Origin of the sequence: Cutibacterium namnetense (assembly GCF_001642025.1) — a bacterium.
Taxonomy (GTDB): domain Bacteria; phylum Actinomycetota; class Actinomycetes; order Propionibacteriales; family Propionibacteriaceae; genus Cutibacterium; species Cutibacterium namnetense.
Map to the genome: position 1 here is coordinate 1 of NZ_LWHO01000009.1, position 57,671 is coordinate 57,671.

The window sequence follows — 57,671 nt, forward strand, 5'->3', positions numbered from 1 at the left end:
GCCCCCCCCCCCCCCCGCGATTTTGTCAACACCATTTACAAAAGGGGTAGTCAGGACATAGATGCCCGCTCCGAAATCCCAAGGATCCTGGTCACGATCCTGCCTGGATAACGCTAGTGCCCTGGGCCGCGGACGAGCCGAATGGCAGACAGGTCCGGCCACCGCATTCGCGGTGGCCGGACCTGCAGCGAAATAGCTAACCAGAAATGATTTGGCTTATGTGCTCCTCAGATGCCCGTATGAGGCAAGCCGATGGTCGTCGGCTGCGGGGCTTTCACCCTATTCGAGGAGACCACGCCAGAATCCATCGTCGACATTGCGGCGGGCTGGGTACCCGGGGCAATCTTCTCATCCACCCCCTTGACATGCTGGCGAGCACTGACCACGGCAGATGGTTGGGCGCTCGGCGCCGTAGCTGAAGGGTGAGTCGTCGGCGCCACCGTGGGCTGGCTACCGGTTCGGTCCCCGACGACCCACGTATACGTCACCGGCTCACAGGCAACGGCCTTGCCATCGCCTGTTTTGACGGGGACTCCCTTCAAGCGGACTTTCATGGTGTAGGTGCCTGGCTTCTCAAACAACCAGTTGGTGTGGACATGGCCGGGCTTCTTCTGCGAGATGGACTCCCCCGAGGCCAGCACCCATGAGCCGGACGCCAGCGGGGAACGCAGCTGACCGATCCCCTGCATGAACATGTACACCTTCCCTGGCCCCTTGACATCGACGAAGTCGATGTCAACAGCCTGGAAATCGGGCGCGACGCCATAGGTGTCCCAGCCGGGGAACAATGCCTCTTGCTGGTTCTCGCCATTTTGGGCCAGAAGATACCCGGCGGGCGCGAAGCGATCGTGCATGCTCGGGGGCAGCTTCCGGTAGGTATTCTCCCCCACGCGCAGTGTTACTGCCTCGGGTGCGCGGTAGATGGCTTCGCCACTGCGGTCGTCTTTGATAGCCATCAACAGCTTGCGATTACGGGCGATACCAGCGAACACGTCAAGGTGCCCTTGGGCGATCTCAACCTTAGTATCGTCGATCTTCGGCGCTGCCGCGTCGTGAGGCTCACCAGAGGGCTTATCCGCGGGATCGGGCTGTCCTGAATGGCCATCCGAAGCACCGGGGCGCTTGTCATTGTCTGACTTCAGAACATCCCAGGAAAGAGTGAACGGCTGCGACGAAATTTCTTTCCCATCAGTCTTAGTACCGACGGCAACCCCGCTCATCGTGTATTTGCCGGCATGGGTGAAGAACCAGTGGGCATGCTGATGACCCTTGATCGGTAACGATGCCCCTTTGCCGACCTGATATGTGCCATCGGCAAGGAAGGCGCCGAGCTTGCCATTCTCGTCCCCCTCGGGTGAGTTTCCGAGGAGATAGACCTTGCCAGGGCCGGTAACAGCAGTGAAGTTGACGCGCAGTGCGTCGAATCCGTTCTTCTTGAAACCGGGAGCATTCCAGCCAGGTTCGAACCATCCATCGGTATTTTCGCTGCCAGTGTAGTAACCCTCGAGGGGCGACTTACTCACCCCGGTGAGCCGGTATTGCTTACCGTACGTATCCGACTGAATCTGGAATTCGACCTTGTTTGGATCGTACTTGCGTGACTGAAGCCCATTATCGACATTGACGACGGGAGCACCAGTCTCAGTGGTGATGTAGAAAGCGTCCGTGTGATCTTTACTGAGGACCACCTTGGCGTCCGCGGCCCAGGACATCGGCGCGAACACCGACGCAATTAGGGTCATGAGGACGGCCAGCATCACTGGCCTCGGTAGGTTCTTTCTGGTCTGCATATCACTTCTTTCCAACGAGACGGGTGGCTCAACTCAGCCGGGCAGCCCATCGGATCGGGCATATCCCCGGAGAGAGAACCGTGAACATGGTACATGATATTGCGACCCATTCGCATTAATGGGTGAGGCTCCACGCGCTACGAAGCTCCAGGCCGGAAACCCTGCCCGCCACCAGACAGCGGCCCTCCCCCGCCCCATGCAAAAAGCCTCTCCTCCCTTACAAGGGAGGAGAGGCTCGCAGTCGACGCCCTATTACGTCAGCTCAGATCGCCCAGATCCATATCGTCGAGCGGAACAGCCGCGCCCGAACCCGAACCGAAGTCGTAGTCAAACGGGTCATAGTTCATCGTGAACGCAGCAGCCTTAGCCTCTGCCGTCGGCTCCACACGCATATTGCGATAGGTCTCCAAACCGGTACCGGCCGGGATGAGCTTACCGAGGATGACGTTCTCCTTGAGACCAACCAAGGTGTCCGTCTTGCCATTGATCGCGGCATCGGTGAGAACCTTGGTGGTTTCCTGGAAGGAGGCCGCCGACAACCACGACTCGGTGGCCAACGAAGCCTTCGTGATGCCCATCAGCACCGGACGACCCTCGGCAGGACGACCACCCTCAGCCACCGCCTTACGGTTAGCGGCCTCGTAGGACGCACGATCAACCAGCTCACCGGGCATCATCTGGGTATCTCCAGACTCAATGACGGTGATGCGGCGCAACATCTGGCGAATGACAATCTCGATGTGCTTCTCGTGAATGCCGGCACCCTGAGTGTTGTAGACCTTCTGGACCTCCTTGACAAGGTACTCCTGCACCCGACGAACACCGGAGATACGCAGCACATCCTGCGGGTCGGCGGTACCACCCATGAGCTGCTCGCCAGCAGCAACCCGCACGCCGTCACGGATCACGCGGTGGGTACCGTCCAGGTCGAACTCGAGACGAGCACGACGCGGCAGGACGTACTCGACGTCCTCCTCACCATCGTCACGCACCAGGACGAGCTTGCGACGGTTATCGGACTCATCGATACGGATGATTCCAGCAGCCTCAGCCAGCGGCGACTTACCCTTCGGGCTACGAGCCTCGAAGAGCTCGACGACACGAGGAAGACCCTGGGTGATGTCGTCACCAGCGACACCACCGGTGTGGAAGGTACGCATCGTCAACTGGGTTCCAGGCTCACCAATCGACTGAGCCGCGATGATGCCGACAGCCTCGCCGACGTCGACCAGATGACCAGTCGACAACGAGCGTCCGTAGCAGCGAGCGCAGCAGCCCTGGGCAGCAGCGCAGGTAAGCACAGAGCGCACCTTGATCTGCGAGATTCCAGCAGCAATGAGCTTAGAAATCTCCTCATCACCAAGATCGCAGTTGGCTTCCACCACAACATTGCCGTTGGCATCAACGGCGTCGGCGGCCAGACAGCGGGCGTACACCGCGGTGTCCAGCCCCTCAGCACGCACCAAATTGCCGTTGCCGTCGTCAACAGCAATGGTCTTGGGCATGCCACGGGTAGTGCCGCAGTCTTCCTCCCTCACAATGACGTCCTGGGAAACATCGACCAGACGACGAGTCAGGTAACCCGAGTCAGCGGTACGCAGAGCGGTATCAGCCTGCCCCTTACGACCACCGTGGGTAGAGATGAAGTACTCCAGAACCGTTAGACCCTCGCGGAAATTCGACTTAATCGGGCGAGGAATAATGTCACCCTTCGGGTCGGCCACCAGACCACGCATAGCGGCAATCTGACGCATCTGAGTCATACTGCCTCGAGCGCCCGAATCCACCATCATGTGAATCGGGTTGACCTGGGTAAAGTTGGCCTCCATAGCGGCGGTCAGCTCAGCAGTAGCTTCCGTCCAGATCTGGATCAGATCCTGACGACGCTCCTCCTCAGTCACGGCACCACGGTCGTACTCGCGGTCAACCTTGGCAGCGCGCGCCTCGTACCCAGCGAGAATCTCCGGCTTAGTCGGCGGGGTCTGGACGTCACCAATAGAGACGGTCACGCCTGACAGCGAACCCCACTTGTAGCCGATGTCCTTGAGGTTATCGAGGACGTGAGCCACGTCCAGCTGGGTCATACGCTCACTGAGGTCATTGACGATCTTGCCGATCTGCTTCTTGCCAACCAAGAAGTCAACATATGGGTAGTCGTCCGGAAGCACCTCGTTGAACAGGGCCTGTCCGAGAGTGGTGTCAAGGATGACCGAGCCATCAGCGCGAACTGTTTCGCCGTGCGGCGGCACAACATTCTTAAGCCGCAGCTTGATCTTGGCACCAATCTCGAGCTCACCAAGATCGTGGGCCATGATGGCCTCAGCCAGCGAGGCGAAGGCACGCCCCTCACCCTTGAGGCCGTCAAGGGCCATCGTCAGGTAGTAAGCGCCGATGATCATCTCATGCGAAGGCAGAGCAACCGGGCGACCATCAGCCGGCTTGAGAATGTTGTTCGTCGACAGCATCAAGACGCGGGCCTCGGCCTGAGCCTCAGGGCTCAACGGCAGATGCACAGCCATCTGGTCACCGTCGAAGTCAGCGTTAAAGGCCGAGCAGACGAGCGGGTGCAGCTGGATAGCCTTGCCCTCAATGAGCTGAGGCTCGAAGGCCTGAATACCCAGGCGGTGCAGCGTAGGTGCGCGGTTCAGCAGCACCGGGTGCTCCTTAATGACCTCTTCGAGGACATCCCACACCACCGGACGCTGCCGCTCCACCATGCGCTTGGCAGACTTCACATTCTGAGCGTGCTCGAGGTCAGCCAGACGCTTCATAACGAAAGGCTTGAACAGCTCCAAAGCCATCGTCTTTGGCAGACCACACTGGTGCATCTTGAGCTGCGGGCCGACAACAATAACCGAACGGCCCGAGTAGTCGACGCGCTTACCGAGAAGGTTCTGACGGAAACGCCCCTGCTTGCCCTTAAGCATGTCGGACAACGACTTCAACGGACGGTTGCCCGGGCCGCTCACCGGACGCCCACGACGACCGTTATCAAACAGCGAGTCGACGGCCTCCTGAAGCATCCGCTTCTCGTTATTGACGATGATCTCAGGGGCACCAAGATCAACCAGCCTCTTGAGGCGGTTGTTTCGGTTAATGACGCGGCGGTAAAGGTCGTTGAGATCGGAGGTAGCGAAGCGGCCACCATCGAGCTGCACCATCGGGCGCAGATCAGGCGGGATAACCGGGACGCAGTCCAACACCATGCCCTCAGGCGAATTACCAGAATCGAGGAAGGCCTGCACCACCTTGAGACGCTTCAGGGCGCGGGTCTTCTTCTGGCCGCGACCGGTCTTGATAATCTCACGCAGCTTCTCAGATTCGGCATCGAGGTCGAAGTCGTGCAGGCGACGCTTGATCGCCTCAGCACCCATCGAACCCTCGAAGTACTTGCCGAAGCGCGACTTCATCTCACGGTAGAGAATCTCATCGCCCTCAAGGTCTTGAACTTTGAGGTTCTTGAAGCGATCCCACACCGCGTCAAGACGATCAATCTGGCGCTGCGCACGAGTCTCAATATGCTTGAGTTCCTTCTCTGCACCATCCTTGACCTTGCGTCGAACGTCGGCCTTGGCACCGTCGGCCTCAAGCTGAGCCATATCCTCCTCGAGCTTGACCCGGCGGGCCTCCAGCTCGGAGTCACGGCGCTGCTCCAGTCGCGACCGCTCAGTCTGTACCTTGGCCTCCAGCGACGGCAGATCACGGTGACGAGCCTCCTCATCGACCGCGGTAATCATGTAGGCCGCGAAATAAATAACCTTCTCGAGGTCCTTCGGGGCGATGTCAAGCAAGTACCCCAGCCGAGAGGGAACCCCCTTGAAATACCAGATGTGTGTCACCGGGGCGATCAGCTCAATATGCCCCATGCGCTCACGACGCACGTTGGAACGAGTCACCTCGACGCCACAGCGCTCACAGATGATGCCCTTGAAGCGAACACGCTTGTACTTGCCGCAGTAACACTCCCAGTCACGAGTCGGGCCGAAAATCTTCTCACAGAAGAGGCCGTCACGCTCTGGCTTAAGAGTGCGGTAGTTAATGGTCTCGGGCTTCTTGACCTCGCCGTGGCTCCACGCACGGATCTGGTCGGCCGTGGCCAGGCCGATCTGCAACCGGTCGTAGTAGTTGGTGTCCAGCACGATTGTTCTCTTTCCCCCACTCGGGTGGGTGGTAGCCCCTCCTCGTCAGAAGGGGTTCCAGTCGGGGTGTCTATGTGAGGCGGGTTGTCCGGGCCCATCCCCACTCCCGTCAAACGGACTGTGTTCAAGGGTCGGGGATGACGGCGTCACCCCCGACACATGGGCACGTCAGTCGGCCATAGCGTTATCGACACCGGGACGACGCCCAATATCGATGCCCAGACCAGACCGGGTGTCTTCCTCAGAGCCGCGCAGGTCGATTTCCTGGCCTTCCGAGTTGAGCACCTCCACATTCAGGCACAGCGACTTCATCTCTTTGACGAGCACCTTGAAAGACTCAGGGATGCCCGGCTCAGGAATGTTCTCGCCCTTGACGATCGCCTCGTAAACCTTGACACGGCCCGGAACGTCATCGGACTTGATGGTGAGCAGCTCCTGCAGCGCCCAGGCGGCGCCGTAGGCCTCCATAGCCCACACCTCCATCTCGCCGAATCGCTGACCGCCGAACTGAGCCTTACCGCCAAGCGGCTGCTGGGTGATCATCGAGTACGGGCCAGTGGAACGAGCGTGGATCTTGTCATCGACCAGGTGGTGCAGCTTCAGCATGTACATATAGCCGACACCGACCTTGGACGGGAACGGTTCGCCAGTACGGCCATCGAAGAGGGTAGCTTTGCCATCGGAGTCGACGAGCATCTCACCGTCACGAGTCGGGTGACCGTACTCCATCAGGCCGGTGATCTCTTCCTCGGTAGCACCGTCGAAGACCGGGGTAGCCAAGCGTGATTCCGGGGCGACGTCAACAAGACCCACCTCACGCAGCCGCTCCGCCCAGTCACCCTCAGCCTGGGTGATATCCCATCCGGAGTGAGCAATCCAGCCTAGGTGCATCTCAAGCACCTGACCAACGTTCATTCGAGACGGCACACCCAGGGGGTTGAGGATGATGTCAACCGGGGTACCGTCCGGTAGGAACGGCATGTCCTCGACTGGCAGGATCTTCGAGATGACGCCCTTGTTGCCGTGACGTCCGGCGAGCTTGTCACCGATGGAAATCTTGCGTTTCTGGGCGACGTAGACGCGCACCATCTGATTCACGCCGGGTGCCAGCTCGTCGCCATTATCAGCGTCGAAAATGCGCACGCCGATAACGGTGCCCTCCTCGCCGTGAGGAACCTTGAGGGAAGTATCACGAACCTCGCGGGCCTTCTCACCGAAGATCGCGCGCAGCAGACGCTCCTCAGGGGTCAGCTCGGTCTCGCCCTTCGGGGTGACCTTGCCAACTAGGATGTCACCGGTGCCGACCTCGGCGCCGATACGCACGATGCCGTTCTCGTCCAGGTTGGCCAGCATGTCTTCGGAGACGTTCGGGATATCCCGAGTGATCTCCTCGGCACCCAGCTTGGTGTCGCGAGCGTCGACCTCATGCTCCTCAATGTGAATTGAGGTGAGCACGTCGTCGGAAACGATCCGCTGGGACAAGATGATGGCGTCCTCATAGTTGAGGCCCTGCCACGGCATAAACGCGGCCAACATGTTGCGCCCGAGAGCCAACTCACCCTTGTCAGTTGACGGACCGTCAGCCAACGGGGTGCCAACCTCGACGCGCTGCCCCACCGTCACCAACGGGCGCTGGTTAATGCAGGTACCAGCATTCGAGCGGCGGAATTTCTCCAGCTTGTAGGTCTGGTAAGTGCCGTCGTCACACGCGATATCGATGAGGTCAGCACTCACCGACAGGACCGAGCCAGCTTTCTCAGCAAGGGTGACGTCACCGACGTCAACCGCGCAGCGGTACTCCATACCGGTTCCGACGAACGGAGCCTCAGTACGCACAAGCGGCACGGCCTGACGCTGCATGTTTGCGCCCATAAGTGCTCGCGAAGCATCGTCGTGCTCGAGGAATGGGATGAGGGCGGACGCCACCGACACCATCTGGCGCGGAGACACGTCCATGTAATCGACCTCAGAGCTCGGGACCTCATCGGCCTCGCCGTGACGCTGACGCACCAGAACGCGATCGTTGACGAAATGACCCTCGCCGTCAACCTTGGCGTTGGCCTGAGCGATGACGTGCCGATCCTCTTCGTCAGCGGTCAGGTACACCACCTGGTCGGTGACCCGTCCGTTGATAACCTTGCGATACGGGGTCTCAATGAAACCGAACGCATTGACACGAGCGAAGGAAGCCAGCGAACCAATCAGACCAATGTTCGGGCCCTCAGGGGTCTCAATCGGGCACATACGACCGTAGTGCGACGGATGGACGTCACGGACCTCCATACCGGCACGGTCGCGAGACAGACCGCCAGGACCCAAGGCCGACAGATGGCGCTTGTGGGTCATCTCTGCCAGCGGATTGTTCTGGTCCATGAACTGCGACAGCTGGGACGTTCCGAAGAATTCCTTAATCGCAGCCGTCACCGGGCGGATGTTAATCAAGGTCTGCGGGGTGATGGCTTCAATATCCTGAGTGGTCATGCGGTCACGCACGACGCGCTCCATACGGCTCAGACCGGTACGCAGCTGGTTCTGGATGAGCTCGCCGACGGTACGCAGACGGCGGTTACCGAAATGGTCAATGTCGTCGGGCTCGACGACGATGTCGTCTTGGCCTTCCCGCGGCAGGGTCTCGGTGCCCTCATGCAGAGCGCACACGAAGTGGATGGCCGCAACGATGTCATCAATCGTCAGAACCTGCTGATCGAAAGGCAGGGACAGGCCGAGCTTCTTGTTGATCTTGTAGCGACCAACCTTGGCCAGGTCGTAGCGCTTCGGATTGAAGTAGTAATTCTCGAGCAGCTGCTGGGCCGCGTCACGAGACGGCGGCTCACCGGGGCGCAGCTTCTTGTAAATGTCGAGGAGAGCCTGGTCCTGAGTCTCGACGCCATGGTCCTTCTCGAGGGTTTGACGGATCGACTCGTGGTTGCCGAACTCCTCGAGGATCCGGTCAACAGTCCAACCGAGAGCCTTGAGGAAAACAGTGATGTTCTGCTTGCGCTTGCGGTCAAGACGGACGCCGACGGTATCGCGCTTGTCAATCTCGAACTCAAGCCAGGCACCACGCGACGGGATCACCTTGCACGTAAAGATGTCCTTGTCGGAGGTCTTGTCGGCAGACCTTTCAAAGTAGACGCCGGGGGAACGCACCAGCTGAGATACAACGACACGCTCGGTGCCGTTGATGATGAAGGTGCCCTTCGAGGTCATAAGCGGGAAGTCACCGATGAAGACCGTCTGGGACTTAATCTCCTCGGTCTCATTGTTCATGAATTCCGCAGTCACGAATAGCGGGGCTGCGTAAGTGGTGTCGCGATCCTTGCACTCATCTACGCTGTGCTTAGGATCTTCAAAGCGGTGGTCCCGGAAAGACAGGGACATCGTCTGGGAGTAGTCCTCGATCGGAGAGATCTCTTCGAAAATCTCCTCGAGTCCGGACTTGGTGTTAATGTCGGTACGCCCTTCTGCAAGGGCGGCGTCAACATGGGACTGCCATATCTCGTTGCCAACGAGCCAGTTGAACGACTCAACCTGCAGGTCGAGAAGGTTGGGAACTTCCAACGGCTCGTGAATTTTAGCGAATGAAATTCGTCCCGACTGGGGCGAAATGGCGTTGGTGTTCTTCGACGCAGTGCGCGTGGCGGCCAATGTGCGGTCCTTCCGAGAACTCCTACAACCGGCCCGTCGGCCGGTCTGAGGGCATAACAAACCGTCCATGTCAAGCATGGACGATCGCTGGCAATGGTGCAATGAGGTACACTAGTACTCTAAATGCGATAACGCAAGTTGGCATCATCTACCGACGACGCAGCTACCGCAACAGCGCGGTCACCACAGACTAGCGGGGCCTGCCCCGAAAGGAGCAGACCCCGCTAGTTATGGACCGTGTAGTCAGATGATCACTTGAGGGTGACGGTGGCACCGGCGGCCTCGAGAGCCTCCTTGGCCTTCTCGGCATCTTCCTTCTTGGCCTTCTCGAGGATGGGCTTCGGGGCACCCTCGACGAGGTCCTTGGCATCCTTCAGGCCCAGGCTGGTGAGGCCACGGACCTCCTTGATGACCTGGATCTTCTTGTCGCCGGCCGACTCGAGGATGACGTCGAACTCGTCCTTCTCCTCCTCGGCAGCAGCAGCCTCGCCGCCGGCAGCCGGAGCACCGGCAGCAGCGACAGCCACCGGAGCGGCGGCGGAGACATCGAAGGTCTCCTCGAACTGCTTCACGAACTCAGAGAGCTCGATGAGGGTCATCTCCTTGAAAGCATCAAGGAGCTCTTCGTTGCTGAGCTTCGCCATGATGGGCGTCCTTTCACTCGTTGGTGTTGTCCTGGGCGGCGGACGCCTCAGGGGTCTCGGTTGTCTTGGGCTCCTGGTCGGAAGCCTCTCCAGCTCCACCGATCACAGACGGATCGGCAGCAGCCTTCTCCTGCAGAGCGCCAAGACCGCGAGCGGCCTTCGACGGCAGAGCATTGAAGACCACGGCGGCCTTCGTGAGGTTGGCCTTGAGGCCGCCAGCGAGCTTGGCGAGGAGGACCTCGCGGGACTCAAGATCGGCGAGCTTCTTGACCTGGTCGGCGTCGAGGACGTTGCCGTCCATCACGCCGCCCTTAATGACCAGGAGCGGGTTGTCCTTTGCGAAGTTCTTCAAACCCTTGGCCACGGAGGCCACGTCACCGTTAATAAAGGCGAGGGCGGTGGGGCCGACGAGCTGGTCGTCGAGTCCCTCAATACCCGCCTCCTTGGCGGCGATGCGGGTGAGGGTGTTCTTCGCAACGGCATAGGTGGCGTCACTCCCCAGCGAACGGCGCAAATCCTTGAGCGCCGACACGGAGAGACCGCGGTACTCGGTCAGCACGGTAGCGTCGGCCGAGGAGAATTTCTCCTTCAGCTCGGCGACCGCAGCGACCTTGTCAGGCCTAGCCATTGGGTCTCCTTCCCACTTCTCGTACGTCGCGCTGGCAGCTGGACTGCTAGCGCCGGAGCCGTAGGGAGGACAAAAAAGAAACCCCGGTGCACAGGCGCACGACGGGGTAACAAAGTCATCTCGGCGTTCACCTGCACGGGCCATCCGTCACTCCGGATGCTTAGCGGAAAATCCCGACCAGCGGTCTACGGCAACCAGTACAGGATAGCTGGCTGGAGATGGAGTACCAAATTGCTGAAAAGAAAGGGCTCCAGCCGCCCCGCTACGTACCGCGCATATGAGGGTGCCCAGGCAATGCCGGGCATCGTGACGCCATCGTCACCATACTCAAGACTGCACGCGCCCAATGATCCAGATCGAAGCAGGCTGCGGCGCGAGGGGATACCGAGGGAAACCAAAACGGCCCCCGCCACATCGTGGCGGGGGCCGTCATCAGCCAGTCAGTCTGCGTCGCGAGCGGCGGCAGGATCGATCTGCACACCGGGACCCATCGTCGAGGAGACGGTGACTTTACGCAGGTATCGACCCTTAGCAGCGTTCGGCTTGAGACGCAGAATCTCGTCGAGAGCAGCGAAGTAGTTCTCGGTCAGCTTCTGCGTTCCGAAGGACACCTTCCCAATGAGGAAGTGAAGGTTGGCGTAACGATCAGTACGGAACTCGATCTTGCCGCCCTTAATGTCGGAGACAGCCTTAGCGACATCCATGGTGACGGTGCCGGTCTTAGGGTTCGGCATCAGGCCACGCGGACCAAGCACGCGTCCCAGACGGCCAACCTTGCCCATCATGTCCGGGGTAGCAACCACGGAGTCGAAGTCCAGGTAGCCGCCCTGGACCTTGGCGATGAGATCGTCGTCACCGACCTCGTCGGCGCCCGCCTCGCGGGCAGCCTCGGCCTTCTCACCGGTGGCGAAGACGAGGACCCGTGCCGTCTTGCCAGTGCCGTTGGGAAGGTTGACGGTACCGCGAACCATCTGGTCGGCCTTCTTGGGGTCAACACCGAGACGGATAGCCACGTCGACGGTCTCGTCGAACTTGGCCGACGCACCAGAAGCAACCAGGGCCAGGGCCTCCTCCGGGGAGTACAGCTGGTCGAGATTCACCTTCTCGGCGGCTGCGCGATATGCCTTACTGCGCTTCATATCTGGTTCCTTTCACCAGGTGTGGTGAGGGCAGCGCGTGCCCCTCCACAAAGTATGTGAGAAAATTTTCTGCGGGTTAGGGCCTCAAGCCTCAACCTCAACGCCCATGGATCGAGCAGTGCCGGCCACAATCTTCATGGCTGCCTCAACGTCATTGGCATTGAGGTCGGGCATCTTCGTCTCGGCGATCTCACGGATCTGATCCTTGGAGATCTTGCCGACCTTGTGAGTCAGCGGGTTCTCCGTGCCCTTCTTGATTCCAGCAGCTTTCTTAATGAGCTCAGCAGCCGGCGGGGTCTTGAGGACAAAGCTGAACGTGCGGTCCTCGTAAATGGTGATCTCAACCGGGACGACGTTTCCGCGCTGTCCCTCAGTCTGAGCGTTGTAGGCCTTGCAGAACTCCATGATGTTGACACCATGGGGGCCAAGAGCAGTACCAACGGGCGGGGCCGGGGTAGCCTGTCCCGCTTGCAGTGCGACCTTGACGAGAGCCGCTACTTTCTTCTTAGCAGGCATGTTGGGGGTCCTTCTTTCGGTGATGACGACACCGGTCGATGCCGTCAGTGCGAGTCCGGGTGTGACGAGCGCCCGGACGCAGACGCACCGGCCAAGTCTAAACAACTCGGCCGGTGGGGCCAAAATCAGGTTCAGATCTTCTCGATCTGATTGAACTCGAGGTCCACCGGGGTCGAGCGGCCCAGAATCTCAACCAGAGCCTTGACGCGCTGGTTGTTGGCGTTGATCTCAGTGATCTGGGCCGGAACACCAGCGAACGGGCCGTCAGTAATCTGCACCGACTCGCCAACCTCGTAATCGGCAACCTCGACCTTTGGCTTAGCCTTCGGGGAGGGGGCTTTATCAGCGTTCTCACGACTGACCCTGGCGACAACCGACGGCGTCAGCATCTTGACGACCTCGTCAAAAGTCAGCGGGATCGGGGTGGTGGATTGCCCGACGAACCCGGTCACCGAGGGTGTGTGGCGCACAATGCCCCACGAGTCGTCAGTCAAGTCCATCCGCACCAGCACGTAACCAGGCAGATACACCCTGGTGATCGTACGGCGCGTGCCATTGCGGATCTCGACGACCTCCTCGGTGGGAACGATCGTCTCAAAGATGTAGTCCTCCATGTTGAAGTTCTGCACCCGAGCGTCAAGGTTCTGCTTCACCTTGTTCTCCATGCCGGAGTAGGTGTGCAGCACGTACCACTCACCGAACTTCGAGGACAGCTCATCGCGCAACTCCTCGATGGCAGCGTCGACGGCGTCCTGGTTGTCAGCCTCGGACGGCTCATCCTCGTCGGCGTCTTCCTCATCGTCAGCAGCCTGGCCGATACCAAGGTTGCGGGCAATGTCGTCGTCTGACGCCTCGGCAGGCTCATCGTCACCAAGGTCAAGATTGATCTCGGGCTCCGCAGCGGAGTTGTCATCGCTGAGGTCTCCAAGGTCAATCTCGACCTCGTCGTCCTTCTCCTCGGCAGTGTCGGGGGTCAACGCATCGAGGTCGATCTCGACGTCGTCGGTTTCGCTGAAATGGGGGCTGTCAGTCACAGATCAATTCTCCAATGTGATCGTCAGTTGCCAAAGAGTTTGATGACGATCCATCCGAAGAGGACGTCCAAGCCGCTGACGTAGGCGATAATGAGCAGAACAAAGACGAGGACGACGAGGAAATACTGTCCCAACTCGTCACCAGTAGGCCACTTGACCTTGCGCAACTCAGCAACCGACTGCTTAGTGAAGGCCACCGGGCCAATGCGATGCTTGCCTTGCTCTACGTGCTTATGCTGAGGGCTCTCCTTGCGAACCGGAGCCTTCGTCAGCTCACGCTTCGGCTTGGGGCCAGCAAACTTAGCCGCCGAGGCGGTAGCAGGCTTATCATCGTCCGCGCCAGTTTCCTGGCGCACAGGCTTGCCGCGGCGGGCTGGCTTGCCAGCAGAATCCTTCTTGCGCACCGGTCGGGAGGAACGAGCCGACGCGGCGGTCTCCTCTGCTCCCTCGAGCTGGTCGGGATCGTCAATGACCATGTCTTCGGGATCGGCCTTATCCGGAGTCTTATCGACGACATCGTCTGGAGTCGTCAACTCCTCAGCCTCTGGGTCAACGACGTCGTACTCGTCAGCCTCCGGAAGGTTGCTGGATGCCAGATCCTCGCCCCTCGGAGACAGCTCGCCCTTGACGGAAGGATCGTCTCCGTCGCTGAGGTTTCGCTTCTCGTCGGTCACGCTATTCCTTCGGGTCCTGCCTGACGGTTGATGCCGTGGACCAGGACTTCGCCACGGCTGCGCACCAGGGATACGCCCCGCACATGCGTCTCGCAGGGCACGAGGGACTTGAACCCCCAACCTGCGGTTTTGGAGACCGCTGCTCTGCCAATTGAGCTAGTGCCCTTCGGCGATGCCTGGGTGACAACGCCAGCACAGGGAGTATAGGAGAGAATTTGGTCCCGCGTCGAATCAGGCATGGTGAAAGCCTACAGAACTGCCTGCCAGCCAGCCACCACACCAGATAGTTCGCCACCATCGTTGCGAGCCCACAGACATGCCCCTGGCTACCGATAATTCAACTGAGCACTTGGGCATCAGAAACATATGACAGCGGCCCTCACGCACACCGGGTGCAGGGCCGCCGCAAAACCTCCCGTCATACTGCCTTCGTGATCGACCTCAGCCCTTCAACAATTTCTCACTAGCTGCAAGCAGGACGCAGGTCGACACACCCTCCATGGCCTCGCGCAGCTCATCCATGCCAGGAAACGACGGAGCCAGACGAATCGTGCGATCGTGCGGATCACGGTGCAACGGGTGAGACGCTCCGGCCGGCGTCAGCGCGATGCCAGCCTCCTTAGCCAGGGCAACAACTCTCGACGCCGTGCCATCCATGACATCGAGAGTGACGAAGTAGCCACCAGCCGGGTGGGTCCAGGATGCGACGCCACGTCCCCCCAGACGACGGGTGAGGATCTCTTCCACGGCAGCGAACTTCGGGGCGAGAATCTCGCGATGAGCACGCATGAGCTTGCGGACCCCGTCAGCGTCACGCAAATACCGCGCATGACGCAACTGATTGACCTTGTCAGGGCCGATCGAGCGGATTGCGGCGTGCCCCAGATACCAGTCAAGGTTGGCCTGAGAAGAGGCCAGGAAGGAAATGGCGTCACCGGCGAAGGTGATCTTGGACATTGAAGCCAGCTCAAAAACACGATCAGGGTTGCCCGCCTCCTCGGCCCATTGGAGCACCGGCAGGGCGGGGCGCTCAACGTCGGTGAGATGGTGCAGGGCGTACGCGTTATCCCACCAGATACGGAAATCTGGCGCTGCTGGCATAGATACCAGAGCCCGGACTGTACGTTCATCGTAAACAGCGCCGTTCGGGTTGGCATACATTGGCACGACCCACATGCCCTTAACCGACGGATCGGCGGCAAGCTTCGCGACCTCATCGACGTCAGGGCCGTGCTCCCCTAGCTCCACCGGGATCATGTCAATGCCCAAATGTTCGCAGATGGCAAAGTGCCGGTCGTAACCGGGAACCGGGGCGATGAACTTGACGTTCTGGCCGGACCACGGTTGTTGCCCGGCAATACCATGAACAAAGGCGAACATCGCTAGGTCGTGCATAATCGCCAGACTGGAATTGTCGGCAGCAATGATGTGATCGACGTCGACGCCCAACAATTCGCCGAAAATCCGGCGAATCTCGGGGAGACCACGATTGCCACCGTAGTTACGGACATCCTGACCATCCTCGGCATGGGAGGGGACGTCGATAGTCAGCAAGTCCGCACTGAGATCAAGCTGAGCTGGTGACGGCTTACCGCGGGTGATGTTGAGACAGACACCACGAGCGGCAAGCTCGGCATGCTCGCTGCTCAGCTGCTGATGCAAAGCGGACAGGTCATCGTGGGACAGGTCAGTCAACGGGATGGTCATGCCCCAATTCTGTCCCCTCGTCGGTCCAAGACGACACGTGACCCTCCAGACCTGCTGCGGTGAGGTTTGGAGGGTCTGACGTCTGCAGTGCCAGGAATCGTCAGATCGTGCAGCCGATCAGACGTGGCTCTGGCACCAAGGTGATCCCATAGGCGTCGCGGACTCCGTCGATAACAGTGCGCGCGAGGATGGTGAGATCGTCGGAACTAGCACCACCAAGGTTCGTCAAAGCCAGGACATGCTTGGTCGAAAGGCTCGCCGGAGCATCCTCGGCCACCTTGAATCCCTTGCCGTACCCGGCGTGGTCGATGAGCCAGGCAGCACTCGTCTTGACCCGACCGTCCGGCTGAGCGAAAGCCGGCGCCCCCTGCGGAACCTGATCCGCAGACACCAGCGGGTTAGTGAAGAAGGACCCGGCGCTCCAGGTGTCGTGGTCGTCGGGGTTGAGGACCATCCCTTTACTACCACGGACCGCCAGCACTGTCTCACGCACCTGGGAAGTATTGACCCTCTCCCCCGGCTCGACGCCCAGACGTCGCGCTAGTTCGGCGTAGCGGACCGGTAAAGAGCGGGTACCGAGATTGAATTGCATAGTGACGTCGAGGACGACGTAGCGATCAGGCTCAGCCTTGAAACGGCTCGAACGATACCCGAAACCACACTGGTCAGCGGTAAAAGTGCGCTGGGTATCGTCGAGGCGGTCCCAAGTACGCACCCGCGCGATGAACTCCCCCACTTCGACACCATACGCACCGACGTTTTGGATGGGAGTTGACCCGACGAGACCAGGGATGCCAGAGAGGAACTCCGGACCGATCCATTCCTGCTCAATGGCATGGACAACAAAATCGTCCCACACCTGGCCCGCAGCGACCGTCACCAAGGCTCCCCCGCACGACGACACCTCCGCGGAAAGCCCCGAGGTAGCGACGCGAACAACAGTGCCGTCGAACCCGTCGTCACCGACCAAGACATTCGAGCCACCACCGAGCACTAGACACGGCTCACCACGACGATCACAGTCACGAACAACTTTCAACATCTCGTCGTTGGTCGTCGCGATGACGAGGTGACGCGCCGGGCCACCCACCCGCAAGGTTGTGAGTGGGGCCAGCGGGACGTCCTCGCCGCCGGACGGGACAGCCGTCGTCCCAATCGCCTCATGATGGATAGTGCTGCAGGCCTCAGTGGGATCGTCATCCTCGTAGGGGCCAGTAACAGTGATGCTCATTACTCCCCCTGCCTCACGACCACCTCGACACGGCCCAGCACCGACTGGCCATCGCACCTGACGTCGAGGGCCAGCGTCGCCATCTCGTCGCTGGCCTTGCGCACCGTAGCGGCCACCTCGACAGCGGCACCCTCCTTGGTATCGGGAACCTGGACCGGCCGAGTGAAGCGAGCTCGCTGCGAGACCACCCGCTCAGGACCACCAACCCAATCGATGACAGCACCAAGAGCCGCGCCCATGGTCCACATACCATGGGCGATGACCCCGTTCATGCCGGCCTCGCGGGCGGCGCGATCACTGTAGTGGATGGGGTTAAAGTCGCCGGACGCGCCTGCGTAGCGGACCAACGTGCTCCGGGTGACGTTGATAGTTCGCGGGCCGAAGGTTTGGTCTTCCGCCAGCTGCACACTCATGCGTCCCCCTGCAGACGGGTATGCCACAACGTTGAAGTGGCATTGCCCAAATGCTCACCGTTGACGTGATCCAACGAGACGTCAATGCCGATGATGTCGGTATTGCCTCGGGTACGCACAGAAGTGATAGTGAGAGTGGCCGTCACCTCGTCGCCCTTGTGAAGCGGCCGAATCCAGTTAAAGGACTGGTCGGTGTGGATCATGTGCTCCAGGTGCAGGTCAAGCTGCTCGTCATCGAACAACGCCTCCCACGCCCGAGACGCCAGCACCATCGCAAAGGTGGGCGGAGCGATGGGATCGTCGCCTCGATAGGCGGGGGCGGTATCCCCCAAAGCGGTCGCAAGTTCCCGGATTTTCTCCGCGGTAACGAGGTATGGGTCTGTCGTCGGGTAGGTACGCCCGACGTCATCAGGGCTGATCGGCATGACGTCAGGCTATCCCAGACTGCTGGCGCCGCGGCACCCCCCAACCCACACATTTTTCTGCCACCACCCCGCAGCGAAACACCTTAACCACCCCACACACAGCACGAGGGGCCGCCTTTCAGGCAGCCCCTCGGATAAGTTCTTGGATCTAGGTCCCCGCGTCAGCGGGTCTCACGGTGCGCGGTGTGCTTGCGGCAGCGCGGGCAGAACTTCGCCATCTCCATGCGATCAGGATTATTGCGGCGATTCTTCTTAGTGATGTAGTTGCGCTCCTTGCACTCGGTGCAGGCGAGCGTGATCTTCGGGCGAACGTCGCCGGACTTCTTGGCCATCTTTCCTACTTTCGAGCCGTACGGAGTGTGCGCTCTCGGGTTTCCCCGATTGGGTTGGTAGCGGGAGCGGGAATCGAACCCGCGACACAGCGATTATGAGCCGCTTGCTCTACCCCTGAGCTACCCCGCCAATGTGATCCTCGGCACCATTCTTGGCCCGTCCCACCGGGCAAGTGGGGCCGATTCACACCCAGAGCCCCCAAGCAGAATCGAACTGCTGACCTTCTCCTTACCATGGAGACGCTCTGCCTACTGAGCTATAGGGGCAACGAATGAGAAAACTACACGAGCTTTCGACCGTTGGCAAATCCGAACCCGAGCCTCCTGAACTCCCGGGGAAAACCCCGGAATCGGTTTTCAGTCGAACCGAGCCGTCCCGCCGCAATCGCATCTCCAGCCGAACAGTGGCAGCTCGAGACCCGACGATGGCGAAACCAACCCCCGAATCCATCCGACCCGGGGGTTGCGTGGCAGGTGTTGGATTCGAACCAACGTAGGCGAACCGACGGTTTTACAGACCGCTCCCTTTGGCCACTCGGGCAACCTGCCGTGCTGGCGTTAACCAGCGATGGATGATGTTAGCAGGCAAGCCGCAGTCATGACCAATTCGGCTATGTGCACCAAGTTGCGCTCGCATTGCCCGCCACCAGCATTGCAGCCTACGAGGACCGGCACGCATCGCCGGCGAGAACGGCAAAATCTCCCCCAGGTATCTCCTACCTTTGAGACCAACCGCGCCCGTGCACCGTCGTTGTGACACACTCCTGCATATGCGCATCGCCAGCTTCAACATCAACGGGATCCGAGCCGCCCTGAAGCGGGGGTTCTCCGAGTGGATGGAGGCTCGTGACTGCGACGTCATCGGGCTGCAGGAGGTGCGTTGCCGTCCAGCCGACCTCCCCGAGGGAGCCTTTGGCGACCGCCACGTCTCATGGGCTCCCGGCTCGCTGGCTGGGCGCAACGGAGTCGCGCTCCTCACCCGTACCGCCCCAGCCGAGGTACGCTCTTGGGGCACCCACCTCATCATGACTCCCGGCCAAACTCCTACCCTCGCAGAGGTACTCCCCGGTAACACCGACGGCCTCCCCACCCAGTTGCTGCCCTTCGTAGACGAGGGGCGCTACATCGAGGTCGACCTAGCCGACGCTCCCCTCACCGTCGCCTGCCTCTACCTGCCCAAGGGAGCCACCCCAGATCCAACCAACGAGAAGTCCATCGCCAAGCAAGACCGCAAAATGGCCTTCCTAGCAGGATTCCGCGAACACCTGACCCGACGCCGCCAGGAGTGCGCCAGTCAAGATCGTCACTTCCTCGTCATGGGCGACTTCAACATTGCCCACGAGAACGCTGACCTCAAGAACTGGAAAGCTAACCAGCGCAATGAGGGGTTCCTACCCGAGGAGAGGCAGTGGTTCGACACCATCCTCTCCCCCGACACCCTCGTTGACGTCGTGCGCGCCCAGCACCCCGACACCAACGGCCCCTACTCGTGGTGGAGCTGGCGCGGCAAGGCCTTCGCCAATGATGCGGGTTGGCGTATCGATTATCACTTGGCGTCACCGCAACTAGCGAAAACAGCCGCCACGGCCGAGATTGACCGTGACCCCTCCTACGCCGAGCGCACCTCCGACCACGCCGCAGTGGTAGTTGACTACGCGGTATGAGTCAGGACGGATCGAACATCCCCTCAACCTGACGAGTAGACACATCAGCCAAACTCTCGTGGGACCAATGCGGGTTGCGGTCCTTATCAACCAGCTGGGCGCGTACCCCCTCACAGAAGTCCGAATTGCGCATAAAGGACCGCCCCAGGGCGCGATCAGTCTCCAACACTTCGCCAAGGCCTGAAGCGGATTCAGCCTTAATGACAGCAGCCAAAGCAACAGCTACTGACAGTGGGCAGCGCGCCGCAATGTGCTCAGCTGCCTTACGCGCGGCCACCTCAGGACGGTCAGCCAATCGACGACACACCTCGATGGGGTCATCAGTGTTATAGCAGTCCTGAATCCACACCGCGTCACGCGCCAACTCACAGTCGACCGGATCGACACCAGCGGGGTTACCGTCGGCGTCGACGACCTCATCCACCAACCCCGCCCACAGCGCCGAAGCCGCATCGATAGAAGCCCCGGTCATGGCCATATGGCGGCCGACGAGGCGCGGGGCCCGCGAAAGCTCGAAACACACACCGACGTCGGGCCATAGACCAATGCCCGTTTCCGGCATCGCGAGGACGAGGTCATCGCGGGCCTCAACCCGCTTGAGGCGCAGCGACAGCCCAAGCCCGCCGCCCATGGAGATGCCGTGCAGATGCGCGGTCCCCGAATGCACCTCGGCAATGGCAGCGTCAACGTCGTACTCGCCGTCCAACCAGTCACCGGCTGCCTCAGGATCCTTCCATACCAAAGCCCGAAGCTCGCGGATATCAGCCCCCGAGCAGTAGCCGCGCTCCCCCGCACCCGATAGGTCGATGCTCCTTGGGGACCTCTTGACGACCTCCCCAATAGTCCCCAGCATCTCGCCAGACAGCGAGTTGATCGCTTGGGGGCGGTCCAGGGTGATCGTGACATCGTCGGTACCGCTGATCTTGACGTCATCCATGTTCCCCAGCCTGCCACGGCGGCACCTGCCGTGCCGCTCCAGCTCCAACAGACTCCAGCTCCAACAGTTAGTGAGCCTTGTGGGGGCGCGGGACGTGAACATCCTTGTGCGTCCACCCTTGCCCCAAGCTATGTTCGTGCCACACCAGACGGGCCGCCAGCACCAGAACCAGCGCAACGCCGAGTGCTGCGGCACTATTGCGCCAGGACAGGTTAACGGCATCGAAGGACAACAAGATGACGGTGATCCACACCGCAGGGCGGACGAAGCGGGCAGCTTCGTCGATCAGCGGCAGTAATAGCGCCCCCCACAGCACATACCAGGAGTGCAACGCAGGGGCGCAGAAAGCAACCGCGAGAAAACCCAGCGCCAGAAAGGACAACGCCTTGCGCGGTAACAACCGGACGGCCAGGACCACTAGCAGAAACGCACCGACGAGCACGCCAATGGCCTGAGCAATTGGAATGACAGCTGCTGCCGTCTGATGCGCCCCCAAGGAACCAAGCACCATTCGTATCCCCATGCCGACCAGGGTGAACGGCGACACCGTCAACACCATACCGGGAACGTCAACAGCGTGATACCAGCCAAATCCAAGGCCGGATGCCCACGAAATACCCGCAAAGACGGCCACCGAGATAACGAGGGAACCCACCGCTCGTCCTAGGGCCGGAACCAGGCGGCGCGGATGCCACGACGTCATAGGATGACGGATCAATGGCAGAGCCACTGCGACCATAAAAGCCGGCTGCTTGACAGCCGCCGCACCCCCGACGAGTACCGCACCGATCGTCCAGGACCAGCTCGTCAAGCACGCGACCCACAACCCAATGACAACCAGTCCCATCATGAGGGCGTCATTATGTGCTCCCCCGATGAAATCCACCACGAGGATGGGGTTGAGGGTGGAGAACCAAGCCGTGAAGTGCGGATCCCGTCCGACTCGACGCGCCACCCGCGACAACAACAGCCCTATGGCGATGACGCCTAACAGAGCCGGAACACGCATGAAAACTGCCGACCAATAAGGATTGTCACCATTGAGATGGACGATCCAATGCTGGACGGTGAGGGCTAACGGACCATAGGGGGTCTTGGTGTAACGCCATTCCTGGGCAACCTGGTCGGCAAAGGCCCCCGGCAACAACCCTGGATACCCCTCATAAGGGCTGATGTCATTTTCCAGCAGCCAGCCCTGCGCAGCATAGGAGTAGGCGTCGTGGCTGAAGATCGGCGGGGCTAGCAGGAAGGGCAAACCCCATACACCGAGCACAGCCCACGGATGCAGCCCAGCACGAATTCCTGGACGGTGGTTAAAGTACCGCCGCACATGCTTCGACACCGGTTCTGCGGTAACGTCACGCGGCTCGCGACCAGGCCGCAGCCGCAGCCAGGAATCGACCAGCAGACCGACGCCGACGAGGACAAGTAAGGTCCCGACGATGCGCCACGTGGACCCGCGTAGACCGGCCTCGTTCAGCCGAGACCACCACGGCGAGTTCAGCGGCAGATAAGCCGGGGTGAGTGATCCAGCCGTGATGAGAACCGTCCCGACCAGCCCTTCCAGGACCGACCAGGACCGCCAGGCGTGCAAATAGGCAAACCACTTGAGACGGACCCGCCGCCGCCAGCCAACCGGCTGCTTCACCGATCACCGTCCAATCCCCACGCGCTGACCAGATCGGTGCGCGACGAGGTATCCGGAACACGCTCGTCGCTCCAAGAAAGAGCGTCGAACGGGCAGGACTCGATGCACATACCGCAATACATGCACAGCCCCCAGTCGATAGCGAACTCGTCGAGAACGGCAACCGTACGGGGACGACGAGCATCGGAGTTCGGAACAGCTTCGTGGTGAGCGTCGATGGTGATGCACCAGGCCGGACACTGCCGGGCGCAGATCACGCAGGAGGTGCACGCGTCGACGTCAAGGGCAATTGCTGAGTGCCTCATGCTCGCCTCCCCGATGCTGTCCTCGTCGGCCCCGCGGCCCGACCGCCACCCGGTCTCGGGCGACGACCAGACATGGCCGCGACGACCTCAGCGTCCGAAACATCCTCGCCTTCTTTGATACGCCGCCACGTCTCAGGGTCGGGAACACCAGCGGCCAGACGTCGACTCGCGGACTTCGAGCTAGCCCAGTCAGCGGCACCCGGCCACACAGCATCGGCCCGCCGAGTCAGCACGACTTCCTTGCGCAACGGAGGTTTCGGTGCATCGTGGACGAGGAGGGCACGATCATCTGCTCCAGGGCCGACAAACCTCACACCGAAAAAGTCGTGGATCTCCCGCTGATACCAGGATGCTCCTGCCACCACGTCGACAACCGAGTCCAAGATCCCACCGTTACGGGACACACGAGTGGAGACGGTGACGTCGTCGCCGTCATGATTCTCAAGACGGCAAACCACGACGATGTCGGGATCCTGACCGCGTTCGCCCACCCCGTCGATAGCTGTCAGATGAGCCAGCCACGGGTGAGTGGACACCGCCTGGGCGACAGCGTCGTGCCAGTCAGTCGCAGGGACATCGCGGGTCGTCATGCGGCCTCCCGTGAAGAGACCAAAAGCCCGGTAAGCGCGTCAAGTTCAGGGGGACAGCCCGGAATCCAGTGATCGGCGTCGACTCCCACATCCGGCAGGCCAGCGACGACGCCAGCAGAATCCCAGTAGGGACCACCTGCGCAGGCGCACGCCCCAAAAGCCACGCCGCCGATAAGATGATTGCGCCTCAGCTCATTGACAGTGTCACGCACCACCGGGGCCAGAACAGTCGTCACCGTCCCCGAGACGAGCAACACTAGCGGGACACCGTCTGGGATCTCCTCGCACACCGGAGCGTTGGCCGGCACGGCAGCCCCGCTCTCGACCCCACAGCAGGCCAGGGCGAGATCGACGACGTACACGGATCCGTCGGCGAACCAGTCGATGAACTTCACCAGGTCATCCTACCGAGGATGCTGTTCACCCCCAGATCCGCGTGGGAACGTGCAACCCTGACCGAAGTTCGATAAGCCGAGGCGCGATGGTAGCGTTAGTAGCCGGTTCCGAGGCATCTAGACGCGCACCGCAGGTGCGGTCATCCGTCACCACCGTGACGCGTCAACAACGGAATCCCGCGACGAGAAAAGAGGTCAGAGTGCCTTCCACCGACACGGCACATCACACCACTGACGAGCGAGAGGTCCAGGCCCTCGACCGAGTTGTCATCCGATTCGCCGGCGATTCCGGCGACGGCATGCAGCTGACCGGCGACCGCTTCACCGCCGAGTCCGCCATCCACGGCAATGACATTTCGACCCTGCCGAACTTCCCTGCCGAAATCCGCGCCCCCCAGGGCACGATCCCCGGCGTCTCAAGTTTCCAGGTGCACTTCGCCAATTACGACATCGCCACCCCAGGTGACCAGCCCGACGTCTTAGTCGTCATGAACCCGGCCGCCTTAGCCGCGAACCTCAGTGACATCCGCCGCGGCGGACTCATCATCCTCGACTCCGCCCAGTTCACCGCGAAAAATCTCAAGAAGGCCGGATACACCGAGGATCCACGCAACGACGGCACACTGGAGTCCTACCAGGTCGTCGAGCTCGACCTCACCGGGCTGGCGGTAGCCGCAGTCGAGCCGTTCAATCTTGGCCGTAAGAACTCCGAGCGCGCCAAAAACATGTTCGCTCTCGGGCTGCTGACCTGGCTATACGGGCGCCCCCTCGGCCCCTCGGAGAAGTTCCTGGCCAGCAAGTTCGCTTCTAAGCCGGAGATCCGCGACGCCAACTTCGCCGCGCTCAAGGCCGGGCATGCCTACGGCGAGACCTGCGAGCTATTCCGGGTGCGCTACGAGGTGGCTCCGGCCCCGATGCCTGAAGGCACCTACCGCCAGATCACTGGCAATCTCGCCACCGCGTATGGTCTCATCACCGGTGCCAACCGGGCCGGGCTGCAGCTGTTCTTAGGCTCCTACCCCATCACCCCAGCCTCCGACATCCTGCACGAGCTATCCAAGCGCAAGGCCCACAACGTCGTCACCTTCCAGGCCGAGGACGAAATCGCCGGGGTCAGTTCTGCCATCGGTGCTTCCTTTTCCGGCTCCCTGGGCGTTACGACGACATCTGGCCCCGGCATGAGCCTCAAGTCCGAGGCCATCGGCCTGGCCGTCATGACGGAACTGCCGCTAGTAGTCGTCGACGTGCAGCGCGCCGGCCCATCCACTGGGATGCCGACCAAACCTGAGCAGGGCGACCTGCTACAGGCGATATTCGGACGCAATGGCGAATCCCCCGTCCCGGTACTCGCGGCGAAGTCCCCGTCAGACTGCTTCGACACTGCGCTAGAGGCCTGCCGTATCGCGGTGACCTACCGCACCCCCGTGATCATGCTTTCTGACGGCTACCTTGGCAACGGCGCGGAACCGTGGCAGGTGCCCGATCTGGCTGAGATCCCGCGCATTGACCCCAACTTCGCGACCGAGCCGAACACCACCGCCGCCGACGGCTCGCCGCGGTTTATGCCTTACCGTCGTGACCCGCAAACCCTAGCGCGCCCGTGGGCGCTGCCCGGCACTAAAGGTCTAGAACACCGCATCGGTGGCCTAGAGAAGTCAGCCCGTACCGGCGCTATCTCCTATGACCCGTCCAACCATGAGGAGATGGTGGCGACCCGCGCTGCCAAGGTGAAGGGCATCGCGAAGACCGTTCCTCCGACTACCGTCGACGACCCTTCCGGCGACGCCGATGTGCTCGTGCTGGGGTGGGGCTCCACGTACGGCCCGATCACCGCCGCCGTGCGCCGAGTGCGCGCTCACGGCCTGTCTATCGCCCAGGCCCACGTGCGCCACCTCAACCCACTGCCGGAGGATCTAGGTGACGTGCTACACCGATACCGGCGGGTCGTCGTCCCCGAAATGAACACCGGCCAGTTCGCGATGCTGCTGCGCTCCAAGTACCTCGTCGACGTCAAGACGATCTCGCGGGTGCGCGGGCTACCAATCTCGCCGGTGGACCTATGCGATGAGTTGTGTCGCCAGTGTGGTGGCACGGGTAGCGACGAAACGAAGGAGGCCTGAGATGACCGATATCACCACCGAGGATCTTCCCGCCGGCCTGGCGGGTGTGCCGTTGGCGATCGAGCCGCTCAAGCGTCGGGATTTCGCCTCTGACCAGGAAGTGCGTTGGTGCCCCGGCTGCGGGGATTACGCGATCTTGTCCACGTTCCAGGGAGTGCTGCCCGATTTGGGTATTGCCAAGGAGAACGCCGTCGTTATCTCGGGTATCGGCTGCTCCTCACGCTTCCCGTATTACATGAATACCTACGGCATGCACTCGATCCATGGCCGTGCCCCGGCCGTCGCAACGGGGGTGGCCGTATCGCGCCCCGACCTGGCCGTGTTCGTCATTACCGGTGACGGCGACGCCCTGTCGATTGGGGGTAATCACCTCATCCACGCCATGCGACGCAACGTCAACCTGACGATCCTCATGTTTAACAATCGGATTTACGGTCTAACGAAGGGCCAGTACTCCCCTACTTCGGAGGCGGGCAAGGTTACAAAGTCCTCCCCAATGGGGTCGATTGACGCGCCGTTCAACCCGCTGGCAGTGGCATTGGGGGCGGGCTGTTCCTTCGTGGCTCGTGCCGTCGACTCGGACCGGAAGCATCTCGCCCAGGTGCTCACCGCTGCCGCCAAGCATCGGGGCACCTCCTTTGTCGAGATGTACCAGAACTGCCCGATCTTCAACGACGGAGCTTTCGACGATTACAAGGGCCCGGAAGCCAACCAGCACCTCATCCGACTGATTGACGGGGAGCCGGTGCTCGTCGGAGCTGATGGTTCCCGCGGCGTGGTGCGCGACCCCGTCAGCGGTGAGTTGGCGGTGGCTGACGTCGCCGAGGTGGGCATGGACCACGTGCTCGTTCACGACTCCCACCGCGCCGACCCGTCGCTGGCCTTCGAGTTGGCGCACTTGGATGACGGCGTCATCGTCAGCCAGACCCCGGTCGGTGTCTTCTACGACGTGGATCGCCCCACCTATGACGATCAAGCTCGCGCCCAAGTGAAGCTGGCTTCCGGGGACGCGACCGATCCTGACTCCCGTGACGCCGCGCTGCAACAGCTACTGCTCGGCAGCGACACCTGGCAAGTGCAGAGCTGACAACTCCCTGAGGCGAGGCCGGCCGCGATTCTAACGTCGGTACCTCGCGGTTCTGAGTGCTGCTGCCCGGCTGACGTGGGGGTGGCCTTGGTGGGGGGTACTGTGTTCGCTGTCGGCCCAATGCGTGGGGTGATGCCCTATGCAGGTGGTCGCCGAGCAACCAAGCCCGCCCACCAAGAGGCAAGTTTCGACACCAGCGATCTGATCACAACTGCGATCGACAGCGAAACTGTCCTCAACGACCTGCGCGGCAAACGATGACTCGCTGGTATCTCGACACCTCAGCCATTGCCATCGACCTCCAAGTCAATGCACTAGCCGACCAGCGGTTGCAATCAACGGCACGCGACTGCGGCCTGACGGTCGTCGCACCTTCCTGAAACGCAACGCCGAGTAGTGGCCAACACTGCGATAGACGGAAATACATGGCTAGCGCGCCGGATAAGGTGAACTCATGACCGCATCCTTCCAGGACCGGGACCCCGACGTCCGCCCAGCCGATGACCTCTTCCGCCACGTCAACGGGTCGTGGCTGTCAACAACGACCATCCCCGACGATCAGGCAAGCACCGGATCATTCCGGGTATTGCGTGACAATTCCGAGGCTGCCGTCCACGACATCCTTGAGGAGCTGGCCTCCGGCGACGCCCACGAGCTACGGAAAGCAGCCAGCGCGTCAACCGACCACGAGGTCGAACTCATGGCCGAGCTGTACCGCCGCTTCATGGACAGCGATGCAGTCAATGCTGCCAGCACAAAACCCCTGGCCCCGATCCTCGCGCGAATCGACCGCGTGACAACGACACCTGAGTTCATGACATTGCTGGGCCAGCACTACCGTGAGTCCCTCGGCGCCCTGTTCTACCTCGCCGAAGAGTCGGACCCCGCCGACCCCACTCGTTACGTACCGTGGATGGGTCAGGCTGGGCTAGGGCTACCCGACGAGGCCTATTACCGTGACGACGACAAGGCCGAGGTCCGCGAGGCCTATGTGAGCCACGTCACCCGGATGCTCACCCTGGCCGGGCTGGACAACGCCGCCGATCAAGCCTCGACCATCCTCGCCCTTGAAACCGAGATCGCGTCCCACCACTGGGATCAAGTCCGCTGCCGAGATATGAAAGCAGCCTTTAACCCCAAGACCTTTGACGACCTGGCCTCGACACATCCTGGCCTGCACCTCGAGCAATGGCGCCAAGGTGCTCGCATCCCCGTCGAAGTCCTGGCCACCGTCATCGACAACCAACCGTCCTTCTTCGATGGGGTTGAGGGAATGCTCGTCGACGAACGCCTTGACCAGTGGAAGTCGTGGGCACGCTGGCACGCCATCTCCTCCCTGGCCCCCTACCTCACCTCAGCCTTCGTCGATGAGGACTTCAACTTTTACGGTCGCGTCCTCAACGGCACCCCGGCGCTCAAAGCTCGCTGGAAGCGCGGCGTCTCCTTCGTCGAATCGACCCTGGGTGAGGCCGTCGGCAAGCTCTATATCGCCCGGCACTTCCCGCCAGCAGCCAAAGAGCGGATGGACGACCTCGTTGCCAACCTGCTGGCGGCATACCGCCAGTCCATCTCGACGCTGACATGGATGAGCGAGTCGACCCGAGCCGAGGCCCTTGACAAGCTCTCGGCCTTCCGTCCCAAGATCGGCTACCCGGAACACTGGCGCGACTTCTCGGGACTCGAACTGTCTGACGGAGGCCTGGTCGACGCCGTCCTAGCCTGCAACTCATTCCAACTCGACCGCACCATTGAGAAACTCTCGGGCCCAATGGATCCCGACGAGTGGCTCATGTTCCCTCAGACGGTCAATGCCTACTACCACCCATTGCGCAACGAGATCGTCTTCCCAGCAGCCATCCTGCAACCGCCATTCTTCGACGTCGAGGCCGACGACGCCGTCAACTATGGCGGGATCGGTGCCGTCATCGGTCACGAGATCGGTCACGGTTTCGACGACCAGGGCTCGACCTGCGACGGTGCAGGCAGACTGCGTGACTGGTGGACCGCTGAGGATCGCACCGCCTTCGAGGAACGCACCAAGGGCCTTATCAGCCAGTATGACGCCCTTGTGCCGCTGCAGCTACAGCCAGACGGCCCACACGTCAACGGATCGCTGACGATAGGTGAGAACATCGGTGACCTCGGCGGAGCGGGAATCGCTTTCAAAGCCCTGCAGATTTCTTTTGCGGGGACTGAGCCCGAGCCGATCGACGATGTGCCGTGGCAGCAGCGGTTCTTTCTGTCCTACGCCCGAATCTGGCGCGAGAAGCAGCGCGACGAGGCCCTACGCACTCAAATCGCCACAGACCCACACTCGCCTACCGAGTTCCGGTGCAACCAGATCGTCCGCAACATTGACGCCTTCCACGAGGCCTTCGGGGTGACCGAGGACGACCCGATGTGGCTGGCTCCCGAGAAGCGGGTCACCATCTGGTGATGATAATGCCCCCGAGTCCCACCAACTCGGGGGCATTTCTTTTGCTCAGGTCACATCGTCATGGTCACTATTCGCGCAGCAACTCGTAAGGCTTGTGAGTCTCCACTGAAACAATAGTGCGCGGCAAGCACCCCAGCGGTACGGCAGCAAGAAGGACCAGAGGGAACCACGCTCCTTGCTCCAGCACATCAGCCAACGGCACCGGGGACATCGCCACCGGCCCCAAGTTCACCCCAACAGCCGTCAACGCCATCGCTACACCACACAGCACCAGCCCGACGATGACAATTCCCAGCGCCATCACCACACCAATAAAAAGGGCCTCCATTTCAAGGCAACCGAGAATCCACTCCCCCGAGCGGCCGAAAGCCTTAAATACTGCAATCTGAGACCCCCGCTGACGCGAGATCGTCGAGCCAACACTGACCCCAAGCACCAATGCCGCCACACAGATGACGACGATGAGGATCGTCTGCATCCGCTGGGCATCAGAGGTCATCTGATCGGCGTATCCGACCACATCAGCCTGGCTGGTTGCGGAAAATCCTGCCTGGCTTAGCTGCCGATGGACGTCAGCGACGTGGGCGCGCGAATCAGCCTCGACATAGGCCCTCGACACGCCCTGCTTATCAAACGCTTGAGGGGACATCCCTGCGTTGGCAGCCTCCCAATTCTTGGCGTCGTCAACATTAACGTAGACCGTATCGGGACCGTCATTGTTCGGACGGCTGGAGTCGTAAAGGCCAACAACCTTGAGCTTCGTCGGGACAGCCTCAGCTTCAGATGCCTTCGTCTTGCGCTGGTACGACACATTGATCGTCGTCCCCAGCAAAGCTTTGAGATCATGACCGTTTACCGCATCTGGCACGATGACTTCCCCTGGCCGCACTGGCCTGGTGGGGCCGTCAAAGGCCACCGTGGCGGGAGGAACATCGGGAATCTGTGCCGTGGCCCATACGATCTGCGGAAGCCCATTGTCGTCGTCGCAGAGCAGTCCAGCCTGCGACCACTCGTAGACCTTCGCCACATGGTCCATGCCCATCATCTGCCGGCGAGCTGCCGCGTTAATCGGGCCATCAGACCCACGCCCCGTACTGTCAACAACAACATAGTTGAGTCTCTTGCCCGCGTCAGCGGCGTCAATCTGGTCACGAACATGGCCTGCGACGATGGTGTTCATTGCTAGAGCGCATCCTCCCAGCAAGGCCAGGACGATGATGAACCAGCGCTGTCGGGGCAAGCTGGAGCGTCGCAAGGACACCCAGGCGTGACGCGATGCTGACATGCTCATCGTGTCGCCTCCACCGTGACGCTCAGATGTGGAAGGTCGATCGGTTGGTGCGATGCCATGATGATCGTTCCTCCGTCATCCAGGTAGTCCTGAAGCAGTTTCTCCACGGCCCACCGATTGTCGTCGTCAAGGGATGCCGTCGGCTCATCTGCCAGCAAGACTGCGGGCCGCGACGCCACAGCCCGGACGACGGCCACCCGCTGCTGCTGCCCACCGGACAACGTGCTGGCCTGCTGATTGGCCAGGTCAGCCATGCCGCAAGAGGCCAGCAACTGATACGCGATCTCGGCTTCGGCGCACAGAGCGACGTTCTCCCAGACAGTGAAGTACGGGGTGAGGAATGGGTACTGGAAGGCGTAGGAAACCAGCCCCTCACGGCGAGCCTGCTCAGGATCACGGTCGCCATGACCATGAGCAATGGTGATGTGCCCGCTCGTCACTGGAAGCAGGCCACCGATCATGGCCATCATGGTCGACTTACCCTGACCGGATGCTCCCTTAATGAGACATGCCTGACCTGCGTCAACAGTCGCATCGGCGCAATGAATCGTGCACCCCCCACGCGCGGAATCGCCCGAGGGGAATGTCTTGGTCACACCTTGCCAAGAAACCGTCATGTCACCACGCCCAATTCCCGGAATACCTCAACAGGTACGCCGATTCGATACTGCACTTGTCCTTGACCGGCTTTCCATTGCGAATGAGCGCCGGACCAAGGTCCTTCCTCGGACATGGCGCATCCGCGAGACTGTCGCCGATGCGTTGCAACTGGGAACGAGACAATGTAGAGACGGTATTCGCCGCCGACAAGGCCATCGCGATAGTCGTACTCGGGCCACTGTAGGTCTCGAGATGGCGCAAATACCTGTCCGAGATCGACTCCCACCCCCATTTCTCGGCGTCCTTAGCATTGCTGAATAGGTCGGCACTGGCCAGCGCCTGCATCGCCCACCGAGCTTCCTCGGAAGAAGTCGTCTTGACCTTCCACGGTGTGAGGCACAACCCGTCGTTGGACAGGCCGATCTCCCGCCTCATCGTCGCGATGGGCAGATCCGTCATCACCGTCTTTCTCGTGATGCAGCCCTTCGGCAGGCGGGTACGTTTGTCGACCTCTGATCTCTCCTTGTCGGACAACGCGTTGAGGGTTTTCAGGGATGACGCCGCCATGAGTTGGTTGACGTGGGCCTGCCGACTGTCTCCACCATTCACCAAATACGGGCGCAAAGCCGCGACCAGATGATCATGAGCGTAGCCATCGTCGTCGGGTAGATCGTGACCGTCGATGAGCCGGAGGTACTCATATGTGCTCTTGAGCGTCCCAGTGGCTGACGAGTTCGTCGGCTCGCGAATGAGAGAGTTCGAGGGGCTGAAGACCGTACCGAGGTTATCGACAACGGGTGCCTGCGCATCATCTTGTCGAAAGCACGCAGTGGGCAGGAGAAGCAAGATGGCTGCTATCCCCACCAAGAATCGCTGGAAAGACACATTGCGAACACTATGACGCAACAGGCTCAACCCGACGATCTTGACAACGTCAACGGTGAACATGCTTGTCAAGCCGGCATTGAAACTGGGCTAACAGCTGTGCCCTGATGTGACGAAGTCAACAGAAAAACATCGAAAACACTCGCAACCTGTGACCCACGTAGGAGTTACTCTGTAGCCACGGCGAGACCGCACGACACGATATTCAACATTAGGAAAGATCGCATCATGCCCGAATCACAAGCCTTTGCCTTGCAGTCCACCACCGAGATTCTCAAAAACAAGTTCGATTGCGCCCTCCTCCGTCACGACGCCTGGTGGCTCGTGTTCATCGCGGTGCTCATCGGGCTGGGTGCCACCCTCCTTGCTGGTATGGCCATCTGGTGCGTCGTCAACCAGCACGGGAAGTTCACCGGCCACTGGAAATGGGTGAAGTACGGCATCTCCATATCTATGGAGTGTGCACGCTAATGCGTCCATCCGATGATGCCGACCGACTCCCCTCCCCGCGAGGGGGGCCAGTCCTCGCGAGTACATCGAAGTTCGAGGGTCCGTTTTCTTGTCACGAGCCCGTCATCGAGATCAAGGATTTGGATTTCTACTACTCTGACAAGCCGGTCCTCAACAATGTCACTCTGGCGATAACCCAAGGATCTTGCCTTGCGCTCATTGGCCCCAACGGATCGGGAAAGTCCACGCTGTGCAAGATCTTGCAGGGCATCCTCGCTGCCCCGAAGACGGCGACGACCAATGTCCTCGGCTACCCCTGCGGTTCCCGAATCGCGTGCAGGGCGATCTCCTACTGCGCCGACAACGATCACCTACCGCAATTCCTCACCGGGGCGGAATTCATCTCGTACACCCTGTCTCTGAGGTCCCCATCGGTTCTCGGGAAACCACGTCTGCGTGGTGCGACCGCTGACATCTTCGAACGTCTGGGAATGGCGGGTCGCCATGACGATCTTATGGAGAGCTATTCCCACGGCATGCTCAAGAAAACCCAAATCGCAGCTGCGCTCCTTGCCCACTCCCCCGTGATCATCATCGACGAGTCGCTCAACGGCATCGACATCGAGGCCCAGATGACGATCGAGGACGCCCTTTTCAACCACATCCGGCAAGGCGGTACCCAGATCATCTGCAGCCACGATTTCGCCATGCTGGACCGCTGCGCAACCCACGTCGCCATGCTCGACTATGGGAATATGGTCGAGTTCTCCGCCGTCGACCAATTGCGCGCCCGACATGCCACCATCCGTGACCTCATCGTTGGGTATATGGGGCTGGGATGACCGAGACTGACACCATCTGGGTAGCCAGTGCGGGAAAGACTTCACCCACGCAAGGCCGAATCACCGTCACACCGGCGCCTCGAACCCGCCTCCGTGAGAACCTTTCACGGACCATGACCATCATGCGCTTCATGGGGGCGTACCTGGTCCGTGTCGTCGTTGGAAAGGGGGTCCTCAAGTCACGTGCCGCCCGTCTCGGTGCCTTCGCTTGCGTCATGCTTTTCCTTCTCACCGCGACCATTCTCGCGGTGATCCTCACCCATGATGGGGCAGGCGAAGCAACAACCCGAGATCTTGTCCTGACCGTCAGTTCCCTGTCCTCGGTGGTGTGGACCGCAGTTGCCTTCCTCATCGTCAAGGTGCTCATGGCTGACGCCGGCACCATGATGGCCATCACCCACCACCTTCCCATCACGAACCGGGAGCGACAGCGCGCTGTGGGGGTCCTCGATGGAGCTACCACCCTGCTCATCGTCATCATCGGGATGTTCGCCACCAGCGTCTCGACCCTGGTGAACTTCGGCATCTCAGCCATCCCAGGATTGACAATGTGCGTTGTGATGCCAGCCACCGCCACCTATACGGTGCTGGAAATGTCCCATCGATGCTGCGACCTGGCACTCGCCCGCACCCCATTGGGCCCCGCCCGCCAGCCGATCCTTGCCGTGGTTCTCTTCTTCGTCGTCCTCGCACTGTGGCGGTCGATGCCCACAATGCTAGCTGCCATCACCTCCACACCAGAGCCATTTACCGTCTGGAGCCTCGTCTTCCACGACATCGGCTTGCACTACGGCGCTCCCGCGGTGATCGGTTGCTTCGTCGTTCTGCTCGTGCTGAGTCTCCTACCTGTCATGGTATTGCCGACATCACCGTTGGATGTACGGCATCGCTTCGTGATGTTTCCCCTCGCAGGCATCAGCAATCGCTTCCGCAACGCGGCACCCCAATTCCAAGCCCTCTTCCGCAGCCGATACAGCCTGCAAGCCGCGGTGCTCTCGGCAGGATTCGTCATACTTCTGGCAACCAGAATCGCCAGTCCGTCGTCAGTGTGGGGGGTGGAACCCATGACCATTGGTGGATTCTTCCAGTTCGCCACCCTGGCACCGACCTTCCGCACCTTCGAACCGCGGCTACCAGCATCCCGCTTTTATCTCCGGATGCTCGCAGCACAATACGCCCTCGTCTCCCCAATGCTTGTAGTGGCAGTGCTGATCGACGTATTCACTGGCCACCCAGCCCACTCCACAGCCCTCGCTGTGGCGGGAGTATGCGGATCAGCCCTCATCACCATTGCTGTTGGGATTTTTATTCCAGCTCGTGACGACAATCCCCTGTCGATCCTGCTGGGTTGCGCGATCATGCTGGCTATCGGAACGGTACTCGTAGTGTTCTGTGGAATCCTCCACCTTCCTGCCACGGCATCCATTGGCCTGGGTATCGTCAGCGCAGTCTTGCTCATCACCCACAGCATCATCACCATTTCTGATCAACGGAAGGCAGCCCGATGAAGAACCCCAAGGTCTACCTGACAAGCCTGATCATCACGATTATTGCCACACTAGCGCTGGCCACCGGAACCATCCTCATCCTGATGTTTTCGGTACACGACAACGAGTCAGCTCACCTGACTGGGCTCTTCGGCTCGGTCTACTTTCAATCGTCTGTGGAGCACTCTCACAATACTGTCAAGGCGACGATGGGAGTGGCGTCCCTGCCTCGCCTGGGGGCGGTCGCCGCAGTGATCTTCGCCTTCACCTTGCTGGTGTCTTTCATCGTCATCAAGCTCAAAACATACCGTGAGTCGCTGCTCCACTGAACCACCAACTTGGGCATCTGCCCGTCACGTGCGTCCGTGGCCCTTATGCCATCACGTAGCCGTGGCGGGGAGCATTCCCGTGTCCATTCTGGTTTTTGGTTGGGTGTTCTGCATCCTCTCGCACAGCGATCCCGTCTTATTCACCAACGCCTTCGTGATCGTTGTGGTCGGCGTCCTTGGGTCCTACCTCATCCATGAGATCGGCCACTGGTTGGCCTTGTCGGTCACATCTCCGGATGCCGAAGCTCGCTGGGAGTCGACCCTGCTGCGAATCTCCCTTATCGTTCGCGGTAGCTCATCCCCGCGAGCAATCGCGGTCAATGCGGCTGCCGGCCCCCTAGCGTGCGTCGCGTTGGGTGCTCTTACCTTGCTCATCGGTGGTGGTCTTCCGTCTGAAGCGAGGAGCACCGTGAGGGTGATCGGATGGATCTACGTGGCACACGCGGTATTCCTCATCCCGCCATCAACAGATGGCAACACCGTTCTGGCGTCCCTCATGCACCACCGCTGACGGCCACGATCTCACATCACCCTCGTGCCTCGATCGCCTCAGCCATCGCCAGGGCTCGACGAGCAGTATCGACGTGAAGGTTCTCAATCATGCGGCCCTGGTAGGTCACGACGCCCGAACCGTTGCCGTTCTCCCATGCGTCGATGATGCCGCGAGCCTCGGCGACCTCCTCAGCGTCGGGGGCGAAGACCTCGTTGGCCGGGCCGACCTGGCCGGGGTGAATGAGCGTCTTGCCGTCGAATCCCATGAGCTGGGCCTCACGGCACTGGGAGGTGAATCCCTCAACATCGCGGACGTCGTTGTAGACCCCATCCAGAATGGCGGTACCGGCTGCCCGAGCCGCCAGCATGCACATCTGCAGCGCCGTCACCACCGGGGCGCGGCCAGCCACGTGAGACGCGCGCAGCTCCTTAGTCAGGTCGTTAGTGCCCATGATGAGCACCGTCAGACGGTCGGAGGCCTCCGCGATGTCAAGGCAATCCAGCACCGCCCGTGGGGTCTCGATCATGGCCCATAATTTGACGCTCTCATCGGCCCCGGCGGCCTCCATGTCAGCGACAATAGCGTGCACGTGCTCGGCAGAGCCGACCTTGGGGACAGCGATAGCGTCCGGGCCAGCGGCAACAGCGGCAGCGAGATCATCGTGATACCACTGGGTGTCCATCCCGTTGACACGGATGGCAACCTCCCGGTAGCCGTACGGATGCTCTTTCACAACGCCAGCCGCGCGCTCACGGGCCTCAACCTTGAGATCGGGGGCCACCGCGTCTTCTAAATCAATAATGATGCCGTCGCAGTCGATGCTGCGGGCCTTCTCCAGCGCCCTGGCATTGGCGCCGGGCATGAATAAAACAGAACGGCGAGGGCGCAAAGAATCCATGCCCACAATTGTGCCGCAACCGAATCCAGCGCCGAGAGCGGGCTGAAGTCCAGTCATTGTGACCGTGAGTACTCGGTCACAATGACTGGACTTCAGCGACGACGCAGCAGATACGTATCGAACACCCACCCTAAACGCTTCTCAGCGTCGGCACGAGCGCTCCGGATCTCCTCGCGAACCTCAGCAAGGTCCCCACTGATGAGAATCTCGTCGGGAGTGCCGATGTAGGCCGCCCAGTAGATATCGATATCTGTGGGATCAATGAGGCTAAAAGTCTGACGCCCGTCAAGCATGACGATCACATCGTCAACACCCTCCGGCATCCCGTTGGCCAGCAACCGGGCAGGCGAGATCTGCAGCGCGCGGCCCTGCCGATTGAGCGGAATCTGGTGACGCGACGCCAGGGACAGCGAACTCGAAATACCAGGAATGACGTCGAGCTCAATCGGCACACCCCCGTCAGCGTCAACGGCAGCGATGAGTTTCTTGACGATGGCGAGAGTGGACTCGAACAGGCCCGGGTCACCCCACACCAGAAATCCACCGCGTTCACCGTCGGCAAGGTTGTCAGCGACGGCATGGGTCCACTGATCGAGTCGCTGGCGACGCCACTTGGCGACGGCCGCTTTGTAGTTCTCGGCGGTCTTCCATGGACGCGGCGGATCCTGCAACTCGACGATGTGCAACCCATCGAAGTCGGCGTCGGGGCGGTGACGACGCAGCACCTGACGGCGGAACTCGACGAGATCATCGACGTCGTGCTCTTTGAGGACGACAAAGAGGACGTCGAGGTGCTGGATGGCGTCGACAGCCGCCAGGGTCAGCCAATCCGGGTTGCCGGGGCCGATGCCGATGAGGTCAAGACGACGGGACACGATGCCTCCTTAGTAGTTTCGGACGTGGCGTCAGGACGAGCGAGAAACAACCTCGTCGCACAGTGCCTCAAGAGCCTGCTTGGCGTCCCCGTCGGGCAGCGGAGCCAAGTGGGTACGGGCGCGGTCAGCCCGGCGCTGGATCTCGACACGAGCTTCGTTGATAACGTGGTTAACGCGTAGCTTGTCCAATACGTCAGACAGCACGGCGTCATCGGAGAGATCAGCATCGAGCATCCCCTTGAGTTCGATGTCCGCCGGGTCGTCAGAAGCGCGCAGCAGGAGGGTCGGCAAGGTCGGAACCTTTTCACGCAGGTCGGTACCTGGGGTCTTACCGGTCGCCGTCGACGTGATGTCAATGAGGTCATCGGCAAGCTGGAATACCTCTCCGATGTCCTCGCCAAACTGTTCCAGAGCGGCGACATTTTCCGCGGAAGCATGGGAGACCATCGCCCCAAAGACGGCAGAGGCTGCAATGAGTGATCCCGTCTTATCGGCAACGACCTTGAGGTAATGGGCCAGCGGATCCTGCCCCTGGGAGGGGCCACGGATCTCAGCGATCTGTCCCTGCACCAGACGGGAGAACGTCCGAGCCTGCAGCCTGACGAAGTCGGCTCCCAACTCCGCTACAGCCAGGGAAGCCCTCGAAAACAGGTAGTCGCCCACCATGATGGCCACCGAGTTACCCCACCGCAGGTTCGCCGAGGGAGCACCGCGACGCCTGGACGCCTCGTCCATGACATCGTCGTGATACAGCGAGGCGACGTGGGTGAGCTCCATGACAACGGCGGCACGCACCAGATCGGCGTCGCTGACCTCGTCACCAAACTGGGAGCACAACACCACCAACAACGGACGGAATCTTTTACCACCGGCAGAAATGATGTGGTTGGCTGCCTCAGTCACAAAAGGGGTGTCGGCGCCGGCCTGACGGCCCAGCTCGTCCTCGATGAGGGCAAGTTTGGCGCTCACCAGATCGGTGAACTCGCTGCTGGCGCTGTACGACACGGTTCTCCTCTTCCGACCAGGTGATCGCCCGGTACTCGTTCGGCCGTCGTCTCGACGTGACCTGGCCATTCTCCACATTACTGGCTTGACGGTGCTCGCGTCTTGCCGGCATGTCATGGTCATGACCTAAAGATGTAACCGGGCTGGGGTCGCAACGCTTCCGGACTGCGACCCCAGCCCCATTGACAAACTCAGCGCAGGAACGTACTCGCCTGGTTGAACAGGTCAATAATCGGCTGCGGAGCAACACCCATGACGATGGTGAACACCGCGCAAACGATGAGGGTGACCCATCCGGCAACGGAGGGCTCGGCGACCTCAACCGGATCGTCACCCTCCTTCGTGGACCGGAAGAACACCACGACGATGATACGCAGATAGAAAGCCGCCGCGACCAGGGAGAACAACACCCCAATCAACACCAACCAGGCGTATCCGCCACGCCATCCGGCCAGGAAGACCACCAGTTTGCCGGTGAAACCTGCCGTCAGCGGAATACCGGCGAAACTCAGCACGAAGATGACAACCAGCACACCGATCCACGGATGGCTACGACCGATACCCGCCCACGAGGCGATCTCGGTGGACTCGCCACCGGCACGACGCACCATGAGGACGAGTAACCAGAAGCCGATCGACGCCAAGCCATAGGCCGTCATGTAGACCAGCACCGAGGACACCGACCCAGTCTGTCCCTCGGCCATACCGGTCTGGGTCGTCCAGGCCCCGACAACACCCACCAGCGCGAACCCGGCGTGGGCGATAGCGGAATAGGCAAGCAGACGCTTCATATCGGTCTGTGCGAGACCAACGATGGCGCCAACACCCATCGAAGCAACAGCCACGACAGCCAGCACGATCTGCCAGTCCCATCTCATCGCGCCCAATCCGACATACAGCACGCGCATCAGACCGACGAGGGCGACGAGTTTCGTCGCAACCGCCATCCAGCCACTGACCGGGCTCGGAGCACCGGTGTAAACGTCAGGGGTCCAGGAAGCGAACGGAACCGCGCCAATCTTGAACAGCAGGCCGACAGTCACCAAGACCATGCCCGCGACAATGAGCTTCGACGAACCAACCTGAGTGACGCCCACTGCGGCCAGGTCGCCGAGCTTGAAGCTGCCGGCGCATCCATACAGCACCACGATGCCATACAGGAACAAGGCCGAGGACAGCGCGCCCAACAAGAAGTACTTCAAGGCGGCTTCCTGAGACAACAGTCGACGACGGCGCGACATCCCACACAGCAGATACAGCGGCAGGGAGAAAATCTCCAAGGCGACGAACATCATGATGAGATCGTCAGCTGCGGCGAAGCACATCATGCCCAACACCGCGAACATCAGCAGTGGATAAACCTCGGTGTGCTCGCGATGTTCCTGCTCGGCTTTAGCCTCCAGGGGAGAGCCAGGCACCGATGAAGCACTAGCCACAAACGCCGTCTGAGTGGTGCCGACTCGTTCGGCGAACAGCACCACGGCCCCGAGGCTGGTCATCAACAGAATGACCCAGGTAGCCAGGGTCGGCCCATCGAGGGCCACAGTCCCCTGCCCGGCGATAATTCTGGTGCCGCGGGAAATGGTGGTCAGCGTCGAGGCGATAGCTACCACCAGAGCGGCGACCGTCACGATGATTTGGGTTGGACGACGACCCGGCCGGGGCACAAAAGCCTCCACCAGTACCGCCACGCAGGCCGCTGCCATGAGGACGAATACCGGCGCCAGTGGCCCCCACTCGAGGTGCGGAGCCGCGACGTCGAGGAGCGCCGGCTCCCCAGACGCGGTAATCAACAGGGCGGGATTCACTTGAGACCCTCCTTGACGACGGGTGCCGGATCGGTGGCGTGGACCTGAGTCATGGTGGCCGTGGCCGCCGGCTCAATAGCGTGCAGCATCGGCCTGGGGAAGAACCCGAACACCAACAGCAAAATGATGAGCGGTGCAAGCACCAATTTCTCCCGAGCGTTCAGGTCACTGACCTGCTCAGCAGCACCCTGCACCGGGCCGGTCATAGTGCGTCGGTACGTCACCAGCACGTAAACCGCAGCCAGCACCATGCCGATGGTCGAAACGGCGACATAGATTGGGTGACGCGACCAGGCACCAGCCAGAGCCATGAACTCGCTGACAAAGTTTCCGGTGCCCGGCAACGACAGGGTCGCCAGCCCGGCGAACAGGAAAGTTCCGGCGAGCACCGGGGCGACTTTCTGGACGCCGCCGTAGCCGTCGACCTTCGCCGTCCCACCCCGGCGCACCAGGAAGCCAAGCACGAGGAACAACGCCGCCGTCGAGAAGCCGTGGTTGAACATGTAGAAAATCGAACCCGTTATCGACGTCGTCGTCAGGGCGAAAATGCCAATGACCATAAAGCCGAAGTGGCTCACTGACGTATACGAGACGAACCTCATCAGGTCACTCGAGGTCGCCGCCATCATCGCACCCCACAGCACCGAGATGATCGCCAAAGTGAGGACGAAGGGGGTAGCCCAGTCAGAGGCAGCGGGGAACAGCCCCAGACACAGCCTCAACATTCCGAAGGTGCCGATCTTGTCGAGCAGACCGACGAGCAGGGAAGATGCCCCCGCGGTGGCTTGTTCGGCGGTGTCAGGCAGCCAGGTGTGCACCGGGACCATCGGGGCCTTGATCGCGAAGGCGATGAAGAATCCGACGAATAGCTCCTTACCAATCGTCCCCGAGAAGTCCACCTTTGCCAGGTCGCTCAGAAGGAAGGACCCGCCGTGCACCCCGACGCCGATAACGGCGAATAGCATGACCAGTCCACCAGCCAAAGAGTACAGCAGGAACTTCATCGCTGCTCGGCCTCGTCGTGGACCGCCCCACCCTGCGATGAGGAAGTACATCGGGATGAGGGTGGCCTCGAACATGAGGTAGAACAGCAAGACGTCAGTGGCAGCGAAACAGTAAGTCGCCAACCCCTCGAGCATGAGGGCCAGACCAAAAAACGCCCCGGTTGACCAACGAGCCGTCTCGCCGTCGCCTACCTGCCACTCGGCGAGTAGCACGACCGGCACAAGGATGACGACTAGCAGGATCATCGCCAGGGAAAGGCCATCACCGCCCAGCGCATACCAGGCTCCGACGGCACGGATCCAGCGATGGGTTTCTGAAAGGTCGGTGCCATTGACGCCGACGATGAAAGCGTAGACACCCAGTACCAGAGTGACCACAGCAAACACCATTCCGGTGGCTCGGGCCGCAGCCCCGCGCAGCATCATGGTGATAACGCCGCCGACGATCGGCAGTAGAGCAATCACGGTGAGGATCGGGAAAGACATGTCAGCTCCTCCTGCGCTCAGGCCATCCGGCCCAGGACGACGACGAGTCCGACGACCACCACGCCGACGACCATCATGAGGCCGTAACTGCGCACGTAACCGTTCTGGACTTTGCGGATGATCTGGGAACAAGCCGTGGTAACGGAGCCGGCACCGTCAACCAGACCGTCGACGACCGAGCGGTCGAAGCCGGCGACACCACCGGCCAGCCAACGCCCCGGCTTCACCACGATGACATCGTTGACGTCGTCGCCGTAGAGGTCGTGACGACCAGCGACCAGCAGCGGATCGCGGGTCTCGGGCTCCTCGCTCGGCACATCGTGACGGTTGAGCAACCAGCCGGCCACGATGCCAACTATCACCACAACGAGGGTGATTATGCCGATAACACCCATATGCCACATGCCGACATGCTCGACCTCAGCACCAGTGGCCGGGGCCAGCCAGTCGCCGATCCAGTGGTTCATGAAGGCGCCTGCGAAGATCGACAAGATAGCCAACACGATGAGCGGGATAGTCATGACCGCCGGGGATTCGTGCGGATGGACGTCCTCACGCCACCGCTTGGATCCCAGGAAGGTCAGCATCATTAGGCGGGTCATGTAGTAAGCGGTGATTCCGGCACCGATGAGGGCCAGCACCCCGAAGACCGCGCCCTTGTCGAAGGCAGCCTCGATGATGTGGTCCTTGGAGAAGTAGCCGGAGGTACCAGGGATGCCAATAATGGCAAGGTAGCCGCAGGCGAAGGTCCAGAAAGTTATGGGCATCGCCTTGGACAGCGCACCAAAGTGGTACATGTCCGTATCGTCGCCGGTACCGTGCATCACCGAACCAGCCCCGAGGAACATGTTCGCCTTAAAGAAACCGTGGGTAAGCAGGTGGAAAATCGCCAGCGCCGCACCAGCCGGCCCCAGGCCTGCAGCCAGCATCATGTAGCCGATCTGGCTCATCGTTGACCCGGCAAGGACCTTCTTAATGTCCTTCTTTGCCGAACCGATCCAGGCACCAAACAGCAGGGTGACGGTACCGATGATCGCCACTGCCAATGAGGCTGCACCCGTCTGAGCGTAAATCTCGTGAGACCGTATAACCAGGTACACCCCGGCGGTTACCATCGTCGCCGCGTGGATAAGGGCCGAAACCGGGGTCGGGCCCTCCATGGCGTCAAGCAGCCAGGCTTGCAATGGAACCTGGGCGGACTTACCACAGGCAGCTAGCAGCAGCATGAAACCGAGCAACGTGGCCCAGGTTGACGTCAGCCCCGACGCCTTAGCCGAGACATCGGCGAAGCGCACACTGCCGAACTGGGAAAGCATCGTGAAGATCGCCATCGTCAAACCGAGGTCACCGATGCGGTTCATGATGAAAGCCTTGTTACCGGCGCGGGCAGCAGCGGGACGACCAAACCAGAACCCGATGAGCAGGTAGGAGGCCAGACCGACGCCCTCCCAACCGACGAACAGGATGAGGTAGTTGTCGGCCAACACCAACGTCAGCATCGCGGCGATGAAGAGGTTGAGGTAGGCGAAGAACCGACGACGATCGGTGTCGTGGGCCATGTACCCGATCGCGTAGATGTGGATCAGCGATCCCACGAACGTGATGAGCAACACGAACAGGATTGACAGCTGGTCAATGAGCAACCCCACTCGCAGATCCCAGGCCCCAACATCGATAAATCGGTAGACCCCCACTTCGACGCCACGAGACGCGCCATCACGTCCGAGCAGGTCGATGAACAGGACCAATCCGATGACAAAAGAGACGATCGGGGCGACGGTGGCCAACAAATGTCCCCACGCGTCGCTGCGGCGCCCCAGCACCAGTAGCAGCGCGGCAACCACCAGTGGCACCGCAATCATGAGCCAAGCCACGTTGAACAGGCCGGTTTCTAGGACAGTCACGGTACCTCCCTCAGAACTTCAGCAGGTTGGTGTCGTCCACCGAAGTGGTGCGACGGGAACGGAAAATGGTGACGATGATCGCTAGGCCGACAACCACCTCAGCAGCTGCCACAATCATCACGAAGAAAGCCCCGACCTGTCCGTCGAGGGAGCCGTGCACGTGGGAAAAAGTCACCAAGGCCAAGTTCGCGGCGTTGAGCATCAACTCCACCGACATAAAGGCCACCAAGGCATTACGCCTCGTGAGGAAGCCCAGAATGCCGATAGCGAACAAGATCGCCGACAGCACCAGGTAGTCGTTCGGGTTCATTCGAGTTCTCCTTGGACCTCGTGGCGGGCGACACTGATTGACGCAAACGCCCGGTGCGTCGGAGCCTTCAACTCACCGGCGTCGATGATGGCACCGCGGGTCGCCAAGGTTCCCGAAATCGAGTCTTGAGCCACCGTGCCGTCAGGGAGCAAGGCCGGAGCACCAATCTGGTTCGTGCGGGCGTAGACACCGGAATTGGGACGAACACCGGGGTGGGAGCCGTACTTAGCGTAAGACGTCATGCGGTCTGTGACCCGCTCACGCTGGGTCTTCTTCTTGTCGGCCTCGCCATGGGCCAACACCATCGTGCCGACGGCAGCCGTGATGAGCAAGGCTGACGTGGCCTCAAAGACGATGACGTACTTGGTGAATACCAGCTCGGCAAGCGACTTGACGTTATCCCCGCCAGCCGCATTGGCCTGCCCCAGGCCCACCGGATGGTCAGCGCCAATCACACCAGTCGTCACCGCATTGCCGACGGCCAGGATCAGCAGCACCACAAAGGCCAAGGCAGCGATAATAGCCGCCACCTTGTGGCCCTTGAGGGTCTCTTTGAGGGAGTCGGTGGAGTCGACGCCGACAAGCATGACGACGAAGAGGAAGAGCATAAGGATGGCGCCGGTGTAGACGATGATCTGCACCACAAAAAGGAAAGGCGCTTCCTGGCTGGCGTATTGCACGGCCAAACAGATCATGACCACGGCCAGCGACAACGCCGAGTGGACTGGCTTCTTAGCAAAAACCATCACCAGGGCCGCAAGCACCATGATGGGCGCCAACAGCCAGAAAGACCACTGGGATGGCGTCACCATAGGTACAAGACCGGCGAGCAGGTGAAGTCCCGGAGTCATCGGGCAGCCTCCTCGTCCTTGCGTTGAGTGTCCTTGTCATCGTCCCGGTATGCGGTAGCACCACTGTTGGCCGGACCGGTACGCACGTCGTCCTGCCCGGAGGGAGGAAGACCGTTGAAGTAGTCGTCTTCGTCGTCACCGAGTCGGCGCGGGTGTGGCGGCTGCTCCATACCTTCCTTGAGAGGAGCCAGCAACTCGTCCTTGGTCCAGATGTGCTTGGCGCGCGAGGTGTCGGCCATCTTGAAGTCGTTAGTCATCGTCAGAGCACGAGTTGGGCACGCCTCGATGCACATTCCGCACAGAATGCAGCGCAGATAGTTAATCTCGTAGACGCGACCGTAGCGCTCACCGGGCGAGTAACGCTCCTCGTCAGTGTTATCTGCCCCCTCGACGTAGATGGCATCGGCAGGGCACGCCCAGGCACACAGCTCACAACCCACGCATTTTTCCAACCCGTCAGGCCAGCGGTTGAGCTGGTGACGACCGTGCATGCGCGGCGGCATCGGCTTTTCCTTGCCCTTCTCCGGGTATCCCTGGGTGAAGGGCTTGCGGAACATCGTCTCGAAGGTAATCCCGAATCCTGACCAGGCTCCCATCACAGACCTCCGTTCTCGTCGTGGTCTCGTCGAGCCACCGTGGTGGCTGCTGCGGCCCCAGCCAGCGGGGCCTGCACCTGATGTGGCAATGGCGGTACCGGATAGCCACCGGCGAAAGCGTCGAAGGGTTGATTCGGAACCTCCTTGGCCGTGGAATCGGCCTTGCCACCCATAAATGCCCACACGATGAGGGCGACCATGATGACGCCGACGACCACCAGGAAGATCGGGTTCCGGCCCCACCCTTGATTGATGACAGTGCGCCAGGCAGCGACCAGCAGGACCCACCCCAGCGACACCGGGATAAGGACCTTCCAGCCCAGATCCATGAAGTGGTCGTAGCGGAACCTCGGGATCGCGGCGCGCACCCACACGAAGAAGAAGATGACGAGCTGGGTCTTGAGGAAGAACCACAACAGGCCCCACCAGCCTGAATCAATGACCCCGAAGTAATTCAGCGGCCATGGAGCGCGGTAGCCACCCAGGAACAGGGTGGTACAGACCGCCGACAGGGTCGCCATATTGATGTACTCCGCCAGGAAATACATGCCATAGGGAAAGCCCGAATACTCGGTGATGTAACCACTGACGAGCTCCGACTCGCACTCTGGGAGGTCGAAAGGCAGACGGTTGGACTCACCGAACATCGTAATGACGTAGATGATGAAGCTCGGGATCAGCAGCAACCAATAATGCCCGGCGATATGGGTATCAAATCCGCCAACAACCAGATGATTTGCCTGGGACTCGACGATCTGCGATGTCGACATTGAGCCGGAGAAGATGAACACTGTCACCAAGGACAGGCCCATCGCGACCTCGTAGGAGATCATCTGGGCGCTGGAGCGAAGCGAGCCGAGTAGGGAGTACGTGCCCGCCGAAGACCAACCGGCCAACACCACGCCGTAAATGCCGATGGACGCCACCGCGAGGATAAACAGCACCGCAACCGGCACATCAGTAATCTGAAGCCTGGTGGTGTGGCCGAAGACCGACACTTCACCACCGAGCGGGATGACGGACCAGGACGCGAAGCAGGCGATGCCCGCAATGACCGGCGCCAGGTTGAAGACGATCTTATCGGCACCCTTCGGGGTGAGCATCTCCTTGAAGATGAGCTTCAAACCGTCACCGACAGCCTGAAACACACCACCAGCCCACGCCGAGTTCATGATCGGGCCGATGCGGTTCTGCATCTTGGCCAACACACGGCGCTCGAACCACACGTTAAAAATGGTCCAGGCCAGCAGGATCACGAAGAGGATGACGACCTTGATGATGATGAGCCACACCGGGTCAATGGTGGCCTCGAGGGGACTCATGCCACACCTGCCTCTCGGGAAGTTTCGGATTCAACGGCGCTCAATGAAACGACAGTTCCGGGAGCGTCGGGGACGGTGGTTCGACTCTGCGGAGCAGTCGAATCGCCACGCAGCGACGGGATCCACACTGCCTCAGCCGCCATCGTCGCGTCGATCTTGACCGGAAGTCGCAGATTGATAGGGCCGCAGACATCAATGAGCTGCCCAGTGGTCACGCCAAGTTGCTCGGCTGTCAACGGGTCGATGACGGCGACCGGAGCGGGGGCGGTGGCAACCAGGGCATCGGCACCGGTCAGGCTTGCCGAACCCTCCAGAAGCTGACGCCAGGTTTCCAGCACTCGGCCAACCGAACCAGCCTCAACCATGGGGGTCTGTGGTACGAGCGGGGAGGTCGACGCCATCTTCGGGTGACCACCCTGCCACTGCCCAAGGTCTGTCCAGGCTTTATGGGCCTGAGCGACCGTTGCGAGGCCGGAGACCGACCCCATCTGGGAGCTCAGGGCGTCGATGACGCGGATCTCGTTCATGGGCGTCGCGGGCTGCTTATTGACCACCCTGACTCGGCCAGGGCGATGCTCCCAGTCAAGGAAGGTACCGGAGGTTTCCTCCAGCAGGCAGACCGGCAAGACAACGTCAGCCCGGGCCGAAACCTCGGAAAAGCGCTGCTCGACCGAAACGACGAACCCGCAATTCTCGACAGCCTCGCGGGCTCCGGTCGGGTCGGGCATATCGGCCAGCTCTACGCCAGAAACAACCAGCGCGTCGAGTTTTCCGGCCTGGGCGGCAGCCAGCATTCCGCCGGTGTCAAGGCCAGGCTGGGTTGGCAAGTTACTGGCTCCCCACGCGGCCGCGACATCTACGCGAGCCTTGGAATCGTCGACGAGACGCCCACCTGGCAGCAGCTGAGGCAGCAGACCAGCCTCGATGGCACCAATCTCGCCAGCTCGACGCGGCACCCAGGCCACCCGAACCGTCGGGTCAAGGTCGTTGATGGCCGACAGGGTACCGGGCCGGGTAGCGGCCCTCTCCCCCACCAACACGATGGTTCCCTCCCCAATGGTCCCGTCGGCGACCAACTGGGCGAGAGCCTCGGGCTCCTGACCGGGCAGGCAGCGAGCCAGCTCGGCTCCCATCTTCGCCGAGCCATTGGACAGGTGAGTTCCGACTGCAGTGATCGCCACCTTGTGCCGACGCCACGCCTTACGCAGGCGCAGGAAGATCATCGGGCACTCGTCCTCAGGCTCCAAGGCCACCAGGACCACCCGCGAAGCCTTCTCAAGGTCGGCGTAGGTGACCGACTCCTCAAGACTGCGCCCGGCGACTCTGGCACCCAGATAGGCGGCCTCCTCAGCCGAGTGTGGCCGGGAACGGAAGTCGACGTTGTTGGTGCCGAGCACGACTCGAGCAAACCGGGACCAGGACAGGCACGTCTCCACCGGGAGGCGTCCACCGGTGAGGACGCCGACGCTAGTACCAGCTTTCGTTAATCCAGCGGCGGCGGTCTGTAGGGCCTCGGCCCATGACGCCGGCTCCAACACGCCGTTGTGACGCACTAGCGGAGTCGTGACCCGGTCGTCAGCACGGCCGTAGCGGAAGGCGAAGCGCCCCTTATCGCAGTTCCACTCCTCGTTGACCTCCGACAGGTTGCCGGCGTTGCGACGCTTGACTTCGTAGTGACGGTGATCGGTGCGCAGCTGGCAGCCGGCTGCGCAGTGCTCACAGGTCGTCACCGTCGAGACCAGATCGAAGGGACGGGAACGGAAGCGGTACTCGGCGCTGGTAAGAGCTCCCACCGGGCAGATCTGGATGACGTTGCCAGAGAAGTAGGAGTTGAAGTCGTCACCCTGGTAAGCACCAATCTGGGAGACGGCGCCGCGCTCCTGCAGGTTGATGAAGGGGTCTCCGGCGATCTGATCAGCGAATCGAGTGCAGCGCTGACACAGCACACAACGCTCACGGTCCAACAGCACCTGGGCCGAGATGTTGATCGGCTTGGGATACGTGCGCTTGACCCCGCCGTAGCGGGACTCACCACGCCCGTTAGCCATCGCCTGGTTCTGCAGCGGGCACTCGCCACCCTTGTCGCAGATCGGGCAATCCAGCGGGTGGTTAATGAGGAGGAACTCCAGCATGCCCTCTTGGGATTTGCGAGCCATCTCGGAGCTGACCTGAGTCTTGACGATCATCCCCTCGGCGACCGGCATGGTGCAAGACGGTTGCGGCTTGGGGAAGCCACGGCCGTTACCGGCATCGGGGATCTCGACAAGGCACTCTCGACAGGCACCAGCTGGATCGAGCAGCGGATGATCACAAAACCTTGGGATAGCAGTGCCGATAGATTCGGCCGCACGAATGATGAGGGTTCCCTTGGGGACACTCACCTGTTGACCGTCGATAGTGCACGTCACGAGTTCGACGGGCTTGTTTTCGCTCATGCTCCGGCCCCCTCCAGGACTCGGCGATCGGCGTCAGTGAAGACCGAACTGCGCTCATAGGGCAAGTACTGCCAGGCGGGTATTCCTCGACAGCCAGCTTCAAATTCGTCGCGGAAGTAGCCAATGGCCCCGCGCAGACAGCCCACGGCACCGTCAGCCAGAGCGCAGAATGAACGGCCACCGATATTGTCGGCAATGTCCATCAGCTTGTCGACATCACCTTCGGCACCCTCGCCGGCCTCGATGCGACGCAGCATCTGGACCACCCACCAGGTGCCCTCACGGCACGGGGTGCACTTGCCACACGACTCGTGCTTGTAGAACTCTAGCCACCGCAAGGTGACTCGAACCACCGAAGTAGTCTCATCGAAACATTGCAGAGCCTTCGTGCCGAGCATCGTTTTGGCCCCGGCCATCCCCTCATAGTCGAGTGGGAGGTCAATGTCATCCTTGGTCAGGATCGGTGTCGAGGAGCCACCGGGAGTAAAGAACTTCAGTTCGTGTCCCTGTCGCATGCCACCGGAGATGTCGAGCAGCTGACGCAGCGTAATACCCATGGGGGCCTCATACTGCCCAGGACGGGCCACATGCCCGGACAAGGAGTAGATGGTAAAGCCATCGGACTTCTCGGTGCCCATGTATTTGAACCATTCCTTGCCGTTACGCAGGATCGACGGCACCGTCGAGATGGATTCGACGTTGTTAATAACCGTCGGGCTGGCGTACAGACCCGCAACAGCCGGGAAGGGCGGGCGCAGCCGAGGCTGACCACGACGTCCCTCCAAGGAATCCAGCAGAGCCGTTTCCTCGCCACAGATGTAGGCGCCTGCGCCGGCATGGACGACGACGTCGAGATCGTAACCGGAACCGAGGATGTTCTTGCCGATGTAACCGGCCGAGTAGGCCTCCCGCACAGCCTGCTGCACGCGTCGGACAACGTGCAGCACCTCACCGCGAATATAGATGAAAGCCACTTTGGCCTTGATGGCGTAGGAGGCGATGATGACACCCTCGACGAGGGTGTGCGGGGAGGCCATCATGAGCGGCATGTCCTTGCATGTACCAGGCTCGGACTCATCACCGTTGACAACAAGGTAGGTCGGGTTGGGGTTGTCCTTGGGCACGAACGACCACTTCATGCCGGTCGGGAATCCAGCGCCACCACGGCCGCGCAGATTAGCGTCCTTGACCAGCGAGACGACCTCATCAGGCTGCATCGTCAAAGCTTTACGAAGGCCGGTGTATCCGCCCTGTCGCTCGTAGTTGAGCAGCTTCCAGCTACGCTCGTCGTCCCAATTCGCCGACAGAACCGGGGTCAGTGGATCGGTCACTTCTTCTCCTCCACGGGCTCAGCGGGAGCGGGCAGGCTATTTGGGTCTGGAGCCTTCCAGCCGTTTTGTTTAGCTAGTCGAACACCCTGCACAGATGCCTCACCGGCGCTGGGACCCTCGTCGGCCCGACCGTCGGGGAAGCCGGCGAGCACTCGCTCGGCCTCACGCCAACTGGTGATCTTCGCACCACGGGTGGAGTGAACCTCTTCGTCGCGGGCCAAAGCGTCCAGGATTTCTTCGGCGCGGATCGGGGTCATGTTATCCATGTACTCCCAGTTGACCATCATGATCGGCGCGAAATCGCAGGCGGCGTTGCACTCCACTCTCTCGAGGGAGAACTTGCCGTCGGGGGTCGTCTCCCCCTCCTTGATGCCAAGTTTCTTCTCGACACGGGCAAGCACCTCCTCGCCACCCATGACGGCACACAGCGCCGTGGTACACACCCCGATGTGATGCTGACCCGCGGGGTGCTTCTTGTACATGGTGTAGAAGGTCGCTACCCCAGAGACCTGGGCGGTAGTGATGCCGAGCACCTCGGCTGCGGTCTCAATGCCGACCGGCGAGATGCGTCCATCCACTGACTGGACCAGATGGAGGATCGGCAACAGGGCCGAACGGGAGTCAGGGTAACGCGAGGCGATCTGACGCATCTCCTCGACGGTGTGCTCGTCAATATTGGTGGAACGGTCAGTCTGGTCGACTCCACCGGTCCCTGAGAAGTCCGAATGGAAAGACTCGACGTAGGGGTATCCCAGGTTGACGGGTTCTCGATCGCTCATCGGTCAACTCCTCCCATGACGGGATCCAGGGATGCCAGAGACGGCACCACGTCGGAAAGCATTCCGCCCTCACACATGGCGGGCAGGGACTGCACGTTGATGAATCCAGGGTCGCGCAAGTGGGAACGGTAGGGCCGAACGCCGCCGTCAGAGACGAGATGACAGCCGAGCTCGCCACCAGCTCCCTCGATGGCCTGGTACACCTGGCCAGCAGGTACCCGGAATCCCTCGGTGACGATCTTGAAGTGATGGATGAGAGCCTCCATAGACTCGCCCATGATGTGGCGAATGTGCTCATTGGAGTTGCCCTGACCGTCGGGGCCTAAAGCCAGTTCAGCCGGCCACGCGATGTGCGGGTCTTCGACCATGTGACGCTCACCCTGGGTGTCCTCAAGGCGCTTGAGACATTGCTTGAGGATGCGCACCGACTGGTCCATCTCTTCCAGACGGATGCGGAAGCGCCCGTAACAGTCGCAGGTATCCCAGGTGGCGACGTCGAAGTCGTACGTCTCGTAACCGCAATAGGGCTGGGTCTTGCGAAGGTCCCACGGTAGGCCGGTAGCGCGCAGAGCAGGGCCGGTAACTCCCAGGGCCATACAGGTAGATAGGTCGGCGTAACCGATGCCCTTGGTGCGGGTCTTAAAGATCGGGTTCTCATTGCAGAACTGGCCGATCTCGGGGAGGTACTTCTCCATCCGCTTGATGAGGTCGCGCAACTGGTCGAGTCCGGTCTCGGGCAGGTCGGTAGCGACGCCACCGGGACGGATCCACGCGTTATTCATGCGCAAACCCGTGACGGCCTGGTTGAATTCCAGGATGATCTCGCGTTCCCTCAGGCCAACCTCGGCCACCGAGGACGCACCAAGCTCCAGACCACCCGTACCCACCGCGATGAGGTGGGAGGAAATGCGGTTCAACTCGGTAATCATGACCCGAAGTACGCGAGCGCGCTCGGGGACGTCGTCGGTAACACCGAGCAACTTTTCGACGGCCAGGCAATACACGAGCTCGTTAAAGAAGTTCGCAACGTAATTGCACCGGGTCATGAAGGTGACACCCTGAGTCCAGGTGCGGAACTCCATGTTCTTTTCGATACCGGTATGGAGGAATCCAACCCCGACTCGCAGGTCTGACACCGACTCGCCGTCAAGCTCGATGATGAGCCTCATGACGCCGTGGGTAGACGGGTGGGAAGGCCCGAAGTTCACGACGACGGTTTCGTCGCCTCGCTCAGCAGCCTCATCAACAATCTGGGCCCAGTCGCCGCCCTGGGACAAGTACTCGTGGTTCTCGCTCATCAGTTGTAGCTCCTGCGCTGGTCCGGCGGTGGCACGACGGCACCCTTATATTCGATCGGAATACCACCGAGGGGGTAGTCCTTGCGCTGCGGATGGCCGACCCAATCGTCGGGCATGAGGATGCGAGTAAGAGCCGGGTGGCCGTCGAAAATGACCCCGAACATGTCCCAGGCCTCGCGCTCCTGAAAGTCCACATGCGGGTAGACCGAAACAATGCTGGGTACGTGGGGAAGGGAGTCGACATCGCTGTGCCCGGTCCGGGCGACGTCTTCTTGGCCCGGATCAGCCAGAGCAACCTCGAGGCGAATGCGCCGGTTATGTGTCATCGACAGCAGGTCGTACACGACGTGCATCTCGCGCCCGGCCATGTGGGGATAGTGTACGCAGGTCAAGCATGAACAGCTCTCAAAGCGCAGGGCGTCATCGTCTCGAAGAGCCCTGACGAGTTCGAGGAGCTTTTCCGGGCGGACGAAGAAAGTGATCTCCCCACGATCGACCACGGTCAGACCGTCAGAAAAGTCAGGGACGAGCTCGGCCATACGATCAGCAACCTCGTCAAACCAGCCCCCATAGGGGCGCTCGAAGTTGCCAGAGATGTCGACGGTACGAACGATGCCGCCATAGCCAGACGTGTCGCCGGGGCCGGAGGTCGCCGCCCACATGCCCTCTCGAGTATCGATGCGACGATCGGTCCACTCATGGCTCTTAGCGGGAGTGTGGACCTGGTCGGGATCGTTGGGATCAAGGAAGTTGCGGCCGTCGGGGATGCGATCCCCGGAGTCCGAGCCGCCTGCGGCACCGCGCGGGGTCGGCTTGTCACTCATCGCATGAGCCCCTTCTGCTCGAGAGTGGTCTTGGCGTCGAGGGCCTGCTTCTCCTTGGCCGCCTCGACCTCGGACATGTGACCCATGAGCGGCCAATGCTGGATCTGCTCGCGGATCTTGAAAACAGCGTCAATGAGCATGTCCGGGCTAGGCGGACAGCCTGGCAGGTAGACATCCACCGGGACGATGTGGTCACAACCTTGGACGACCGCGTAGTTATTGAAGATGCCGCCAGAGGATGCGCAAGCCCCCATAGAGATAACCCATTTAGGTTCGGGCATTTGGTCGTAAAGCTGACGGACCACCGGAGCCATCTTCTGGCTCACCCGGCCCGAGACGATCATGAGATCGGCCTGACGGGGGGAGGCACGGAACACCTCGTGGCCCCAGCGCGCGGCATCGGCACGCGGACCACCGTAGGAAATCATCTCGATGGCGCAGCAGGCCAGACCCATCGTCAGCGGCCAGAAGGAAGTCTTGCGAAGCCATCCGACGATGGCCTCCATCGAGGTCATCACGATGCCAGCTGGGACGTCGGCGTCGTACTCAGCCATCTCGCGCGTCCTTTCTTTCTAAGACGTTGAATGACGTGGCTCTCCAGCCACTCAACATATTGCTGAGCGCGACCCCAGGCCGCGCGGGAAGATCAGGTCCAATCCAGGCCGCCGCGGCGACGGATGTAGAGGTAAGGGATGAAAACCATTGCCACGAACAGCACCATCTCCACCAGCGCAAAGACGCCGAGGTGATTAAAGTCGACCGCCCACGGGTAGAGGAACATGATGTCGATGTCGAACACGATGTAGAGCATCGCCACGACGAAGAACTTGACTGGGAACTTTCCGCCACCTGCAGGCTGTGGTGTCGGTTCAATGCCACACTCGTAGATCTCGTACTTGGCGCGGTTGGGTTGCTTTACCGCAAGAAGGACATTGACTGCGATCGTCGCCAGCACGAAGACCGCACCGAGGATGACCATCCCCACGAGGGGAGCGTATCCGTTCATCTCACCACCTTTGGTCAGCACCATTCGTTCAGACCTTACGACTCTCGCTTAGTTCTCTGGTACTTTGGGTTACCTAACTTTTAGCTTTGCGGCATGAGAGTGCTGCCGCAGGCCACGAGTTCACACCGACGGGGTGATCCTCGTCAGCGTGTTGATAATACGGTCATCGAGGTCTCCAGCCTTGGAGTCAGTGAGGTTTGCCAACAATTTGTTCACAAACTTCATGAGTCGACGGCGCGGAAGCCCATACGTCGTGCAGATCTTCATGACGCGCGGATCACCGATGAGCCGCACGAAAACCGTCCCCAACCGGTAGTACCCACCAAAGTGGCGTTGCAGAGCACGCGAGTACCCCTGAAGTGCCTTCTCGGCGGCCGGCGTCCCGTGGCGGCGGTAATGAGCCTCAGCGATAGCATCAGCCGCTAGCTCACCGGCCTCCATGGCGTAGTCGATGCCCTCGCCATTGAACGGGTTGACCATGCCACCAGCATCACCCACAAGTAACAAGCCGTCGCGATAGTGGGGTTGCCGATTGAATGCCATCGGCAAGGCGGCACCGCGGATCGGCCCCTCCCGATGTTCCTCGTCAAAAGTCCACTCGGCGGGCAGATGAGACAGCCAACGCGTCATCAGGGAGCGATAATCGGTGTGGCCAAAAGCGGCCGAGGAATTGAGCATTCCCAAACCGATATTGACCGTTCCATCCCCCTCCGGGAAAGCCCAGCCGTAACCCGGCAGAAGGTCAGATTTTTGTGGGGCACCGTCCCACAGTTCTAGCCAGCTGTCTAAATAACGCGATTCGGACAGCGCAGAGCGGTAGTACGCGCGTACCGCCACACCCATCGGACGATCGTCGCGTTTGTGCAAGCCCATCGCTAAGCCCAGACGCGAAGAGTTGCCATCAGCTGCGACGACAACGGGGGCGCAATACTCGGTGCCATCGGAGGTCCGGACGCCGCGAATACGGCCATTAGAGTCGAGGATCGGCTCAGTGACATTGGCACCCTCAACAAGGGTGACCCCCTGCGACTCGGCGTGACGAGCCAGACGCTCGTCGAGCACCGTGCGCCGGCACACCATGCCGAAATTGGGGTAGTGGGCCAGCACCGGCCAGGGAAGGACGAAGGGGGCGACATGCCCGCCGTGAATTCGCAGGCCCTCAGTGTGCTTCCAACCAGCCCCTTCGGAGACGTCGATACCTAGCCGGATGAGCTGCTTGACGGCGCGCGGAGTCAGGCCATCACCGCAGACTTTGTCACGGGGGAAGGTCGCTTTCTCCAGCAGGGCAACATGGAGTCCCCTGCGAGCAAGGTGCGCGGCGGTCGCCGAGCCACCAGGCCCAGCACCGACGACGACAACGTCGGACTCCATCTGGCTTGTCACGTAGCCCCTCCTTATTGACAACGACGCCGGTATACCGACGATCTGCACGGGCGAGTCTAGGGGCTGTCGGCTATGAGCGTGTTGGCACGCCGGGTTCACAAGCCCCGAAAGCAGGCCAACACCTACCGAGGACGCTGTTGCCTGCGACCCCTCGATGACACTATGCAGTGCTAAGCTTTAAGTGAAAGTCATCAATGATTTTCAACAATTCTCATACCTATGACATATTGGGGGATCACCATGTTTGTCCAGATCGCTGCCAGTCTGGCAGCCGCATCTACCCTTGCACTCGGCGCGCCGGGAGCTCCCACACCCATTGATGAGAGCCACCTTCCAGTCGGCCCCCAGGTGTCGGTGACAGATTCCGCCCAGCACACCGGGCCATTCACTGCAACCACTCCTCTCACCATCAAGGTCAAGCCGAACGCACCGTGCGTGCGAGCCGACGGTTACCAGGCATCCCTGGTGGCCCGCGTCCTCGACGGCAAAGGCCGTCAGGTGTGGACCGGAACGTTCGACGAGTCGCAGCTCATCGGCGGCAAAGGTTTCGGCACTGCGACGTTCCACGTCGACTCTGCGGCAGCGGCGTTCAACTATCACGGCGATAAGCGCACCACCTACCGGGCTGTCAGCTACTGTGCCTACCCGCACTACGTTAACGGTGCCCGGGAGCGCCTCTCCCAGGTGAGCGCTAAGACATTCGCGGTGAATCCTGCCGCCAACTGAGTCAACGCGCGTGGGCAGCGCCGCCGGACCACCTCCGAATGGCCCCGGTCTGTCGTCCCGCTGGCGCCATAGCGATGAGACGGCGCTGCCCATGTGGGCATCTCGGTTATCCTGCCACCGTGATCCTTGACCCAGGTTCAGCCCGCATACGCGCCCGCACCGTCTCGATCCCGGACCCAGGCCCGCTCGAAAGCTACCTGACGCCCAGCGACTCGGTGTGCTTTTTGCACCGCAACTACGGCATGGTTGGACTGGGCGAGATCACACGATTTGAGACTGATTCCCCAGCAGCCGCTGACGTCTGGTGGGAAGCGCTATGCGACGATCTCGAGCACGAGACTGAGATACCTGGCGCTGAAGCCACCGGGCCAGTCGCCTTCGGATCCTTCACTTTTGACCCAGACCGGTCTTCATCACAGTCCGTGATGATCCTTCCCAAAACGATCATTGGACGCTGGCCTGGTTACTCCTGGCTCACCCAACTTTCCTGGGACAGCATCGCCGACGATCCTCCTCATCAGCAAAGTGCGCCCGAGTCCCCCGGGACGATGACGGTGCGTGACGGCGTCATCAGCGAGCGAAGTTGGTACCAGGTGGCCCGACTCGTCCAAGACATCATGCGTCCAGGAGAGCTCGACCAGCTCGTCCTCATGCGTGACGTCGAAGCCAAGGCCGCCTCCCCTATCGACCCGCGATGGATCGTCGAGACCCTGCGTCACCAATTCCCCAACGCATATACCTACCTCGTCGAGGGATCTGTCGGCACCACCTCGAAGCTGACCGTCGGGGTGAGCAAGTCCTTAATCACTTCCCGGGTACTAACCCACTCCCCCGCTACCGACACCAACCACCAAACCCTGTTATCGGCGCTTCAGGGCAAGGGGCCGCTGGCCACCCACCACGACGAAATCGTCAAGCAGACCTGCCAACGTCTCGAGCAATTCTGCGAC

52 protein-coding genes and 4 tRNA genes (1 of these 56 running past the window's edge) are annotated in these 57,671 nt (G+C 61.0%); 12 read left to right on the forward strand and 44 right to left on the reverse strand.

What is annotated here, in order from left to right:
• Positions 1–227: 227 nt before the first annotated feature.
• From A5483_RS08965 to A5483_RS09050, 18 genes are all read right to left on the reverse strand, one after another.
• Positions 228–1,790: a choice-of-anchor M domain-containing protein gene (locus tag A5483_RS08965; RefSeq protein WP_063811640.1), complete on the reverse strand. Its 1,563-nt coding sequence runs from the start codon at positions 1,788–1,790 to the stop codon at positions 228–230.
• A 257-nt stretch (positions 1,791–2,047) separates the two neighbouring features.
• Positions 2,048–5,929 carry a DNA-directed RNA polymerase subunit beta' gene (locus tag A5483_RS08970; RefSeq protein WP_063811642.1) on the reverse strand — a complete coding sequence of 1,294 codons (3,882 nt, stop codon included), beginning with the start codon at positions 5,927–5,929 and terminating at the stop codon, positions 2,048–2,050.
• Positions 5,930–6,097: 168 nt separating this feature from the next.
• Positions 6,098–9,577: a DNA-directed RNA polymerase subunit beta gene (rpoB, locus tag A5483_RS08975; protein WP_153023085.1), complete on the reverse strand. Its 3,480-nt coding sequence runs from the start codon at positions 9,575–9,577 to the stop codon at positions 6,098–6,100.
• A 251-nt stretch (positions 9,578–9,828) separates the two neighbouring features.
• Positions 9,829–10,221 carry a 50S ribosomal protein L7/L12 gene (rplL, locus tag A5483_RS08980; protein WP_003866480.1) on the reverse strand — a complete coding sequence of 131 codons (393 nt, stop codon included), beginning with the start codon at positions 10,219–10,221 and terminating at the stop codon, positions 9,829–9,831.
• A gap of 13 nt (positions 10,222–10,234) precedes the next feature.
• The gene (rplJ, locus tag A5483_RS08985) at positions 10,235–10,849 is read right to left on the reverse strand and encodes a 50S ribosomal protein L10 (protein ID WP_003866501.1); all 615 of its coding nucleotides are present in this window, start codon (positions 10,847–10,849) and stop codon (positions 10,235–10,237) included.
• A gap of 440 nt (positions 10,850–11,289) precedes the next feature.
• A complete protein-coding gene (gene rplA, locus A5483_RS08990; RefSeq protein ID WP_063811645.1) occupies positions 11,290–11,988 on the reverse strand; it encodes a 50S ribosomal protein L1 in 699 nt (232 codons plus the stop codon).
• A gap of 84 nt (positions 11,989–12,072) precedes the next feature.
• Positions 12,073–12,504, reverse strand: a complete 432-nt coding sequence (gene rplK, locus A5483_RS08995; RefSeq protein ID WP_063811646.1) for a 50S ribosomal protein L11 — start codon at positions 12,502–12,504, stop codon at positions 12,073–12,075.
• 131 nt (positions 12,505–12,635) lie between these two features.
• Entirely contained in the window at positions 12,636–13,538 is a 903-nt protein-coding gene (gene nusG / locus A5483_RS09000; protein ID WP_003866460.1) for a transcription termination/antitermination protein NusG, read from the reverse strand.
• 23 nt (positions 13,539–13,561) lie between these two features.
• On the reverse strand, positions 13,562–14,212 hold the full coding sequence (gene secE / locus A5483_RS09005) for a preprotein translocase subunit SecE (protein WP_003866531.1): 651 nt from the start codon (positions 14,210–14,212) through the stop codon (positions 13,562–13,564).
• A 93-nt stretch (positions 14,213–14,305) separates the two neighbouring features.
• Positions 14,306–14,378, reverse strand: a tRNA-Trp gene (locus tag A5483_RS09010).
• Positions 14,379–14,653: 275 nt separating this feature from the next.
• Positions 14,654–15,919 (reverse strand): aspartate aminotransferase type Ic, encoded by a 1,266-nt coding sequence (locus tag A5483_RS09015; RefSeq protein ID WP_063811647.1) that lies wholly within the window; start codon positions 15,917–15,919, stop codon positions 14,654–14,656.
• Between the two features lie 100 nt (positions 15,920–16,019).
• Positions 16,020–17,150, reverse strand: coding sequence for a UDP-N-acetylmuramate dehydrogenase (locus tag A5483_RS09020; RefSeq protein ID WP_063811648.1), 1,131 nt, complete (start codon positions 17,148–17,150; stop codon positions 16,020–16,022).
• Entirely contained in the window at positions 17,150–17,563 is a 414-nt protein-coding gene (locus A5483_RS09025) for a MaoC family dehydratase (RefSeq protein WP_063811649.1), read from the reverse strand. The genes A5483_RS09020 and A5483_RS09025 overlap by 1 nt, the downstream gene beginning before the upstream one ends.
• Entirely contained in the window at positions 17,560–17,988 is a 429-nt protein-coding gene (locus A5483_RS09030) for an FAS1-like dehydratase domain-containing protein (protein WP_003866436.1), read from the reverse strand. Before A5483_RS09030 ends, A5483_RS09025 begins: the two co-directional genes overlap by 4 nt.
• A 161-nt stretch (positions 17,989–18,149) precedes the next feature.
• Positions 18,150–18,320: a 50S ribosomal protein L33 gene (gene rpmG / locus A5483_RS09035; RefSeq protein ID WP_002514900.1), complete on the reverse strand. Its 171-nt coding sequence runs from the start codon at positions 18,318–18,320 to the stop codon at positions 18,150–18,152.
• 55 nt (positions 18,321–18,375) lie between these two features.
• Positions 18,376–18,450 (reverse strand) — tRNA-Met (locus A5483_RS09040).
• A gap of 64 nt (positions 18,451–18,514) precedes the next feature.
• Positions 18,515–18,587: transfer RNA gene (locus tag A5483_RS09045), tRNA-Thr, on the reverse strand.
• A 201-nt stretch (positions 18,588–18,788) separates the two neighbouring features.
• Positions 18,789–18,869: transfer RNA gene (locus tag A5483_RS09050), tRNA-Tyr, on the reverse strand.
• 221 nt (positions 18,870–19,090) lie between these two features.
• On the opposite strand from A5483_RS09050, the gene A5483_RS09055 reads away from it, so the two are divergent.
• Complete coding sequence (locus A5483_RS09055; RefSeq protein WP_042843064.1) at positions 19,091–19,984, forward strand: exodeoxyribonuclease III; 894 nt, start codon at positions 19,091–19,093, stop codon at positions 19,982–19,984.
• 1 nt (position 19,985) lies between these two features.
• Here A5483_RS09055 and A5483_RS09060 read toward each other — a convergent pair whose 3' ends face one another.
• From A5483_RS09060 to A5483_RS09080, 5 genes are all read right to left on the reverse strand, one after another.
• On the reverse strand, positions 19,986–20,921 hold the full coding sequence (locus A5483_RS09060) for an enoyl-CoA hydratase/isomerase family protein (RefSeq protein WP_063811650.1): 936 nt from the start codon (positions 20,919–20,921) through the stop codon (positions 19,986–19,988).
• A gap of 67 nt (positions 20,922–20,988) precedes the next feature.
• Entirely contained in the window at positions 20,989–22,569 is a 1,581-nt protein-coding gene (mptB, locus tag A5483_RS09065) for a polyprenol phosphomannose-dependent alpha 1,6 mannosyltransferase MptB (protein WP_002549947.1), read from the reverse strand.
• Positions 22,566–22,874, reverse strand: a complete 309-nt coding sequence (locus tag A5483_RS09070) for a 4Fe-4S binding protein (RefSeq protein WP_003866503.1) — start codon at positions 22,872–22,874, stop codon at positions 22,566–22,568. The genes mptB and A5483_RS09070 overlap by 4 nt, the downstream gene beginning before the upstream one ends.
• Positions 22,871–23,464 (reverse strand): NADH-quinone oxidoreductase subunit C, encoded by a 594-nt coding sequence (locus tag A5483_RS09075; RefSeq protein WP_002549917.1) that lies wholly within the window; start codon positions 23,462–23,464, stop codon positions 22,871–22,873. Before A5483_RS09075 ends, A5483_RS09070 begins: the two co-directional genes overlap by 4 nt.
• Positions 23,461–23,859: an NADH-quinone oxidoreductase subunit B family protein gene (locus tag A5483_RS09080; RefSeq protein WP_002549875.1), complete on the reverse strand. Its 399-nt coding sequence runs from the start codon at positions 23,857–23,859 to the stop codon at positions 23,461–23,463. The genes A5483_RS09075 and A5483_RS09080 overlap by 4 nt, the downstream gene beginning before the upstream one ends.
• Before the next feature lie 155 nt (positions 23,860–24,014).
• Here A5483_RS09080 and A5483_RS09085 point away from each other — a divergent pair, with 155 nt between their 5' ends.
• The 4 genes from A5483_RS09085 (at position 24,015) to A5483_RS09105 (ending at position 29,503) form a co-directional block, all read left to right on the forward strand.
• On the forward strand, positions 24,015–25,979 hold the full coding sequence (locus tag A5483_RS09085) for a 2-oxoacid:acceptor oxidoreductase subunit alpha (protein WP_063811651.1): 1,965 nt from the start codon (positions 24,015–24,017) through the stop codon (positions 25,977–25,979).
• A 1-nt stretch (position 25,980) separates the two neighbouring features.
• The gene (locus A5483_RS09090) at positions 25,981–27,066 is read left to right on the forward strand and encodes a 2-oxoacid:ferredoxin oxidoreductase subunit beta (RefSeq protein ID WP_003866438.1); all 1,086 of its coding nucleotides are present in this window, start codon (positions 25,981–25,983) and stop codon (positions 27,064–27,066) included.
• A 257-nt stretch (positions 27,067–27,323) separates the two neighbouring features.
• Entirely contained in the window at positions 27,324–27,446 is a 123-nt protein-coding gene (locus A5483_RS09100) for a hypothetical protein (protein ID WP_002549924.1), read from the forward strand.
• A 74-nt stretch (positions 27,447–27,520) separates the two neighbouring features.
• A complete protein-coding gene (locus A5483_RS09105; protein WP_063811652.1) occupies positions 27,521–29,503 on the forward strand; it encodes a M13 family metallopeptidase in 1,983 nt (660 codons plus the stop codon).
• Between the two features lie 67 nt (positions 29,504–29,570).
• On the opposite strand, the gene A5483_RS09110 is transcribed toward A5483_RS09105, so the two are convergent.
• Genes A5483_RS09110 through A5483_RS09120 form a run of 3 tightly spaced genes read right to left on the reverse strand, consistent with a single transcriptional unit; the run spans position 29,571 to position 32,342 of the window.
• Entirely contained in the window at positions 29,571–30,794 is a 1,224-nt protein-coding gene (locus tag A5483_RS09110) for an ABC transporter permease (RefSeq protein ID WP_063811653.1), read from the reverse strand.
• The gene (locus A5483_RS09115) at positions 30,791–31,411 is read right to left on the reverse strand and encodes an ABC transporter ATP-binding protein (RefSeq protein ID WP_063811654.1); all 621 of its coding nucleotides are present in this window, start codon (positions 31,409–31,411) and stop codon (positions 30,791–30,793) included. Before A5483_RS09115 ends, A5483_RS09110 begins: the two co-directional genes overlap by 4 nt.
• 1 nt (position 31,412) lies before the next feature.
• Positions 31,413–32,342 carry a hypothetical protein gene (locus A5483_RS09120; RefSeq protein ID WP_063811655.1) on the reverse strand — a complete coding sequence of 310 codons (930 nt, stop codon included), beginning with the start codon at positions 32,340–32,342 and terminating at the stop codon, positions 31,413–31,415.
• 165 nt (positions 32,343–32,507) lie between these two features.
• Here A5483_RS09120 and A5483_RS09125 point away from each other — a divergent pair, with 165 nt between their 5' ends.
• From A5483_RS09125 to A5483_RS09145, 5 genes are all read left to right on the forward strand, one after another.
• Entirely contained in the window at positions 32,508–32,750 is a 243-nt protein-coding gene (locus tag A5483_RS09125) for a hypothetical protein (RefSeq protein ID WP_002515413.1), read from the forward strand.
• On the forward strand, positions 32,750–33,571 hold the full coding sequence (locus A5483_RS09130; RefSeq protein ID WP_002518040.1) for an ATP-binding cassette domain-containing protein: 822 nt from the start codon (positions 32,750–32,752) through the stop codon (positions 33,569–33,571). The genes A5483_RS09125 and A5483_RS09130 overlap by 1 nt, the downstream gene beginning before the upstream one ends.
• A gap of 113 nt (positions 33,572–33,684) precedes the next feature.
• Positions 33,685–35,079 carry a hypothetical protein gene (locus tag A5483_RS09135; protein ID WP_002515371.1) on the forward strand — a complete coding sequence of 465 codons (1,395 nt, stop codon included), beginning with the start codon at positions 33,685–33,687 and terminating at the stop codon, positions 35,077–35,079.
• A complete protein-coding gene (locus A5483_RS09140) occupies positions 35,076–35,387 on the forward strand; it encodes a hypothetical protein (RefSeq protein WP_002515372.1) in 312 nt (103 codons plus the stop codon). Before A5483_RS09135 ends, A5483_RS09140 begins: the two co-directional genes overlap by 4 nt.
• Positions 35,388–35,448: 61 nt before the next feature.
• A complete protein-coding gene (locus A5483_RS09145; RefSeq protein WP_002519595.1) occupies positions 35,449–35,898 on the forward strand; it encodes a hypothetical protein in 450 nt (149 codons plus the stop codon).
• Between the two features lie 16 nt (positions 35,899–35,914).
• On the opposite strand, the gene A5483_RS09150 is transcribed toward A5483_RS09145, so the two are convergent.
• From A5483_RS09150 to A5483_RS09235, 18 genes are all read right to left on the reverse strand, one after another.
• Positions 35,915–36,778 carry an HpcH/HpaI aldolase/citrate lyase family protein gene (locus A5483_RS09150; protein ID WP_254926945.1) on the reverse strand — a complete coding sequence of 288 codons (864 nt, stop codon included), beginning with the start codon at positions 36,776–36,778 and terminating at the stop codon, positions 35,915–35,917.
• 92 nt (positions 36,779–36,870) lie between these two features.
• The gene (gene cobF / locus A5483_RS09155; protein WP_063811656.1) at positions 36,871–37,653 is read right to left on the reverse strand and encodes a precorrin-6A synthase (deacetylating); all 783 of its coding nucleotides are present in this window, start codon (positions 37,651–37,653) and stop codon (positions 36,871–36,873) included.
• A 30-nt stretch (positions 37,654–37,683) separates the two neighbouring features.
• Positions 37,684–38,658 carry a polyprenyl synthetase family protein gene (locus tag A5483_RS09160; protein WP_063811657.1) on the reverse strand — a complete coding sequence of 325 codons (975 nt, stop codon included), beginning with the start codon at positions 38,656–38,658 and terminating at the stop codon, positions 37,684–37,686.
• A 191-nt stretch (positions 38,659–38,849) separates the two neighbouring features.
• Positions 38,850–40,466 (reverse strand): NADH-quinone oxidoreductase subunit NuoN, encoded by a 1,617-nt coding sequence (nuoN, locus tag A5483_RS09165; RefSeq protein WP_003866442.1) that lies wholly within the window; start codon positions 40,464–40,466, stop codon positions 38,850–38,852.
• A complete protein-coding gene (locus A5483_RS09170; RefSeq protein WP_063811658.1) occupies positions 40,463–41,956 on the reverse strand; it encodes an NADH-quinone oxidoreductase subunit M in 1,494 nt (497 codons plus the stop codon). Before A5483_RS09170 ends, nuoN begins: the two co-directional genes overlap by 4 nt.
• 17 nt (positions 41,957–41,973) lie before the next feature.
• Entirely contained in the window at positions 41,974–43,860 is a 1,887-nt protein-coding gene (nuoL, locus tag A5483_RS09175; RefSeq protein ID WP_063811659.1) for an NADH-quinone oxidoreductase subunit L, read from the reverse strand.
• A gap of 10 nt (positions 43,861–43,870) precedes the next feature.
• Positions 43,871–44,170 carry an NADH-quinone oxidoreductase subunit NuoK gene (gene nuoK / locus A5483_RS09180; protein ID WP_003866464.1) on the reverse strand — a complete coding sequence of 100 codons (300 nt, stop codon included), beginning with the start codon at positions 44,168–44,170 and terminating at the stop codon, positions 43,871–43,873.
• Entirely contained in the window at positions 44,167–45,021 is an 855-nt protein-coding gene (locus A5483_RS09185; protein ID WP_063811660.1) for an NADH-quinone oxidoreductase subunit J, read from the reverse strand. Before A5483_RS09185 ends, nuoK begins: the two co-directional genes overlap by 4 nt.
• Entirely contained in the window at positions 45,018–45,617 is a 600-nt protein-coding gene (gene nuoI / locus A5483_RS09190; RefSeq protein ID WP_003866509.1) for an NADH-quinone oxidoreductase subunit NuoI, read from the reverse strand. The genes A5483_RS09185 and nuoI overlap by 4 nt, the downstream gene beginning before the upstream one ends.
• Positions 45,617–46,939: an NADH-quinone oxidoreductase subunit NuoH gene (gene nuoH, locus A5483_RS09195; protein ID WP_063811661.1), complete on the reverse strand. Its 1,323-nt coding sequence runs from the start codon at positions 46,937–46,939 to the stop codon at positions 45,617–45,619. Before nuoH ends, nuoI begins: the two co-directional genes overlap by 1 nt.
• Positions 46,936–49,374, reverse strand: a complete 2,439-nt coding sequence (locus A5483_RS09200) for an NADH-quinone oxidoreductase subunit G (protein WP_063811662.1) — start codon at positions 49,372–49,374, stop codon at positions 46,936–46,938. Before A5483_RS09200 ends, nuoH begins: the two co-directional genes overlap by 4 nt.
• Positions 49,371–50,705 carry an NADH-quinone oxidoreductase subunit NuoF gene (gene nuoF, locus A5483_RS09205; protein WP_063811663.1) on the reverse strand — a complete coding sequence of 445 codons (1,335 nt, stop codon included), beginning with the start codon at positions 50,703–50,705 and terminating at the stop codon, positions 49,371–49,373. The genes A5483_RS09200 and nuoF overlap by 4 nt, the downstream gene beginning before the upstream one ends.
• The gene (gene nuoE, locus A5483_RS09210; protein WP_003866504.1) at positions 50,702–51,484 is read right to left on the reverse strand and encodes an NADH-quinone oxidoreductase subunit NuoE; all 783 of its coding nucleotides are present in this window, start codon (positions 51,482–51,484) and stop codon (positions 50,702–50,704) included. The genes nuoF and nuoE overlap by 4 nt, the downstream gene beginning before the upstream one ends.
• Complete coding sequence (locus tag A5483_RS09215; protein WP_063811664.1) at positions 51,481–52,782, reverse strand: NADH-quinone oxidoreductase subunit D; 1,302 nt, start codon at positions 52,780–52,782, stop codon at positions 51,481–51,483. Before A5483_RS09215 ends, nuoE begins: the two co-directional genes overlap by 4 nt.
• On the reverse strand, positions 52,782–53,606 hold the full coding sequence (locus A5483_RS09220; RefSeq protein ID WP_002549888.1) for an NADH-quinone oxidoreductase subunit C: 825 nt from the start codon (positions 53,604–53,606) through the stop codon (positions 52,782–52,784). The genes A5483_RS09215 and A5483_RS09220 overlap by 1 nt, the downstream gene beginning before the upstream one ends.
• Positions 53,603–54,160, reverse strand: a complete 558-nt coding sequence (locus tag A5483_RS09225; RefSeq protein WP_002514934.1) for a NuoB/complex I 20 kDa subunit family protein — start codon at positions 54,158–54,160, stop codon at positions 53,603–53,605. The genes A5483_RS09220 and A5483_RS09225 overlap by 4 nt, the downstream gene beginning before the upstream one ends.
• A 92-nt stretch (positions 54,161–54,252) precedes the next feature.
• Positions 54,253–54,636, reverse strand: a complete 384-nt coding sequence (locus A5483_RS09230) for an NADH-quinone oxidoreductase subunit A (RefSeq protein ID WP_063811665.1) — start codon at positions 54,634–54,636, stop codon at positions 54,253–54,255.
• Positions 54,637–54,732: 96 nt separating this feature from the next.
• Positions 54,733–56,010, reverse strand: coding sequence for a geranylgeranyl reductase family protein (locus A5483_RS09235; RefSeq protein WP_063811689.1), 1,278 nt, complete (start codon positions 56,008–56,010; stop codon positions 54,733–54,735).
• Positions 56,011–56,235: 225 nt separating this feature from the next.
• Between A5483_RS09235 and roxP the strand changes: the two genes are divergently transcribed.
• Positions 56,236–56,721: an oxygenase RoxP gene (gene roxP, locus A5483_RS09240; RefSeq protein ID WP_063811690.1), complete on the forward strand. Its 486-nt coding sequence runs from the start codon at positions 56,236–56,238 to the stop codon at positions 56,719–56,721.
• Between the two features lie 197 nt (positions 56,722–56,918).
• Positions 56,919–57,671, forward strand: the 5' portion of a protein-coding gene (locus A5483_RS09245; RefSeq protein ID WP_063811691.1) for an isochorismate synthase. It continues 411 nt past the right edge of the window; only the first 753 of its 1,164 coding nucleotides appear in the window; the start codon lies at positions 56,919–56,921; its stop codon lies beyond the right edge, outside the window.

Bases quoted from the DNA above. Each gene is read 5' to 3' on its own strand.
- A5483_RS08965 (WP_063811640.1), bottom strand. From the start codon at position 1,790: ATGCAGACCAGAAAGAACCTACCGAGGCCAGTGATGCTGGCCGTCCTC.
- rplL (WP_003866480.1), bottom strand. From the start codon at position 10,221: ATGGCGAAGCTCAGCAACGAAGAGCTCCTTGATGCTTTCAAGGAGATG.
- rplJ (WP_003866501.1), bottom strand. From the start codon at position 10,849: ATGGCTAGGCCTGACAAGGTCGCTGCGGTCGCCGAGCTGAAGGAGAAA.
- rplA (WP_063811645.1), bottom strand. From the start codon at position 11,988: ATGAAGCGCAGTAAGGCATATCGCGCAGCCGCCGAGAAGGTGAATCTC.
- rplK (WP_063811646.1), bottom strand. From the start codon at position 12,504: ATGCCTGCTAAGAAGAAAGTAGCGGCTCTCGTCAAGGTCGCACTGCAA.
- A5483_RS09015 (WP_063811647.1), bottom strand. From the start codon at position 15,919: ATGACCATCCCGTTGACTGACCTGTCCCACGATGACCTGTCCGCTTTG.
- A5483_RS09020 (WP_063811648.1), bottom strand. From the start codon at position 17,150: ATGAGCATCACTGTTACTGGCCCCTACGAGGATGACGATCCCACTGAG.
- A5483_RS09025 (WP_063811649.1), bottom strand. From the start codon at position 17,563: ATGAGTGTGCAGCTGGCGGAAGACCAAACCTTCGGCCCGCGAACTATC.
- A5483_RS09030 (WP_003866436.1), bottom strand. From the start codon at position 17,988: ATGCCGATCAGCCCTGATGACGTCGGGCGTACCTACCCGACGACAGAC.
- rpmG (WP_002514900.1), bottom strand. From the start codon at position 18,320: ATGGCCAAGAAGTCCGGCGACGTTCGCCCGAAGATCACGCTCGCCTGC.
- A5483_RS09055 (WP_042843064.1), top strand. From the start codon at position 19,091: ATGCGCATCGCCAGCTTCAACATCAACGGGATCCGAGCCGCCCTGAAG.
- A5483_RS09060 (WP_063811650.1), bottom strand. From the start codon at position 20,921: ATGGATGACGTCAAGATCAGCGGTACCGACGATGTCACGATCACCCTG.
- A5483_RS09070 (WP_003866503.1), bottom strand. From the start codon at position 22,874: ATGAGGCACTCAGCAATTGCCCTTGACGTCGACGCGTGCACCTCCTGC.
- A5483_RS09075 (WP_002549917.1), bottom strand. From the start codon at position 23,464: ATGACGACCCGCGATGTCCCTGCGACTGACTGGCACGACGCTGTCGCC.
- A5483_RS09090 (WP_003866438.1), top strand. From the start codon at position 25,981: ATGACCGATATCACCACCGAGGATCTTCCCGCCGGCCTGGCGGGTGTG.
- A5483_RS09100 (WP_002549924.1), top strand. From the start codon at position 27,324: ATGACTCGCTGGTATCTCGACACCTCAGCCATTGCCATCGACCTCCAA.
- A5483_RS09105 (WP_063811652.1), top strand. From the start codon at position 27,521: ATGACCGCATCCTTCCAGGACCGGGACCCCGACGTCCGCCCAGCCGAT.
- A5483_RS09110 (WP_063811653.1), bottom strand. From the start codon at position 30,794: ATGAGCATGTCAGCATCGCGTCACGCCTGGGTGTCCTTGCGACGCTCC.
- A5483_RS09115 (WP_063811654.1), bottom strand. From the start codon at position 31,411: ATGACGGTTTCTTGGCAAGGTGTGACCAAGACATTCCCCTCGGGCGAT.
- A5483_RS09120 (WP_063811655.1), bottom strand. From the start codon at position 32,342: ATGTTCACCGTTGACGTTGTCAAGATCGTCGGGTTGAGCCTGTTGCGT.
- A5483_RS09125 (WP_002515413.1), top strand. From the start codon at position 32,508: ATGCCCGAATCACAAGCCTTTGCCTTGCAGTCCACCACCGAGATTCTC.
- A5483_RS09130 (WP_002518040.1), top strand. From the start codon at position 32,750: ATGCGTCCATCCGATGATGCCGACCGACTCCCCTCCCCGCGAGGGGGG.
- A5483_RS09135 (WP_002515371.1), top strand. From the start codon at position 33,685: ATGACCATCATGCGCTTCATGGGGGCGTACCTGGTCCGTGTCGTCGTT.
- A5483_RS09140 (WP_002515372.1), top strand. From the start codon at position 35,076: ATGAAGAACCCCAAGGTCTACCTGACAAGCCTGATCATCACGATTATT.
- A5483_RS09150 (WP_254926945.1), bottom strand. From the start codon at position 36,778: ATGGATTCTTTGCGCCCTCGCCGTTCTGTTTTATTCATGCCCGGCGCC.
- A5483_RS09170 (WP_063811658.1), bottom strand. From the start codon at position 41,956: ATGTCTTTCCCGATCCTCACCGTGATTGCTCTACTGCCGATCGTCGGC.
- nuoK (WP_003866464.1), bottom strand. From the start codon at position 44,170: ATGAACCCGAACGACTACCTGGTGCTGTCGGCGATCTTGTTCGCTATC.
- A5483_RS09185 (WP_063811660.1), bottom strand. From the start codon at position 45,021: ATGACTCCGGGACTTCACCTGCTCGCCGGTCTTGTACCTATGGTGACG.
- nuoI (WP_003866509.1), bottom strand. From the start codon at position 45,617: ATGGGAGCCTGGTCAGGATTCGGGATTACCTTCGAGACGATGTTCCGC.
- nuoH (WP_063811661.1), bottom strand. From the start codon at position 46,939: ATGAGTCCCCTCGAGGCCACCATTGACCCGGTGTGGCTCATCATCATC.
- A5483_RS09200 (WP_063811662.1), bottom strand. From the start codon at position 49,374: ATGAGCGAAAACAAGCCCGTCGAACTCGTGACGTGCACTATCGACGGT.
- nuoE (WP_003866504.1), bottom strand. From the start codon at position 51,484: ATGAGCGATCGAGAACCCGTCAACCTGGGATACCCCTACGTCGAGTCT.
- A5483_RS09215 (WP_063811664.1), bottom strand. From the start codon at position 52,782: ATGAGCGAGAACCACGAGTACTTGTCCCAGGGCGGCGACTGGGCCCAG.
- A5483_RS09220 (WP_002549888.1), bottom strand. From the start codon at position 53,606: ATGAGTGACAAGCCGACCCCGCGCGGTGCCGCAGGCGGCTCGGACTCC.
- A5483_RS09225 (WP_002514934.1), bottom strand. From the start codon at position 54,160: ATGGCTGAGTACGACGCCGACGTCCCAGCTGGCATCGTGATGACCTCG.
- A5483_RS09230 (WP_063811665.1), bottom strand. From the start codon at position 54,636: ATGGTGCTGACCAAAGGTGGTGAGATGAACGGATACGCTCCCCTCGTG.
- roxP (WP_063811690.1), top strand. From the start codon at position 56,236: ATGTTTGTCCAGATCGCTGCCAGTCTGGCAGCCGCATCTACCCTTGCA.